This window comes from Acinetobacter schindleri (assembly GCF_010918895.1).
Lineage (GTDB): Bacteria > Pseudomonadota > Gammaproteobacteria > Pseudomonadales > Moraxellaceae > Acinetobacter > Acinetobacter schindleri.
Genome location: NZ_CP044483.1, coordinates 172,891 through 230,561 on the forward strand (window position 1 = coordinate 172,891; position 57,671 = coordinate 230,561).

Sequence of the window (57,671 nt, forward strand, 5' to 3'; positions counted from 1 at the left end):
GTCGTAGATAACGAATTCAACATATTGAGACCTATCTTGCGTCTTCTTATTCTTATAATGAGTAATGAGGTTAAGATGATGCTGAATCACAGCATCATCTTAAAGTTCTTGTAAATTATTCGTCCAGCAGCGGTGGCTGAATGGTAGCGCCCACTTTGATTGGCAATTCACTGTCTAGAACATAGGCATAGCTGAACTGATCAAACGTTTTGAAGACCATGACATTACCAATACGTTCGCCCGGGAGCTGTACACGTTCTTTGGTTTTTGGATCAGTCACGACTTCACCTTGCTGATTCACACTAAACACATGACCAGACTGAACACCATGTGCTATGCCGCGGTCAATGGTGACAACACTATGACGTGCAGCTGTACCAATTGAACCCAATACACGAATGATCTGACCACCTGAAATGTTGTTTTCCGCATTTACTGGATAGAACAGGGTAGGCAGCATTGGATCATATTCTGGTAGTACCCGGTCACCACGACGGACTTCAGCATTATAGCTGTCGGTCAGTTCCAGTGTGGTGATATCACCTTCACCACGGACTGCAATACCAGAAGCGACCTGCTGTAGTTCTAGGGCAGCGGTGTATTTTTTACCATTGGCATCAGTCAGTATGTAAGGTTCAGCTTCGCGGTATACTGCATAGCGTTGACCCACTTCCAGGCCATTCCCACGTGCATAAACTTTCTGGCCTTTACCAGCCAGTACACGTTGATCAGCTGTACCCAGAATATATGGAGTGCCTTCAATAGAGTCTGCTGCCATAATTGTATAGCGCTCTAGCCATTGCTGGATATGGGCTAAAGGAATAACAGGAATGGTATTGTTGAGCGATTCAATACGTACCTGAGGCTGTAACTTATTCGTGCCAAGGTAGCGATTGATGATACCGGTACAGCCATCGCCTTCATCTTTACCAATGATTGGGCGGCCCTGGTAATCGCACATCAGCAGACGGTCACCTGGAAAAATCCAGTGTGGATTTTTCACATGCTTATTACCTGCCCAGATTTCTGGCCAGCGTACCGGATTTTTAAGAAAACGCTTGGAAATATCCCATAATGTGTCACCTTTTTTTACCACATAGACATTCGGTGCTGATGCTTTCAGGCTTGGTGGATTGACATTACGAGCTGGTGCTGCATGTATAGTTGAAATTGTCCCCATACCAACACCCACACAAACTGCAAGTGCGAGCATTTGATTTTTAATCCCCAAGGCACTAAAAGATGGCATGCCCTTCAAAACCTTTTTCATTATCATAATTCCTAAAATTATGTATGTAAGTTGCGTTATAATAACGATCTTACACACAATTTTTTAATGAAGCATTCCTTCATTTGGTTTTTTGATCAATGGCATAATTGAGGACGCAGTATGGCCTTATTACCTATTTTAAGTTTCCCGGATCCCCGTCTTCGTACCATTGCACAACCAGTCGAAGAGGTTACTGATGAAATTCGTCAGCTCGCTGCAGATATGTTTGAAACCATGTATGAAGCGCCCGGCATCGGTTTAGCCGCGACACAAGTCGATCGTCATATTCAGCTGATTGTGATGGACCTGTCTGAAGATAAAGATCAACCCATGGTGTTCATTAACCCCAAAATTACACCATTGACTGAAGAAACACAGCCATACGAAGAGGGCTGTCTATCAGTACCTCAAATATACGATAAAGTTGAGCGTCCGTCACGTGTAAAAATTCAAGCAATTAATCTTGAAGGTCAAGCATTTGAGGTTGAGGCAGATGGCCTATTGGCTGTGTGTATCCAGCATGAAATGGACCACTTAAATGGTAAACTTTTCGTGGATTATTTATCACCTTTGAAGCGCCAGCGTGCCCGTGAAAAAATTGAAAAGGCAGCACGTCAGCGTGATAAAGCCAAAGTTGCAGTGAAACGCTAAGTATTTTGTCGTATTGATGCATTGATTATTGCCCAGTTTTTACTGGGCTTTGCTATAATTAACGGTGACAAATTTTTATTTGCCCTTCTCCTATGGTGACACGTGGCGGGTTGCTACTTTCTCTGGCAGCCGTATTTTTACAGATCGCTGTATTCCTGCAGCCTTTGCTGCCGAAGCAATATCAGGTTGCTCCGGTCTGTGAAACCATTACGCGTGCACTTTTGTTGCCTTTATCACATGAGCATCACGCTGCTCATTCTCATCATGCTGACCACAGTATTCAGACTACGTCTGTAGAAGTTGCCCATGACCATCATGATGCCAATCATCAATGTCAGTACTGTACTGTCTACGGCAATCTGGTCCTGCCACCTGAACTGGATCTAAAAGAAGTACTGGATCGAATCCAGGTTCGACTGATTGCATTTAAACAAGCATTCAGTCATGTCTGGTTTGTTCTGCAACAACTTTTTCTGCTACCACAGGGCAGGGCACCACCACTTTTTGCATAAATCCACGTTGTTTTTGCCTGGGTCTTAATTGACTTAGGCCGTGTTCAATTTATGTATTCAGTGAGATAGAAATGGCTCAGCCTAAATTTTCTTTACAGCCTCTTGCGGCTGCGATTTGTGTTGCTTGTTATTCTTCAACGGTGCTGGCAAATGAAGCTATGCCAGTACAGACCATGGCTCCAATTGTGGTGACTTCTGCTACAGGCAATGATGCTAATGGTCTGATTGTACGTGCAGATCCTAAACAGCCGATTCAGCCTATTCCTGCCAGTGATGGTGCCGATTATCTGCAAAGTATTGTCGGTTTTAGTTCGGTCAATAGTGGGGCTGGAACCAATGGAGATGTCACTTTCCGCGGTATGTTCGGTTCGCGTATTAAAATCTTGACCGATGGCACAGAAAATCTAGGTGCCTGCCCAAGCCGGATGGATTCACCAACCTCTTATATTTCGCCAGAAAGCTATGACCGTATTTCGGTGATTAAAGGACCACAAACGGTCCAGTATGCCAATACCGGTTCAGCAGCTACCGTGATTTTTGAACGTAGCCCGGAACAGTTTGATGAAGATCATCTCTATCGCGGTCAGGCCAGTGTTTTGATGGGTTCCTTCGGGCGTCTCGATCATAATGTCGAAGTTGCAGCAGGTGATGAACAGAAATATATTCGCCTCAATACCAACCGCTCGGTAGCCAACAGCTATCAGGATGGTAATGGCAATACTGTGCCATCAGACTGGGAACGCTGGAATGCTGATCTGGCTTTAGGCTGGACACCTGATGAAAACACCTGGGTAGAACTGACCGGTGGTAAGGCTGATGGTGAAGCAGTGTATGCTGGCCGTATGATGGATGGTTCCAAGTTTGCCCGTGAAAGTTTAGGTTTGCGTGTTGAAAAGAGAGATGTCAGCGACGTGATTCAGAAAGTAGAAGGGCAGATCAACTATAACTATAACGACCATGTGATGGATAACTATAGTCTTCGTGATTTTAAACCTACCAGAATGATGCCAAATGAAGCAGCCACAAACGTTGCACGTAAAACTTTAAATGCGCGTGTCGCGATGACCAGTGAATGGGATAAGGTTAAACTGATCTCTGGTGTTGATACGCAAAACAATGAGCACTCGATTCGTAAGACAACAGATGGTGTTTCATATCAGAATCTACCTCGTATGACAGACATGGAATTTCAATCCATCGGCGCGTTTGGTGAACTGACTTATGATTTGGGCAACGACAATCAATTTGTCACAGGTCTGCGTTTAGATCAGGTGGATGTCGATGCAGTGCAAAGTAATCAGTCTCGTCAGCAACTTTTACCAAGTGGCTTCCTGCGTTTCGAAAATATTCATCCTGAACATGAAGATGGCAAAACCTATATTGGACTGGGTTATGTGGAGCGTATGCCAGACTACTGGGAGCTGTTTAGTCCTAAATCAGGCAATGGAAATACTAATACCTTTAAAAATATCAATACTGAAAAGACTTTACAGCTTGATGTGGGTTATCAGCACTCGCATGGTAAGTTCAACTCATGGGCATCAGCATACGCAGGTTTGATTAATGATTATGTGATAACGACATATAAGCCTACTGGCATGATGGGAATGCTGGAAGCTCATAGCCGAAATGTCGATGCCACCATCGCTGGTGCAGAAGCCGGAATTGGTTATCAATTGACTGATGCGATTCAGGCTGACGTGAGTGCTATGTATGCCTGGGGTGAAAACACGACCAATAATACGCCGTTGCCACAAATTGCACCTTTAGAAGCACGAGTTAACTTGCGCTATATTCAAGACAAATACAATTTTGGATTATTGTGGCGTGTAGTGGATGGTCAAAACCGTATCAGTAAGAATGAAGGTAATATTGTTGGATACGATCTACAGCCAAGTGCAGGCTTTAGCACATTATCGCTAAACGGGACCTATAATTTAGCAGAAGACATTGATTTGTCGGTAGGTATTGATAATGTGTTAGATAAAACCTATACCGAGCATTTGAATAAGATGGGAAATGCAGGTGTTGGTCTGGCGGCTAATGAACAATTCAATAATATGGGACGAAATTACTGGGCAAGAATCAGTATGAAGTTCTAATCTGATTAGATTCAGTACAAAAAGCAGGACGAAAGTTCTGCTTTTTGCTTTTTTAATTTAATAAAATTTATAAAAATCAATTATTTAATTATTATGACCATTTCCAAATAAAATAACGAATATTTTTATTAAAGTATTTTTTTTATATAAAACAGTTATTTATAATTTTTGTGGTTTATAAAATAGACACACGTTTCAAATGTTTTTAAAAAGGTGTTGCAAGCCCTCTGAAATGCTGTAGAATGCACATCCATCGGCGGTGATGAAGATTAAAACTTCTGATAAAACAGTAACTTAGTTAAGATTGGTTGAGTTGGGTTTTATTTAATAAGTTTAAAAATAATCTGATTTACTGGTTGACTTTCTAGAGATAGAGAGTAATATAGCCGACCTAGCTTGCTGCTGACGAAGTAGCAAGAAGATCATTAAGAGATTATGAAGAACAACTTGTGTGGATTTTTACTGGTTGATTGATCGAAATTATTTTCATTGATTGATGGTAGAAATTACTCGAAGTTTATTTGAGAAATATTTGTCAGAAAATTGATGAGCCAAGATTTGGTGTTTTGAATAAAGCACTATTGATTTTAAACTGAAGAGTTTGATCATGGCTCAGATTGAACGCTGGCGGCAGGCTTAACACATGCAAGTCGAGCGGGGAAGGTTGCTTCGGTAACTAACCTAGCGGCGGACGGGTGAGTAATGCTTAGGAATCTGCCTATTAGTGGGGGACAACATTCCGAAAGGAATGCTAATACCGCATACGCCCTACGGGGGAAAGCAGGGGATCTTCGGACCTTGCGCTAATAGATGAGCCTAAGTCGGATTAGCTAGTTGGTGGGGTAAAGGCCTACCAAGGCGACGATCTGTAGCGGGTCTGAGAGGATGATCCGCCACACTGGGACTGAGACACGGCCCAGACTCCTACGGGAGGCAGCAGTGGGGAATATTGGACAATGGGCGGAAGCCTGATCCAGCCATGCCGCGTGTGTGAAGAAGGCCTTTTGGTTGTAAAGCACTTTAAGCGAGGAGGAGGCTCCTTTAGTTAATACCTAAAGAGAGTGGACGTTACTCGCAGAATAAGCACCGGCTAACTCTGTGCCAGCAGCCGCGGTAATACAGAGGGTGCGAGCGTTAATCGGATTTACTGGGCGTAAAGCGTGCGTAGGCGGCTTTTTAAGTCGGATGTGAAATCCCTGAGCTTAACTTAGGAATTGCATTCGATACTGGAAAGCTAGAGTATGGGAGAGGATGGTAGAATTCCAGGTGTAGCGGTGAAATGCGTAGAGATCTGGAGGAATACCGATGGCGAAGGCAGCCATCTGGCCTAATACTGACGCTGAGGTACGAAAGCATGGGGAGCAAACAGGATTAGATACCCTGGTAGTCCATGCCGTAAACGATGTCTACTAGCCGTTGGGGCCTTTGAGGCTTTAGTGGCGCAGCTAACGCGATAAGTAGACCGCCTGGGGAGTACGGTCGCAAGACTAAAACTCAAATGAATTGACGGGGGCCCGCACAAGCGGTGGAGCATGTGGTTTAATTCGATGCAACGCGAAGAACCTTACCTGGCCTTGACATACTAAGAACTTTCCAGAGATGGATTGGTGCCTTCGGGAACTTAGATACAGGTGCTGCATGGCTGTCGTCAGCTCGTGTCGTGAGATGTTGGGTTAAGTCCCGCAACGAGCGCAACCCTTTTCCTTATTTGCCAGCGGGTAATGCCGGGAACTTTAAGGATACTGCCAGTGACAAACTGGAGGAAGGCGGGGACGACGTCAAGTCATCATGGCCCTTACGGCCAGGGCTACACACGTGCTACAATGGTCGGTACAAAGGGTTGCTACCTCGCGAGAGGATGCTAATCTCAAAAAGCCGATCGTAGTCCGGATCGCAGTCTGCAACTCGACTGCGTGAAGTCGGAATCGCTAGTAATCGCGGATCAGAATGCCGCGGTGAATACGTTCCCGGGCCTTGTACACACCGCCCGTCACACCATGGGAGTTTGTTGCACCAGAAGTAGGTAGTCTAACCGCAAGGAGGACGCTTACCACGGTGTGGCCGATGACTGGGGTGAAGTCGTAACAAGGTAGCCGTAGGGGAACCTGCGGCTGGATCACCTCCTTAACGAAAGATTGACGATTGGTAAGAATCCACAACAAGTTGTTCTTCATGACGATGTATCTGAGGGTCTGTAGCTCAGTTGGTTAGAGCACACGCTTGATAAGCGTGGGGTCACAAGTTCAAGTCTTGTCAGACCCACCACTAACGACAAGCAAGCAATTGCAGAGTGAAGTAATCAGAAACATTGACTTATTGATAAGCTGGGGACTTAGCTTAGTTGGTAGAGCGCCTGCTTTGCACGCAGGAGGTCAGGAGTTCGACTCTCCTAGTCTCCACCACTCATTGCGATGCAATGAGTTAAACATTAAGCAAACGAACTGATAGCTTATAGAGCTTAGTGATTAAGTTGCGTATAATGCGCGGCATTGTTATTAAGCTCTGTGATTTATCACAGTTGACTGTAGTCCGACGAGGATACAGTGAATCATTAACAGAATATATTTGAGTTGAAATAATTTGTTCAAACTCGTTTCAAGTAGGCAACTACAAGAAATGAGTTCTAGCGATTAAACTGAATCAAGCGTTTTGGTATATGAATCTAATTGAAGCTGTACGGTGCTTAAATGCACGAAACTCTAACTGTGAGAAAGGCTAGTTTACTAGTTGATCTTGTTGTTAATCTTACTTGTAAGGATTAACGACTGTTTGGGGTTGTATAGTCAAGTAATTAAGTGCATGTGGTGGATGCCTTGGCAGTCAGAGGCGAAGAAAGACGTGATAGCCTGCGAAAAGCTCCGGGGAGGCGGCAAATATCCTGTGATCCGGAGATGTCTGAATGGGGAAACCCACCTGGTATAAGCCAGGTATCGTATGATGAATACATAGTCATACGAGGCGAACGGAGGGAAGTGAAACATCTCAGTACCTCTAGGAAAAGAAATCAATTGAGATTCCCTCAGTAGCGGCGAGCGAACGGGGAACAGCCCATTAAGTCATATCAGTTTTAGTGGAATGCTCTGGGAAGTGCAACCATAGTGGGTGATAGTCCTGTACACGAAAGGGCTGATATGATGATGTCGAGTAGGGCGAGGCACGTGAAACCTTGTCTGAATATGGGGGGACCATCCTCCAAGGCTAAATACTCCTGACTGACCGATAGTGAACCAGTACCGTGAGGGAAAGGCGAAAAGAACCCCTGTGAGGGGAGTGAAATAGATCCTGAAACCGCATGCATACAAGCAGTGGGAGCCAACTTGTTTGGTGACTGCGTACCTTTTGTATAATGGGTCAGCGACTTATATTCAGTAGCAAGGTTAACCGTATAGGGGAGCCGTAGGGAAACCGAGTCTTAATAGGGCGTTTAGTTGCTGGGTATAGACCCGAAACCGGGTGATCTATCCATGAGCAGGTTGAAGGTTAGGTAACACTGACTGGAGGACCGAACCCACTGTCGTTGAAAAGCCAGGGGATGACTTGTGGATAGGGGTGAAAGGCTAATCAAACTCGGTGATAGCTGGTTCTCCCCGAAAGCTATTTAGGTAGCGCCTCGGACGAATACCATTGGGGGTAGAGCACTGTTTCGGCTAGGGGGTCATCCCGACTTACCAAACCGATGCAAACTCCGAATACCAATGAGTACTATCCGGGAGACAGACTGCGGGTGCTAACGTCCGTAGTCAAGAGGAAAACAATCCAGACCGCCAGCTAAGGCCCCTAAATTATAGTTAAGTGGGAAACGATGTGGGAAGGCATAGACAGCTAGGAGGTTGGCTTAGAAGCAGCCACCCTTTAAAGAAAGCGTAATAGCTCACTAGTCGAGTCGGCCTGCGCGGAAGATGTAACGGGGCTAAAACTATATGCCGAAGCTGCGGATTTACACATTAGTGTAAGTGGTAGGGGAGCGTTCTGTAAGCCGATGAAGGTGGATTGAGAAGTCTGCTGGAGGTATCAGAAGTGCGAATGCTGACGTGAGTAACGACAAAGCGGGTGAAAAACCCGCTCGCTGAAAGACCAAGGGTTCCAGTCCAACGTTAATCGGGGCTGGGTGAGTCGACCCCTAAGGCGAGGCCGAGAGGCGTAGTCGATGGGAAATTGGTTAATATTCCAATACTTCTGTTTAATGCGATGAGAGGACGGAGAAGGTTAAGTCAGCCTGGCGTTGGTTGTCCAGGTGGAAGGTTGTAGGCATGTATCTTAGGCAAATCCGGGGTACTCTATGCTGAGAACTGATAGCAAGCTGTACTTGTACAGTGAAGTGGCTGATACCATACTTCCAGGAAAAGTCTCTAAGCTTCAGTTAAACAGGAATCGTACCCGAAACCGACACAGGTGGTCAGGTCGAGTAGACCAAAGCGCTTGAGAGAACTCTGCTGAAGGAACTAGGCAAAATGGTACCGTAACTTCGGGAGAAGGTACGCTGCCGGCGGTGATAGGACTTGCTCCTTGAGCTGTTGGCAGCCTCAGAAACCAGGCCCCTGCAACTGTTTATTAAAAACATAGCACTCTGCAAACACGAAAGTGGACGTATAGGGTGTGATGCCTGCCCGGTGCTGGAAGGTTAATTGATGTGGTTAGCGCAAGCGAAGCTATTGATCGAAGCCCCAGTAAACGGCGGCCGTAACTATAACGGTCCTAAGGTAGCGAAATTCCTTGTCGGGTAAGTTCCGACCTGCACGAATGGCATAATGATGGGGGCGCTGTCTCCAGCAGAGGCTCAGTGAAATCGAAATCGCCGTGAAGATGCGGTGTACCCGCGGCTAGACGGAAAGACCCCGTGAACCTTTACTGCAGCTTGACATTGAACTTTGATCTTACTTGTGTAGGATAGGTGGGAGGCTTTGAAGTCGCGACGCTAGTTGCGATGGAGCCGTCCTTGAAATACCACCCTGGTAATATTGAGGTTCTAACTCTGTCCCGTTATCCGGGACGAGGACCATGTCTGGTGGGTAGTTTGACTGGGGCGGTCTCCTCCTAAAGAGTAACGGAGGAGTACGAAGGTGCGCTCAGCGTGGTCGGAAATCACGCGTAGAGTATAAAGGCAAAAGCGCGCTTAACTGCGAGACCCACAAGTCGAGCAGGTACGAAAGTAGGTCTTAGTGATCCGGTGGTTCTGTATGGAAGGGCCATCGCTCAACGGATAAAAGGTACTCTGGGGATAACAGGCTGATACCGCCCAAGAGTTCATATCGACGGCGGTGTTTGGCACCTCGATGTCGGCTCATCTCATCCTGGGGCTGAAGCAGGTCCCAAGGGTATGGCTGTTCGCCATTTAAAGAGGTACGCGAGCTGGGTTTAGAACGTCGTGAGACAGTTCGGTCCCTATCTACCGTGGGCGCTGGAAATTTGAGAGGATCTGCTCCTAGTACGAGAGGACCAGAGTGGACGAACCTCTGGTGTACCGGTTGTGACGCCAGTCGCATCGCCGGGTAGCTATGTTCGGAAGGGATAACCGCTGAAAGCATCTAAGCGGGAAGCCTACCTCAAGATAAGATTTCCCTGTGACTTTATGTCACCTAAAGAGCCGTTGAAGACTACGACGTTGATAGGTTGGATGTGGAAGCATAGCGATATGTGAAGCTGACCAATACTAATTGCTCGTGAGGCTTGACTATACAACACCCAAACAGTTGTTGTATAAAAGCTGAAATCGATTCAAAACCAAACAGTCAATAACGACTGATCTTGATTCAGAATACGCTAGAACATACAATTCGACTCAGATATTATCTGTTAAACTCATTTGACCAAGCAACGGCAAGCAAAGCAGCAATGCAAAGCGAATAAGACCAAACGCAAAGTCATACCAGTTGTGCTGGCGACCATAGCAAGAGTGAACCACCTGATCCCTTCCCGAACTCAGAAGTGAAACCTCTTAGCGCTGATGGTAGTGTGGGATTACCCATGTGAGAGTAAGTCATCGCCAGCTCATTATTCTAAACACCCCCGGTCTAAAGGCCGGGGGTGTTTTTTTATGTGGGAATTTAGTCGAAAGCTTATAAATATTATTTTTCACATAAAACCACAGCAGAAAATCCGCAGGGTAGGCGTATACTGGAACAGGTTTCTGGAGCGGATATGTCCTCAAATTTATCTTCAAGCCATATTGAATATGGGTCCTCTGCCTTTAAAGCGGTTTTGTTTTCCTTGTTTCTGGCTGGATTTGCAATTTTTTCTTCATTGTATTGTGTTCAGCCGATGATGCCGATTCTGGCAGACTATTTTCATATCTCTCCTACGCAAAGCAGTTTTCCACTTTCATTTTCTACCATTGCATTAGCTGTTGGTCTTATTTTTACTGGACTAATCTCGGACCGTTTTGGCCGCAAGCCGATTATGGTCTGGTCTTTATTTTCAGTTTCAGTATTGTTGTTACTGAGTGCTGTATTGCCAGTTTGGTCAGTATTTCTGGCTACCCGAATATTAATTGGTTTAACCGTGAGTGGCGTGGCCGCAGTGGCGATGACCTATATTGGGGAAGAGGTGGCCGCGAAAGATATCGGTTTGGCCATGGGACTCTATATTTCTGGAACTGCGATTGGTGGTATGAGTGGCCGTTTGATTGCTGGGGTATTGGTAGACTTTATTTCCTGGCAATCAGCGACTTTAATCATTGGACTAATTAACCTCTGTATTGCGACAATCTTCTATTTTTTGTTGCCTAAATCCAGGAATTTTCAAGCTTATCCTATTAAATTAAGCCGCTTCCTTACTGCATTTCAGCATAATCTGAGTGATCCCAAACTGCGAATCTTGTTCTTGCAAGGTTTCATCCTGATGGGCTGTTTTGTTTCAGTCTTTAATTATCTCAGCTATCGCCTGATTCAGTCACCTTTTAAGCTGTCGCATGTCTGGATTGGCGTGATTTCTATTACCTATCTGGCAGGAATTTATAGTTCGCCTCGTGCGGCGGCATGGAGCCAGAAATTTGGACGTTTCCAGGTATTGGTGGCCATGCTTGCCAGCATGCTGCTAGGATTAGTGTTGATGCTAGTCAACAGCTTGGTGCTTGTTTTTATTGGTCTGCTCATTTTTACCTTTGCATTTTTTGCTGCACATTCCACGGCCAGCAGTTGGGTATCTGTGCAATCTTTACAGTATCGTGCTGTAGGATCATCACTCTATTTATTCTGCTATTATCTTGGGTCCAGTGTGCTCGGTAGCTCGAGTGGTCTGGTCTGGGAAAAGGCAGGATGGTTCGGCCTCAGTTTGTTCATCGGCATTATTTTGGTAATCGGTTTATTGATAGCTCAACAGTTAAAACTTAAAATAAGCAAGCTAGAAATAAAATGAGTATATATTCCCGATTAAGGTCTTAAAGCCAGTATTGTATAAATTATAATCAAGCAACCTCAGCTGAATTCATGCTAAAATGCTCGGCTTTCATCTTTGATCTATTTTTTGATCTTCCATCTGCCAGCCGAGAATTGCTAGCCATGTCTACTGCTTATACCATGCAGACAGCGCCTACAGCGTTGTTTGATTACGACAAATATTGGGCGTCGTGTTTTGAACCTGCGCCATTTTTGCCGATGTCACGCGAGGAGATGGATCAACTCGGCTGGGACAGTTGTGACTTTATTTTAGTCTGTGGCGATGCCTATATTGATCATCCTTCATTCTGTTCAGGCATTATTGGCCGTACCCTAGAAGCGCAAGGCTTCCGTGTCGGGATTATTGCGCAGCCAGACTGGACCAATGTTGAAGCCTTCCGTGTATTGGGTAAACCAAACATTGCATGGGGTGTGACAGCAGGTAACATGGACTCGATGATCAACCGTTATACGGCAGATCGCAAGATTCGTTCAGATGATGCCTATTCACCAGACAATCAGCCAAACAAACGCCCAGACCGGGCGGCAACCGTGTATTGCCAGCGTGTGCGTGAAGCTTATCCAGATGTACCGGTGCTCTTAGGTGGTATCGAAGCATCACTACGACGTATTGCACACTATGATTACTGGTCAGATAAAGTCCGCCGTTCTGTATTGATGGACTCTAAAGCCGATCTTTTGATGTATGGTAATGGTGAGCGTTCAATTACTGAAATCATGCACCGTTTGGCGCGTGGTGAAAAAATCCAAGATATTACTGATGTTCGTGGTACAGCGTTTATTGTGAATAAACACAATCGCCCATCGAAAGCCAAATTTGTTGAAATCGCATCGAATGATGTCGATGCGATTGGCCGTGTCGATCCAATTATTAACCCTTATGTCATGACTGAAGATATTGAAGGTTGTGAGATTGAACAAGGGAAGGACTCGAGCCAGTACCAGGGTTTCCAAAAAGAACATGTAGCCAATCCAATTGTACGTGAAGGCGACAATTTGGACGAAAATACACAAATCGTGCAGTTACAATCGGCATCGAAAGCGATTAAACATAAATTACCGCCGCGTGAATTGGCTGTGATTCGTTTGCCTGCTTTTGAAGAAGTGGTGAATGATCCGGTGCTTTATGCACATGCTAACCGTATTTTGCATCTGGAAACCAATCCAGGTAATGCGCGTGCTATGGTTCAAAAGCATGGTGAACGTGACGTATGGTTAAATCCACCGCCAATTCCGTTGACTACGGAAGAGATGGACTACGTGTTTGACCTGCCTTATGCGCGTCTGCCACATCCATCATACGGTAATGCACGTTTCCCAGCGTTTGACATGATCAAATTCTCGGTAAACATCATGCGCGGCTGCTTTGGTGGTTGTACCTTCTGTTCAATCACAGAGCATGAAGGTCGTATTATTCAGAACCGTTCGGAAGAATCGATTCTGCGTGAAGTGGAAAAAATTCGTGATACCGCGCCAGGCTTTACTGGCATCATTTCGGATTTGGGTGGTCCAACAGCCAACATGTACCGTTTGGCTTGTAAAGATCCTGAGATCGAAAAGAACTGTCGTAAGCCATCGTGTGTCTTCCCGGGAGTATGTCAAAACTTACATACTGACCATGCGCCACTGACGCAGTTGTATCGTAAGGCACGTGCTCTACCGGGCATTAAAAAGATTCTGATCGGTTCAGGTCTGCGTTATGACCTTGCGGTCTTAAACCCAGAATATGTGAAAGAACTCGTGACGCATCACGTGGGTGGTTACCTCAAGATTGCGCCAGAACATACCGAAAAAGGTCCGCTCAATAAAATGATGAAGCCGGGCATTGGGACTTATGACCGCTTTAAGCAAATGTTTGATCGTTATAGTAAGGAAGCAGGCAAGGAACAGTACTTGATTCCTTACTTCATTGCGGCGCATCCGGGCACCACCGATTACGACATGATGAACCTTGCAATTTGGTTGAAGAAGAATGGTTTCCGTGCTGATCAGGTACAGACCTTCTATCCGTCACCAATGGCGACTGCAACCACCATGTACTACACCGGTAAAAACCCGCTGGCGAAAGTGGCGCGTTACACTGAAAATGTCGACATTGTGAAAGGTGAGAAGCGTCGTCGTCTGCATAAAGCTTTCTTGCGTTACCATGATCCAAACAACTGGCCTTTACTGCGTGATGCCTTGCGCGAAATGGGCCGTCAGGACCTGATTGGTAATTCGAAACAGCATCTGATTCCGACCTATCAGCCTGCAGGTGTGGATGGCCAGTATCAGTCAGCACGTAAGAAGAACTCGACTGTTGCAGGCGATTCACAGAAACGTACCGGTCAGGCAGGCAATCGTGGACAAGGTCAAAGCCAAGGACAGAACAATCGCCCGAAGAAAGGGCAGATCTTGACCCAGCACACAGGTCTGCCACCACGCGAAACCGGTGATGCGAAAAAGCCTTTTGGCGGTTCTAAAGCTAAAGGCAAAGCCAAACCAAAAAGTCGTGCCTAAATCACTTAAAAAAGACACTTCGGTGTCTTTTTTATTTTTCTCTGATTTTTTATTAAAAGAAGTCAGATCTCAATTAAACAATAATTAAATTAAGATATTTATTAGAAAAAACTGTTTAAAAATTACACTTTATCGGAATTGTAAGACAAAAAGAGGAAAATGCTCTTGCTTAAATTTGAGTGGCTGATTTAGAGTGAGAGTGAGTAAGGAACACATTACATTTCCAGTACACGGAATTTTTTAATCTCCCGAAATGTAATGCCCTTATATAAGTTTTGATACCGGATGTTGCAGTATCTAAGCAAATTGGTTGTACCGTGATTTTCGGATGAAAATCGATCTATACTGACAACAATAAAACAAAAACGATTATAAGAATGCAAAAAGGACTAACGCATGGCCACCTATATCATAATTGGCAGTTTTCTGCTCTTGTGCACCATCCTGATGGCATATAAGAGAGTACGGAACAGCGGCAAACAGCAAGATAGTGTGTTGAAGCAGCGCGCCATTTTTAACCTGAATCAACAGTTGACTTACACCCGTCTAAAGGAAATTCTGCCAGAGAACATTATTTTGGCCCATGTCTCCTATGATGCGCTGTTGACCACCAAATTTTTTCGTACCCGTAACAAATATCGCAATCTGGTCGCGGACTTTGTGGTTCTAGATCAGGATCATCTGGTCGTTGCCATCGTGGCCGTGGACGATCCGATGATTTTGAAACGCCCACAACAATCCCAGTATCAGGATGCCTTGCTGACTATGGCAGGCTATCGGGTAATCCGTTATGAAGATATTCCGGAATATCATCACCTGCGTCGTGACTTCCTGAATGAACAGGGTGAGGAGGACAGTCTAGTCAATCCGAATAACCTGACTACACTAAAGAAGTTTCCACTTTACTCCGCTCTGGAGCGGCCTAAAGTAAAGACAGTGAGTTAATACAGCTGGCACAAATAAAAAAAGCATGCAGATCGCATGCTTTTTTATTGGAAGATAAGTTCTATCGGCATTATTCCGGTTTTACTGCGACGACGGTCAGTTCGACCAATACCCGTGGATCATACAACTTGGCTTCTACACAGGTCCGCGGCAGGGCTTGAATATCAGCTACCCATGCATCCCACACTTCATTAAAAGCTGCATAGTCACGCTCAATATCTTTGAGATAAATGGTAACTGACATGATGTGGCTCTTATCTGTTCCCGCATCTGCGAGAAACTGATCAATAATGTCCAAAGTTTGCTGTGTCTGACCTTTAATATCCAGATCAAAATCACTGGCCAGTTGACCTGCCAGATGAACGAGATTGCCTGAAATCGCGATTTCAGAGAAGCGTTGAGACACATGCAAACGTTGAATAGTCATGAGTTTAATCCTGGGTTTTTGGCATCAGGGCAGCAACCAATGCAGTTAGTAGACAGCCCACAGCAAGATAGATGGCTACATAATGCCATGAACCATCCCCCCAAATCACTAAGGAAGCCGCAATCATTGGGGTAAAACCACCACCAATAATACTCGCCACCTGATAACCCACACCGGCGCCACTATAACGATACTCGGTACCAAACAGTGAGGTAAAGATGGGTTGATGCACACTCACTACCATGTCATGCGCGATATTGGCCAGTAGAATTGAGCCAACAATAATCATCCAGGTATTTTGAGCATCCAGCGCCATAAAGAACGGGAAAGCCGACAAGGCACCGATTAAACCGCCCCAAACACACATGGTTTTATGGTTAATTTTGTCTGAGATCCAGGCAAAGAACGGAATACTGACACAACTAATCGCACCGACCATCAGGGTGATATTCAGGAAGAATTGCTTGTCCATGCCCAGATTATTGGTGGAATAATTCAGTGCAAAATTGGTCACCAGATACATGGTGAGCAGCTCGGTCATACGCAGGGCAATAATGTACAGGAATGCTTTAGGATGCTTGCTGATCGCCTGAAAAATTGGCAGTTTGGTTGGATGTTGCTTGGCTTTAACCACTTTTTCGACAAATTCTTGTGACTCCTCCTGATCACGCCGAATCCACATGGCAATGCCGATCAGCACAATACTGGCAATAAATGGAATACGCCATGCCCAGTCCGAAAATGCCTCTTCCCCTAAAGTGGCAATGATTAATGACACTGCACCGGTCGCCAGCACCAGACCGACACCATAACCAACCTGAACACCACTACTATAAAAAGCCTTTTTGCCTTTTGGCGCATTTTCCACTGCCATCAGGGCAGCACCGCCCCATTCACCACCAACCGCAAAGCCTTGAATGGCACGTAAAGTCACCAATAATACCGGTGCCCACCAGCCAATGGCTTCGAAATTCGGCAACAGGCCAATCCCGACAGTAGAAATCCCCATGAGGATGACAGTGAGTACCAGCATTTTTTTACGGCCAAGTTTGTCACCGAAGTGACCAAACACCACACCACCAAGTGGACGAAACAGAAAGCCAACACCAAAGGTTGCCAAGGCGGCTAATGTGCCCATATTGTTGCCAATACTGGGAAAAAATTGATCTTTAAAAATCAGGGCTGCGACAATGCCGTAAAGAAGAAAATCGTACCAGTCGACAACAGCACCAATAAAACTGGAAAGCGCTGCTTTTCGCGCGCGTTGTTCTTGAAAAGAAATTGAATTTGCAGAAGACATGCAGGATAGGATTCCATGGGGACAACAGAGTTGCCCTGTAATATTCGGATTTGATCGTCACGCCAATCACAGGACAGCATGCTGAAAGTAAAGGTGATTTTCAGCATCTCAGCATATACATGGATAATGCATTGCGCGGATAGATTACTCTAAAAACACACAATGGTAAAAATAAACTTGTTGGCTTTTTAAACTAATGACTACTTCTTGCTCAGTTTACTTTAAAGCAGGGATAGTTGTGCTTCTTGCTGGCGAGGTGACAGCTGATACACCCCAACACCAATCAGGCGAAATTGCAGGGCTGGATCCAGATGCATATCCTGCAGCAAGAACTGTAACGCCTGATGTAGCTCTAGCGGATTTTTAAGCACGGAACGGAAGCTACGGCTATGTTGAATGATCTGGAAATTTTTTAGCCTGAGTTTCAAGGTAATGCCACGTGCAGTCAGCTGTTTCTTTTCCAGACTGTTCCAGACCTGCTGAATCAGTTGATCCCAGTAAGGGCTGCACTGGCTAAGTAGCAGGTCATCACCAAAGGTGGTTTCCTTGGAAATCTGCTGGCGTTCACGTTCAGTTTCGACCGGGCGTTCATCGATGCCTTGCGCATAGAGATACAGCCGCTTGCCGTATTTGCCAAAATGCTGAATCAGGACAGCTTCATCCATCTGTTGCAAATCACCCAGAGTTTCCAAATTGAGACTTTTCAATTTTTCCTGCGTAACCTTGCCGACCCCGGGAATTTTCTTAAGCGGTAAATCCTGAATAAAGGCCTGTACTTGTGAAGGCTTGATCACACAAATACCATTCGGTTTGTGCCAGTCTGAAGCAACTTTGGCCAGGAATTTATTTGGTGCAACACCTGCAGAAGCGGTAAGTCTAGTCAGCTGGAAAATGTCTTCACGGATACGCATCGCGACTTCTGTCGCACTGGGGATTTGCAGCAGATTATCAGTCACATCCAGATAGGCTTCATCCAGTGACAGCGGCTCAATGACAGGTGTATATTTTTGAAAAATCTGATGGATCTGTGAGGAAACCTCACGGTATTTCTGAAAATCAGGTTCAATCACAATCAGCTGTGGACAACGTTTGCGTGCCTGACTCATTGGCATGGCAGAATGCACACCAAATTCCCGAGCTGGATACGAGGCAGCCGCAACCACAGCCCGTGGATGATGCGACGCGATCACCACAGGCAAATGTTTTAGTTCCGGACGTTCACGCAGTTCTACCGAGGCGTAGAAGGCGTCCATATCGATATGGATAATTTTGCGCATATGCCATCTTAAAAGGCTTTAAGGCACTTGGGAAGATGCTGATTTCAAAAGATTATAGGGTTGACTATTACTCAGTAGCACAACCTGAATCTGTTGCGCTTCAGCCGCTTTGATCAGAATTCGCATACTCTCGGGAGCATTATCGGCAAAGCGTGGTAAAAATTGTAAGGGTTGATCTAGCGGCTGAAAGAAATCATCCCAGTGAATTGGAATGACAATCTTGGGTTTTACCGTTGCCAGCGTTTGTTGCAGATAAGATTTCTGATAATCGTCAGGCTGTCGCGATAGCTGGGCTATGCCTAAAAATAAAATATCGGCCTGAACATTCTTGAACTGTCCCGGAATAAACCCTGTGCTGGCTTTAACCAGAATTCGTTGTCTGTCATGTTCAATCAGATAGTCAAAACTGCCGCCTTCTTTAAATTCGGAAAACTTGGCAGGCAGTTTCAGTGGTGCTGTAATTTCTTCACCGAGATCATCATTTACGGGCGTTGGAGGCGTATGTGCGGAAGCAAGTGGAGTGACTTTAAACTGTCCAGATTGGAACGATTGCCCTGATACAGTACGCCGTAGCTGTGATGTTTTTACATCAGGAAAACTTCGTGCAATATTCAGGGTGCTATTCGATCCGATAATCTGGGCACGTGGTAGCAAGGCCGCAAGTGCAGGAATATCCAGGGCATGATCATAATGGCTATGGGTGACTAAAATCGCCCGTGTCCGGTTCAGCTGATGATCCTGAATAATCTTCTGAAGTAGCGAAGAATCGCTGGAGACTTCGGAACTGATGACCTGCCAAAGGCTGGGACGGCTAAAGAAACCATCAATCAGAATCTGATCCTGACCATCATCAAACAGCAGGGTAGAAACACCAAAGAAGCGGACATTTAAGCCTTCTGCTGATGTATTTGATTTGGCTTGCCACGCGTCAAATTCACTCAGTTGACCTGAAGGTTGTAGTAAATAAGTACCCATTCCCCCAAGGATGACAACAATTATTAGAATCGTAGCCAAAATCATTTTGCCTAGCTTCACAGCTATTGATCCTTTTATTTTTTATTACATTCCGATTGTAGAATTATTTTGTCAACTTTTGTTCAGGTGCATTCTCGATTCCATTTTCCTTCAGGAACTTTAACCAGTCCTTTTCTGAACCATAAAATACATTCAGGTCGACAGTGGTTGGAATCCCTTCAATCTGACCTTGGCTGGTATGCTGCCAGAAATGCCATTTTGGATTGTCTTTGAGTTCAGGCAAACCTTTGTATTCACGAATCCACAGCGGTACTTCAGCAAACTGTCCTGCCAGCACAATATTGTAAAAAGCCTTGGAAGTGTAGAACATCGGCTGCTTGCCATAGTGCTGCTTGAGCAGGTCGTGCATGACTTGAATTTCTTTAAGCAACTGTTCCTTGGAATAGGTATTGATACAGTTACTGTCATATTCAAGATCGATTACCGGAGGTAAGGCATCCGCTTTATTCGGTACGGTTTCGATAAAATTCTGCGCTTGAATCTTACCCTCCCGACAGAGGCGATAAAAATGATAGGCACCGACCAGCAAACCCTGTTCGCGGGCCTTAAACCAGTTTTCCTGAAATTTGCTGTCCTTAAAGTCACCGCCTTCGGTTGATTTTAAATAAACAAAGCGGTATTTATCTTTGGGAATCTGCTGCCAGTTAATCTCTTTTTGATGATGCGAAACATCAAAACCATGAATGTCATATTCGGAAGCGTTGGCAGGTAGCGGTTTCAGCAATAGCCACCAGATTGCACAGACCACAGCAAGCAGCAGAATGACACTCATGATTGCTGCCCAAAGAGGTGGATAATGCTTGGCTGGCTTTTTCATCACGTTCTTCAAAATTTGACTCTATCTAGCTTATACCGATTTGTCTTGTATCGGGATGATGATCATACTGGCGTATTCTTAGGAATATGCCAGAAAATATAGGCGGCAATAATATTCAAACAGCCCAGACAGATCAGGGCGAGATGGAATGCATTATCCAGCTGCTCAGCTCCAAAGTAGGCACTAAACATATTTACCAGCGTACCTGCCAGTGCAACCCCGATACTCATCGATAGCATCATGATCATGGACAGAAAACTGTTGCCACTGCTGGCATCCTGCTGACTTAAGTCTTTTAGGGTTAAAGTATTCATGGAAACAAACTGCAGTGAGTTCAGGATACCAAAAATAAAGAAATGAATCGCACGTAGCCAGATCGGTGTATCCGCCGTAGTCAGGGCAAAGCTGGCAATACATAGCCCCACCAGCAAAGTATTTACCAGTAACACCTGGCGATAGCCAAAGTGCTGAATGATCTTGCGAATAATGGGTTTGGAAGCCAACGAGCCTAATACGGTTGGAATCATCAGCAAGCCGGTAATAAAGGGTTCAAAACCAAAAGCGACCTGCAACATCAGCGGTAACAGGAAAGGAATTGAGTTACCGCCAAGACGGGCAAAGAAATTGCCCAGAATCCCAATAGAATAAATCCGGTTTTTAAACAGCTTACTGCGGAACAGGGCATTGCTATGGGTATGTGAATGATAGGCATAGATCAGCGAAAACAGGAACCCAGCTGCAACTAAGCTGAGACTCCACCACAATGGATATTGCGGATTGGCAAAGTTCTCAATGCCCAGACATAGCCCGACCATCGCCACCACCAGCATAACAAAACCGGCATAGTCAAACTTCGCCACATCCGGTTCAGTAACATTCGGCATGGCTTTGAAGGTAATCAGGGTGCCAAGCAGGCCAATCGGCAGGTTAATCAGGAATACCCATTGCCAGGACAGGTATTCTACCATCCAGCCACCTAGCGTCGGGCCAATCAGCGGACCAATCAGGCCGGCTAAGCTCATCAGGCTCATCGCAGCCAGAAACTGGGTGCGCGGAATGATCTTCAGCATTGCCAGACGGCCGACTGGTAACAGCAAAGCACCACCAATACCTTGCAAAACCCGATAGAGCAGGAGTTCATTCAGGCTGTTTGAGACAGCACAACCTATTGATGCAAGCGTAAAAATAATGATGGCGCTAAAATAGGTATTACGTACACCAAAACGATCTGCCAGCCAGCCACTTAAGGGAATACAGACTGCAACCGAAAGCACATAAGCCACCACCACACTATGCATCCGCAACGGATCTTCCTGCAGGCTAAGAGCAATCGCTGGCAGGGCAGTATTGATAATTGTGGTATCCAGACCTTGCATGAAAAAGCCGATCGATACCAATAAGACCAGCAGTCTAAATTCGGGTTGCAGTGCTTGATGGGTGGGCGTGGCATTCATGTGATATTTAGAAAGTCATATAATTTTGAATGTGAGCTCAGTTTAAATCAATTCACCCCATCCGTTGTACTAAATCAGTGTCTTATTCTGGTATTTATGACATGAAATAGAACTATGAAAACTGATTGATATCAGTTGGATAAATGGGATTTAGCAGAAATAGCAACTGCTTGCTGAAAGGTAATAAATGTCTTGAAACTGGCTAGTGTTACAAGAATATATGACGTTTCTGTCATGAAACTGCAATAAAAACGTCATAATCTTGGCCACATCTTACAGTAATGCTGATCTCCCTCAGCAGGTATGTTTTATGTCTATCGAAATCTTGATGGTTATCGGCTTCTGTCTAGCAGCCTACTCCATTGTCGGCAATGATGTGCCTCAGACATTGGGAACCTTTATCTCATCAAATTCACATCGACCTTGGTGGCTGCTGTGGATTTATATCAGCGTCATCCTTGTGGTGGTTCTGGTCTATGGCTGGTATGCATCAGGGGTAGGAGATGCCTCTTATGGCCGTCTCGAAACGATTCCATTCCCTGAGGGTGGGATTACTTGGCTGTATATTGTACCGCCAATTCTACTCTTGTTATTAACCAGATATGGTATTCCAGTCAGTACTACATTCTTGGTGCTCACCATTTTCTCTCCAGCGAGCTTAGGTTCGATGATGGTGAAATCGATGATGGGTTATGCTGTAGCCTTCATCTCAGCTTTGGTGATTTACCGTTTTGTTGCCAACAAAATGACGGTTTATTTTAACCAAACTAAAGACCAAGAGCATTCGACCAAATGGATGATCTTACAATGGTTATCAACCGGTTTCTTATGGAGCCAATGGTTGATCCAAGACTTAGCCAATATCTTTGTGTATGTGCCACGTCAGGTTCCATTTGAATTCCTGATGTTTGCGATTGCGGTATTCGTGGTCTTGCTGGGTGTGATTCTGTACCAACGTGGTGGTGCAATCCAGAAGATCGTCGATACCAAAACCGATGTAACTGATGTTCGTGCAGCAACCATTGTTGACTTTATCTATGCCATTATCTTGTTGATCTTCAAAGAGTGGAGCAACATTCCAATGAGTACCACATGGGTGTTCTTGGGTCTATTGGCCGGTCGTGAGTTTGCGATCTCGATGATTGTCAATGGTGTGAGCAAACACCGTACTTCACGGAACGTCAGCAAAGATGCAATGAAGTTAATGTTTGGTTTAGCAATGTCTGTGATTTTGGCGACAACACTACCTTGGTTCTATAACCTGGTGACTAACTTGGCTTCTTAAGAGTTAAAAAATAAAAAAGCGAGCTTCGGCTCGCTTTTTTATTCTTAGATCAGCATTTAAATTGCAAACTGTTTTGGACTATCCAGATTTTTCAGGGCATTAAAGATATGTGCAGAATGTTCGCAGACAATTAGTTTGGCACGATGCTGGGGTGGTAGGAAGCCTTCATTCACGGCATGATCCAGCTGGGCAATGAGTGGATCATAAAAGTTATTCACGTTGTATAGCATCATTGGTTTCTGGTGCTGGTTCAACTGTCCCCAAGTCGCAATTTCCAGAATTTCCTCAAAGGTACCTAGTCCACCTGGCAGAGCAACGAAGGCACAGGCACGTTCTGCCATTAACGCTTTGCGTTCATGCATGGACCGCACAATATGCAGTTCAGTCAGCTTGCTATGCGCGATTTCATAATCCAGCATAAACTCGGGAATCACACCTACAGCTTCACCGCCATGTTCAATCATGGCATCAGCGACCTGACCCATCAGGCCGATGCTGGCACCGCCGTAGACCAGACCAAAACCTTGCTGTGCCAGACTCTTTACAAGCTGAATAGCTTTTTCCTGATAAATAGGATTATTGCCAGCACGTGAACCACAATATAGGGCAACGAGCGGGCGGGTAGTACGGGGAGATTTGTTTTTATGTTCAGTCATTTTAATTACGCTAGTCATGTCTCTCTTTCACCTTATCATTTTTTAATTTTGTTACTACAACATATATTAAAAATATGACAATTCTATGCATCATTCTTGCAAATCTTGAAGTCAAGAGTCGGGAAGCTTAAACCAAAGCATGAAAACTGGTGAATTTCATTTTGAACTTGCTATACTGAAAATCTGTCTTACTACAATAGAAATCACATGGGTAGTCGAAGTTGGCGCTTTAACCAGATAAAACGTCACCATATCAAGTGTTTAAATAAAATTGGACATAGTTCCGCGCTACGCAGCAGCATTGCATGTCTTTCCACTGATCTACAGGAGAGAATGCAATGATTTTCGAATGGATGTCAGATCCTTCTGCCTGGATTGGTCTGCTGACTCTGATTGTGCTGGAAATTGTTCTGGGCATCGATAACCTGGTCTTTATTGCAATTCTTGCTGAAAAACTGCCGCCAGAACAACGTAATACCGCCCGAATTGTAGGTTTGACCCTGGCCTTGGTCATGCGTCTGATCCTGCTGGCTTCTATTGCCTGGGTGGTCACGCTGACTGAACCGTTCTTCTATATTTTTGATCATCCATTTTCCGGACGTGATCTGATTCTGCTGTTTGGTGGGGTATTCCTGTTATTTAAGGGCACCATGGAATTACATGAGCGCCTTGAAGCCAAGCCAGTGGTCAAAGAAGAAAATCCGGTGCATGCCGTGTTCTGGATGGTGATCGTTCAGATCGTGGTGCTGGATGCCGTGTTCTCACTCGACAGTGTGATTACTGCTGTGGGTATGGTCAAAGACCTGTCGGTAATGATGATTGCAGTGATTATCGCCGTTGGCATCATGCTATGGGCTTCCAAGGCCTTGATGGATTTTGTGAATCGTCATCCTACTGTGGTCATCCTTTGTCTCGGCTTCCTGATGATGATCGGTTTCTCGCTGGTGGTTGAAGGTTTCGGCTTCCATATTCCAAAAGGCTACCTGTACGCAGCGATTGGTTTTTCGGTCATTGTCGAATTTATTAACCAGACCATGAAACGCAATCAGGAAAAAATGGTGACAACTACAGATCTGCGTTATCGCACTGCTTCAGCTGTGATGCGTATGCTCGGTGGTAAACCTGCTCAGGATAATGCTGCTTCTGAGCCGGTAGATGTACTGGCAACGCGTGCCTTTGCTGACGAAGTGTTTAATGATGATGAAAATGGCGTTTATCACAGTGTGATGGTGCAGGGTGTACTCGGCCTGTCTGAACGTCCGGTGAAGTCGGTGATGACCCCGCGTCCTGAACTGGAATGGATTGATCTGGATGAAGATGAAGCTATCATTAAGGCTCAGCTGTTGCAGATGAGTCATTCACGTCTGATCGTGGCACATAGTGAGCTGGACAATATTGCTGGTGTAGTCCTGACGCATAAAGTTTTAAACGAATACATCGAAACGGGTGTACTTGATTTCGAAAAACATCTACGTGAACCGGTAATTGTGCATGAAAATGCTCAGGTACTGATGGTGATGGACCAGTTGCGTCAGGCGCCGCTACAAATGGCGATTGTCCTGAACGAGTATGGTTCGATCGAAGGGATTGCAACACCGATTGATGTGCTTGAAGCCATTGCCGGTGAATTCCCGGATGAAGATGAAATGGAAACTGCAGCTGAAAGTCTGCATGACGGTAGTCTGTTGCTGGAAGGTTCAACCGATATTCGTCATGTATCCTTGCTGATTGGCCGTGATCTGGTGGATGAATCAGAAGAATATTCGACGCTGTCGGGCTATATTTTATTCCACCTTGGCCGTCTGCCTGAAAATGGTGAGAAGTTCGAAGCCGATGGTCATATCTTTGAAGTCGTGACAATGGATGGTCATAAGATCGAAAAAGTCCATATTATTCCGCAAGAACAAAACAAGAATTGAGTTCTGCCTCAGGCATGCGCTGAATTTTGCTAAAATAGCCCGCATCGTCGGGCTATTTTTTTGGAATTCATTTTTGGAACTTATCCTCTCAGAAGCATGTCCATGTGGACTGGGCATTTATGAAAGCTGTTGTCAGCCACTGCATCAAGGCAAGCGAACTGCACAGACAGCCGAACAGTTGATGCGTTCACGTTATAGTGCCTTTGCCAAACAGGAAATTAACTATATCCAGCAGACGACCGCATTGGGACAGCAAAGGTTTTTAGATATGCCAGCTATTGCCGAGTGGAGCAGGGTGAATCAATGGCTGAAACTGGAAATCGTACAAGCCAATGAAAAACTGGATAAATGTCATGCACTGGTCGAGTTCAAGGCACATTTTCATGATGGCACACAGGCACAAATTCATCATGAAGCGTCCCATTTCGTCAAAGTAGAAGGCTGCTGGTATTTTCTCGATCCGACCACAGATCAACAATTTACAATGAAGCAAGCCTGCATTTGCGGTTCAGGGAAAAAATTTAAGCTATGTTGTGCGCAATTTTTGTAACTTTCACATAGATTTGCCTTAGAATAGCCGCCATCTCAAAGCCTCAGGTGGAAGCAGGGCGATGTTGTTGACCGTAATCTATATTATTGCCATTACCGCAGAAGCGATGACCGGTGCTTTATCCGCTGGACGGCGCAGCATGGACTGGTTTGGGGTCGTGATCATTGCCTGTGTTACGGCACTGGGAGGTGGCTCGGTTCGCGATGTGCTGCTTGGTCACTATCCATTGACCTGGGTCAAGCATCCTGAATATCTGGTGCTGACCTGCTGTGCGGCTTTTGTCACCATTCTGATCGCCAAATGGATGCGTCATTTACGTAACATCTTCCTGGTACTGGATGCTTTGGGGCTCATCGGTTTTACCATCATCGGTTGCCAGATCGCATTAGAAATGGGACATGGCTTTGTGGTCAGCGCCGTAGCTGGTGTCCTGACGGGTGTCTCCGGCGGTATTCTGCGTGACATTCTGTGTAATGATGTGCCGCTGGTGTTCCGTCGTGAACTGTATGCCAGTATTTCCTTCGTTGCGGTAATCTTCTACTGGCTGTGTAGCCACGCAGGTCTGTCGCTTGAGCTGACCATCATTTCTACCTTGATCTTCGGTTTTACCCTGCGCCTGATCGCCATTTACTTTGGCCTGGAAATGCCGAAATTTATCTATAAAGATGATGATGAACAATCCGCCTCATCTAAGGATGAATCATAAAACACGATTTTCAAATGAGCGAGGCAAAATAGCCTCGTTTCTGTATTCAATCGTAGTATAAAAATAGGATGAACACTTCTGCTTTTCGTGCAGTTTCTCCCGAATCACATATCAGAGATTTACTTATGGACCTAGTTTCCCGGATTCAGCGTTTACCTGTAGGCAGGTTTCACTATATGTTGCTGGTCGTGATTGGTTTAGGCTGGATGTTCGATGCCATGGACACCGGACTGATTTCCTTCATTCTGGCTAAAATGGCAGAAGACTGGCAGATGACCCCTGACCAGAAAAGCTGGGTAGTTTCAATCGGTTTTATCGGGATGGCAATTGGGGCAATCTGTTCTGGTGGTCTGGCAGACCGTTATGGCCGTAAAACCATATTCGCTTTAACGCTGGTGATCTATAGTCTGGCAACTGCGGCTTGTGCCTTTGCACCGAACCTGACCTGGTTACTGGTCTTCCGCTTTATTGTCGGCCTGGGGTTGGGTGGTCAGTTACCGGTTGCTGTAACGCTGGTCAGTGAATATATTCCGGCACAGGTACGTGGCCGTTTTATTGTTTTACTGGAAAGTTTCTGGGGATTGGGCTGGCTCTGTGCAGCCTTGATTTCTTATTTTGTGATTCCGAAATTTGACTGGCATACCGCCTTTTTAATCGGTGGTATTCCTGCACTGTATGCAATTGTGATCTGGAAATTCGTTCCGGAATCGATTCCCTTCCTGATCAACCGTGGCCGTATCGATGAAGCGCATGCCTTGGTGAAAAAGATTGAAGCCAAATGTGGGGTAGAGGTACTGGAAATCTTCCAGGTTCAACCTGTGGCCGAAAAACAGACGATTTCTTTTGCTCAGCTCTGGTCAGGCATATTTGCCCGCCGTACCTTAATGCTGTGGTTGATCTGGTTCGGCATCATCTTCTCTTACTATGGTATTTTCACCTGGTTGCCAAGTCTGTTAGTGAAGGAAGGCTATACCATTGTCCAGTCTTTTGAATATGTACTGATCATGATTCTGGCGCAGTTGCCAGGCTATCTGGTTGCAGCATGGCTGGTAGAAAAACTTGGACGTAAGGCAACACTGGCCGGCTTTATTGGCATGTGTGCTGTATCTGCCTATTTCTTTGGTCAGTCCGGCAGTGTTACCGAAATCGTGATCTGGGGTTGTCTGATGTCCTTCTTTAACCTCGGTGCTTGGGGTGTGCTCTATACCTATACGCCAGAACAGTATCCCACCAATATCCGTGCTTTTGGTTCGGGCTGGGCAGGGGCAATCGGCCGGATTGGTGGTATTGTTGCGCCATTTGCAGTGACCCATCTGATGGTCATGCCGAGCGGCTTCAGCTATGTCTTTACCATGTTTACCGTGGTTCTGATTGCTGTAGCTGTGGTGATCTTGGTACTGGGTGAAGAAACCAAAGGTCGGACTTTAGAATCCTTGAGTCAATAAAGGTGGTGATTTTTTAGTTGCTTAGGGCGTTTAAAGTGGATATTTTTACGCCATAAGACACGATTTGTCGCACTGTGTACTGTACTGCCCTTGTGCAGTCAGGCAGTGCGACTTAGCATAAGAAACATTGATACAAAAACGAAATTTTTAGGATTATAGGTTGTTATGACAAGCCTTGCGCATCATGCGACAGAAAACCGTTCCGTAGCAGAATTTACTGAACAGGCCTACCTCAACTACGCCATGTACGTAATCATGGACCGTGCACTGCCACACATCAGTGACGGTCTGAAACCGGTACAGCGCCGTATTGTTTATGCCATGAGTGAGCTGGGGCTCAAGTGGACCAGCAAACCGAAGAAATCTGCACGTACTGTGGGTGATGTACTGGGTAAATACCATCCACATGGCGACTTAGCCTGCTATGAAGCGATGGTGCTGATGGCGCAGCCGTTCAGTTATCGCTACCCGTTTATTGAGGGGCAGGGCAACTGGGGGTCACCGGATGATCCAAAGTCTTTCGCGGCGATGCGATATACCGAAGCCAAACTGTCACAATATAGTGAGTTACTGCTTTCCGAGTTGGGTCAAGGCACCTGTGACTGGCAGAACAACTTCGACGGTTCGATGAAAGAACCGGTAAACCTGCCGGCACGCGTACCGAACATCTTGTTGAATGGTACCACGGGTATTGCTGTAGGTATGGCAACCGATATTCCACCACATAACCTGCGTGAAGTAGTCAAAGGTACAATTGCACTGATTCGCAATCCGAACCTGACCGATGTCAAAGTAGCTGAATATATTCCGGGACCGGACTTACCGACCAAAGCAGAAATTATTACTCCACCGGCTGAATTGTTGAAAATGCAAACGACCGGTCGTGGTAGTTACCGTATGCGTGCCGTATATACGGTTGAAAAAAACGAGATCGTGATTACTGAATTGCCCTATCAAGTGTCTGGTTCCAAAATCATTACCCAGATTGCAGACCAGATGCAGGCAAAAAAACTGCCTTTAGTGACGGATGTGCGTGATGAATCAGATCATGAAAATCCGACCCGTCTGGTCATTGTGTTGCGTTCAAATCGTATCGATGCTGAATCGGTAATGAGTCATTTGTTTGCAACCACCGATCTTGAATCCAGCTATCGCGTCAATATGAATATGATTGGTGCGGATGGTCGTCCGCAGGTGAAATCGATCCGTCGTATTTTGCTGGAATGGATTGAAATCCGTAAGACCACCGTGACCCGTCGTCTGCAATTCCATCTGAATAAAATCGAGAAACGCTTACATATTTTGGGTGGCTTGATCATTGCCTACCTGAATATTGATGAAGTGATTCAGATCATCCGTGAAGAAGATCAGCCTAAACTGGTGCTGATGCAACGATTCGGTATTGATGAAATTCAGGCAGAAGCCATTTTAGAACTCAAGTTGCGCCATTTGGCCAAGCTTGAAGAAATGGAAATGCGCCGTGAGCAGGAAGAGTTAGAAGCCAAGGCAGCTGAAATCCGTGAGCAACTGGCCAATCCAGAATCTTTAAAGAATTTGATCATCAATGAACTCAAAGATGATGCCAAGAAATTTGGCGATGATCGCCGTTCTCCAATCGTAGAGCGTGCCGAAGCTGCGGCAATTGATGAAACTGAAATGCTGCCTGCTGATCCGGTGACCGTGGTCTTATCTGAAGCTGGCTGGATCCGCTGTGCCAAAGGCCATGAAGTGGATGCCGAAAACCTGAACTTCCGTGCAGGGGATCAGTACTTGAGTCATGCCCAAGGCAAATCTAATCAGCGTGTTTATGTACTGGATGATACGGGGCGCAGTTATGCCTTGGCCATCAACAGTCTGCCGTCTGCGCGAGGATTAGGTGAACCACTGAGTTCAAAACTTTCTCCTGCAAGTGGCGTCGGCTTTAAACAGGTTCTGGTTGCCGAAGATGAGGCAGAAATCCTGGCAATCAGCAGCAAAGGTTATGGTTTCAAGACCCAAGCCAAGCAGCTGGATACCAATGCCAAGGCGGGCAAGGCATTCCTGACTGTGCCGGAAGGTGCGCAGGCAATGAATCTGCAGCCACTTGAAGACAAAACTCATCTGGCATTGCTCAGCTCTGCAGGTCGTCTATTAATTGTTGATTTGACTGAATTACCTGTGTTGAATAAAGGCAAAGGTAATAAATTGATACAACTTGAAGATAAAGATCAGATTTTGTCCATGACAGCCTTGAGTTTAGATGAAATAATTCAAGTGCTTGCAGGACAACAGCAAATAAAATTAAAAGGGGATGATCTGCAAAAGTACATCGGCAAACGCGGTTCGAAAGGACAGCTTTTACCACGCGGATATCAAAAAGCAAATAAACTGTGGATTCAAAGATAAGACTAGCATCCATCAATCGAAATACGTTATATATGAACAACGATTCGACAAGATGGATGCATTATTGCGCATAAACAAGTTAAAAAATTAGCGCAATATTGAAAAAAACAGTTGAGATTCTAAGGATTATGATTGGAGAGAATGGCATTATGGAAAAGATTTGGTTCGCTGAATACGAGAAAACAGGGATTCCACACACTGTAGAACTGCCACCAGAAAACACTTCATTAGTTGATATTTTTGAGCGTAATTTCCAGAAGTTTGGCTCACGTGATGCCTTTATCTTTATGGATAAAGTAATGACGTTTAATGAGCTGGAAGAAGCTAGTCGTAAATTTGCAACATATTTACAGAGCTTGGGGCTTGCAAAAGGTACACGCGTGGCAGTGATGATGCCAAACGTGTTGCAATATCCGGTCGTGGCATTGGGCGTATTCCGTGCTGGTCTGGTATTGGTCAATGTAAATCCACTTTATACTTCACGTGAACTTGAGCATCAGTTAAATGACTCTGGTACAGAAGTACTGGTTATCATTGAAAACTTTGCTTCCGTATACCAGGCAATTATTGGCAAAACACCAGTGAAGCACGTCGTTGTTGCTTCTGTAGGTGATATGCTGGGTGCGCTGAAAGGTACGCTAGTTAATTTTGTGCTACGTTCTGTACGTAAACAGATTCCAGCATGGGATATTCCAGGTCACATCAAGTTCAATGCTGCGCTGAACAAAGTCAGCCCAACGAACTATAAACGTCCTGAACTGACTTTAAGTGATACTGCTGTACTGCAATATACTGGTGGTACGACAGGTGTTTCTAAAGGTGCTGAACTGACACATCGCAACCTGGTTGCAAACATGCTGCAATGTGATGGTATTTTCCAGAGCAAATTCGGTGCACAAGACGGCCAGCCAGATGACCGTATTTTCTGTGCTCTACCGTTGTACCATATCTTTGCATTCATGGTGTGTGCACTGTACGGTATGTACAAAGGTCAAGCCAACGTTCTGATTCCAAATCCGCGTGATCTGCCTGCGGTAATTAAAGAATTACGTAAATACCAGCCAACGTTCTTCCCGGCAGTGAATACTTTATTCAATGCATTGATCAATAATGAAGACTTCAAACAGCTGGATCACAGTCGTCTGAAAATGGCGATGGGTGGTGGTATGGCGGTGCTGCCTTCTACTGCAGAAGCATGGAAGAAAGTTACAGGCACTAACATCATCGAAGGTTATGGCTTATCAGAAACTTCTCCGGTTGCAACTGCAAACCCGCCTGCATCTGAAGAATTTAGCGGCACCATTGGTATTCCATTGCCGTTGACTGAAGTTGCAATTTTAGATGACGATGGCAATGAAGTACCATTGGGCGAGCAGGGCGAGATTTCGATCCGTGGTCCTCAGGTGATGAAGGGTTACTGGAACCGTCAGGATGAAACTGACAAAGTCATGATTAATGGTTACTTCCGTACCGGTGATATCGGTGTGATGAACGATCGTGGTTATGTGAAGATTGTAGACCGTAAAAAAGACATGATTCTGGTATCTGGTTTCAATGTTTATCCTTCAGAGATTGAAGAAATCGTTGCGAAACATCCAAAAGTGCTGGAAGTGGCTGCCATTGGTGTACCAGATGAGAAATCAGGTGAAGTGCCTAAACTGTTCGTGGTGAAAAAAGATCCATCTTTAACAACTGAAGAAGTTCTGGCATTCGCAAAAGAAAATCTGACAGGTTACAAGCGTCCGCGTTATGTAGAATTCCTGGATGAATTGCCAAAATCTAACGTAGGTAAAATCCTGCGTAAAGATCTACGCAAAACAGCTTAAAAGCTGTGTAAAAAAAAGCGCCTTTGATAGGCGCTTTTTTTATGGAATCTTTTTAAAGCTGGGCAGATTTATTCTTTTCCATCCACCAGCGGTCGAAGTAGCGACGACCAACGCCTACAATCCCGACGAAGATAAACAGGCTAATGAAGTGACGGTTGAAGCCAGGGCGGTAGAACTCGCCATAGCTGAGCACATTATCAATCAGGCAATATACTAAAACAATCGTCAGCCAATGCCATAGGGTATAGCGCTTGATGCCCACTGCATAAAAGGCAATCCATAACATCACAAAGGTGAACAGAGCTGACCAGATATTCATATTGGCAGCGATGACACTGAGTAAAAATGCCACGATCGGCAATACAATTTTCAGGACGCGATCCACTTGCAGCTGATGTTGACGCTGGCGTTCCAGTACATCCAACATTTCTTTTTGATCGGGACTGACCATCGTGAATCCTTATGTGGTTGCTAAAACACCCTATTTAACAAAATTTATTCACGAAATGCCATGCTATGATACAGATAAAATTTTCATGAGAAAAATCAGATGCAGAGCATTAGTGGGATCATTTATCTCATTTTAGCGGCTTGTCTGCTACCTTATGTGTTTACCATGATTGCCAAAAAAGCTGGAGGCTTTAAGGCTAAAGATAACCAGAATCCGCGTGATTTTTTAGAACAGTCTACCGGTGTTGCAAAACGTGCTCATGCTGTTCAGCAGAACAGTTTTGAAAGCTTGCCGCTGTTTATTGCAGCTGTCCTGATGGCTGAATATCTGGTCATGCCGCAAAGTCTGATTATGACTTTTGGTATTGGTTATCTGATTTTCCGGGTGCTGTACGGTATTTGCTATCTGGCAAACTGGGCGACATTGCGTTCCATCATGTGGTTGCTTTCCATGTTATGTCCGATTGCGTTATTGCTACTGATCATCAAATTAATTTAGGTCAGTCCAGCCATCAATCGCCTGATTGATTGTTCGATATTTTTAAACCGAAAAAAATCTGCAAAAACCGTTATAATTGTCGCGGTTTTTAAAAGATTTAACTTGTTAAAGAGTGATGCTATGAGCTACAGCAATATCCCAGCGGGTAAAGATGCACCAAATGACATCTATGTAATTATTGAAATTCCTGCAAACGCAGCACCAATCAAATACGAAATCGACAAAGATTCTGATGCGCTATTTGTAGACCGTTTCATGGGTACAGCAATGTTCTACCCAGCGAACTATGGTTATGTTCCAAACACTTTATCTCTAGATGGTGACCCTTTAGACGTATTGGTTGTGACGCCACACCCAGTAGAGCCGGGTTCTGTTATTCGCTGCCGTCCTGTGGGCAAACTGAACATGGAAGATGACGGTGGTGTTGATGCGAAACTGGTTGCAGTTCCACATGACAAATTGACACCGATCTATAAACATGTTCAAGAATATACTGATCTTCCTCCATTATTGATCAGCCAGATCGAACACTTCTTCCAGCATTACAAAGACCTGGAACCAGGTAAATGGGTTAAGTTAAGTGGTTGGGAAGGTGCAGATGTTGCGAAACAAGAAGTACTAGACTCAATTGCTGCTTATGCAGAAGCAAACAAATAATTGCTTTGCTTTTCCATTTAAGTCTTTAAATTTTTAAAGCTTGAATAAAAAACCTGCACAATGTGCAGGTTTTTTATGGCTTGAAATTCGAGTGAATTAGAATAATTTCACAGGAATATCTAACCAGATACGCCATTCGTTAGTGTCACCGATGTAATTTGACTGGTAGTTGTCACTTGCACGGTAGTAAGAATGACGCAGGCGTAAGCTTGCATCTTTCGCAAAACCAGACTGAACAGTATATTTCACCTGATTAAAGAATTCACGTTCTTGTGCATCACGATCAGTCCCAACGTTAATATCCCAACCATACACATAGGCAGTTGTCCAGTTTAAACCTGGTAAACCGTGGTTTTTAAAGTTATAGCTGTACTGAAGCTGCACAGATTTTTCATCATTTCCGATAAAGTCCGAAAGGTATGAGTTTGGAAGATAGATTGACTGTGCGCCATCTGCATTTTCCCCATAGTCATAACCGGTATTACCTGTATTTTTTTGGTAAGCCAGCATTACGTTATGGACATCTTTATTATAGGTAGTAGAGACTGCCCAAATAGAGTTCTGGCGGTCAGAGAGATTATCTGTAGTTTCAGAATACGTATTACCTTCTCTATCCCATTCAGTATGATAGCCACTGAAATCATGAGTTAAGCTACTATCTTCTGATAAAGCATAGGTATAGTTTGCATTAACATAATGACGATCTAAACGATCTTTAACATCTACACCATAATAAGAAGCATTTAAGGCATCACTAAATTTATATTTTGCACCCCATACAACGGCACGATCTAAATTACGTCCATCAGTTTCGATCTGATCAGAATATTGGTTTTTAGTGAATTTACCAGCTGTTAATGACAGGTTGTCAATTTCATTGCTAGTAACTAATAGGCCTTCAAAGTATTCAGGAACTAAACGTGCTGTATTTGAAGCCAATACGGGAATGTCTAAGATTTGAGTACCGTATACAGCAGTTGTATTAGATATACGAGCCTTCACATAAGCACCACCACGCGCCCAGTGATCATAGGTATCGCCAGCACCTTTAACATATTCACCATTAGCATTGAAACCTCGTTCACGTGGAATCATGCCATTACCAGCATTTTTGTTTTCACCTAATTTAACAGAGGCATCCCCAATAATACCGGCACCAAAGCCGACTATACCTTGGGTAAAACCTGAGTCTAGTTTAAACATTGCTGTTTGCGCTGCTGAGCTTGTATCATCAACACCATTTTTTTTATCACGGTTTAAATAACCAGTACGGAATAGAACTGTGCCTTCAGCATCTTCTACAAAGCCTTTTGCTTCACTTTGTTCGCTTGCATAAGCTGTAGAGATCAGAGCAGCTTGTACCAATACTGCTAATGTAACTTTCTTTGCGTTTAACATGGGGAGAGAGCCTCATATATGTTTTTTTGTACTGCATCTGCCTAAAGCACACGCAGAAATTAACCAAATTGTATAATTAATCTGATAAAAAATATCGTTTTTATGACATTCTTTAAACTAAAGTTGAGTTTTTTTAACCTATTATTCACAATCACGCTATAGTTTTTAATATTATTTTTTCCCATAAGGTAAAATTAATATTGAAAACAATAAGATAAAAATAAAGTTTTTATAATGTAATATTTTTAATAATGAAGAGCATGTTTCAGAGCTCATATTGATTTTTTTAATTTGATGTTATGTAAGGTTAAAACTGATTAAAAGATTCTATAAGCTGTTTTGTCCACTTTAACAATGCTTTAAATTTTTTCTTTATACTGCAATTTACTATTTAGAATAGTTCACAGTCATCCATTTTCATTTTTAAACCTTTTGGTAAAACTTTATTATTCACGTTTTTCATATTCTTGCCCCCTTTATTTAAACGTGGTAAATGAGAACGTATATGTCTCAGCTGCCGAAACTCGGTTTGCTTGTGCTGCTTGTTAGCATGACTTCAGATACTTTTGCTGAAGATACCCAAAATCTATCTAGGGGTGAACTTAGCGCAGCTATTGGTGTCGTGAACAAATATATTTACCGTGGCGGTGAGGAAAATGATGATCCATCGGTACAGTTTGGACTGGAATATGCATATAACAGCGGGATATTTCTGGACTATTGGGGCTCAACTTTAAATTATGATTCTTCTGATGCAAACCAGGATCATGGTTTCGAGCATGACTTTTATATTGGTTATGGTCGAGCACTGAATGAAAACTGGAGCTACAAGTCCCAGATCGTATCTTATTACTATCAAAATGGTGGGACAGTTTATAGCGAAGATGGCTCAGATCAGCGTCGTACTACTGGCTTTGAGATACTGAATGATGTGTTTTATAAAGACCTGAGTTTAGGTTTAGGTGTCATGTTGACAGATGTTAACTAACTATGCAAATACAGAAGATGTTTATCTCAGTGCAGCTTATAGCTATCTATTACCGCAAAACTTTAACCTGAATACGTCAGTAGGTGCTTCCCTGTATAACGCTAGCGGTGATGATCAACTGATTCAGATCACAGAAAGCTTTAGTTTTAATGAAGCACGGATTGGACTAAGTAAAACAGTCGCAAAACGAATTGAATTAAGTCTGGACTATGTCTATGGCGGCAAAGGTTGTGATGACATAGATTTCGATAATCATATTGTCGTAGGTGCAAACTTTAATTTCTAGGTTTTGCTGAAACAGGGATTGCAAGGTGTGTCATATTGATTAAATATTATGCACCTTTTTTATGCATAAAAATTTATCTATATAAAATATAGCTTCAAAAAGTAGCAAGTTGTAAGCGAATATTTAGACATACAGTGGAATAGCGCAAGTACTTTATTTTTCAGTTTTTTCTTAATTTTATCGTTTAACCTAAAACAATTTAAATTTTAATTTTTAATATATATAAATAAAATCAAATATTTATATAAATAAAAAAACTTTTATAGCTAATTTGGATTTTCCTTTTTATGGATTGGCATAGCTATTGCAAAGCCTAAGTTGAGTTTAAAAACACAACTAAAAACGTCTGCGGACGGTTGGGGGAATCTAACAATGAAATTCACTTTAAAAGCTTTAGCAGTTGCAGCAGTAGCTTCAGCATCCAGTTTTACTTTTGCAGATGAGCCTACATCTCCGCACTCAGTATCTGGCAATATCGGTGTGTTATCGAGCTATAACTTGCGTGGTATTACAAATGCACCTGAAAATAAAGATGCCACAATTAATGGCGGTTTAGACTATAACCATGCTTCAGGTTTTTATGCTGGATGGTGGGGATCAACTTTAAGATATTCTGCAGGTACAGATCTTTTTGAAAATGCAGCAGGTGAATTAGTAGAAGTTGAAACAGGGGAAGTCACTAATGCTTTCGAAAATGATTTCTATGCAGGCTATAGCGGTTCAATCAATGATGACTGGGGTTATACAGCAGGTTTAACGTACTATTATTACTATGATATTGGTAATTCTGGATCAAACGGTTTTGAAACCATGTTGGGTTTGACCTATAAAGATTTAGGTATCACTGCGCAAACATTACTTGAAGATCTTGATTGGGGTAATGCAGGTGATACTTATCTAAAAGCATCTTATAGCTATGCTTTACCTAAAGATTTTAGTTTAGATACAGCACTTGGTTTATATCTATATGATAAGAATGGACCAATTGAAGCTGCTGATACATTTAGTTTCCGCCACTTTGATATCGGTTTGAGTAAAGCACTTGCTGATACTGGCGTGACTGCAAGCATGAACTATATTTTAGGTGGCTATGACCGTAATGATATAAAACAAAAAAATAAAGTTGTCCTAGGTCTAGGTTACAGCTTCTAATTATTTAATAGAAAAAAGGCGACAAATGTCGCCTTTTTTTATTTTTATTGTCCAATCGTTTAGCTTTGCTGACCTCGATAAGATAAAGCTTCCGATAAATGCTGAGGCTGAATTTCTGAATTCTCAGCTAAATCAGCTATGCTTCGTGCTACTCGTAATACCCGATGATAAGCACGGGCAGATAAATTTAACTTTTGTTGGGCAAGTTCAAACATTTTACTGGTCTGAGCATTTAGTGGCGCAAATTGCTCTAATTCTTTTGGGTTTAATGCCATATTCAGCTTGTTCTGTCTTTGTATTTGCAGTTCGTAGGCAGTTATCACACGCTCCCTAACGGTTGCAGAATCTTCTACCGGTTGTGTAGATTGTAATTCATGAGCTTGCAGAGGAGGCACATCGATATGCAGGTCAATCCGATCCAGTAATGGCCCAGAAATCCGGTTCTGATAACGCTTGATCATTTCTGGAGAACACTGGCAGCGAATATCCTGATTAAAGGCATAACCACAAGGGCAGGGATTCATCGCTGCAACCAGCTGAAAGTTGGCTGGGAAAGTAATTTGTCGAGAGGCACGCGAAATCACAATTTCCTTGGATTCCAAAGGTTGACGCAATACTTCAAGAACTTTCCTGTCAAATTCCGGCAGTTCGTCGAGAAATAACACACCTAGATGTGCCAGCGTAATTTCACCTGGTTTAGGATGCGATCCTCCACCGACCAGGGCAACTGCAGACGCGGTATGATGTGGCGCGCGGAAAGGACGCTGTCCAAAAGTATGACTATTATTGGCAATAGAATAAATACTGGCGACTTCAAGATTTTCTTCAGTATTGAGAGGCGGCAAGATACTGGCTAGCCGCGAAGCCAGTAAAGTTTTACCGGTTCCAGGAGGTCCTCTAAATAATAAAGAATGTCCACCTGCAGCAGCAATTTCCAAAGCCCGTCTTGGGCGCAGCTGGCCTTTGACATCGGCTAAATCAAAGCGAGAATCTGAGTGATTCACCTGTGGTCGGGCCTGCATCTGGACTAAAGGTGCGAGTCTATTTAAATGATCACAAACTTCTTTTAGATGAGCAGCGGCAAATACCCGAAAATCAGGTAACTGACAGGCTTCCTGAGCATTTTCTTTAGGTAGAATCAGTTCATGCTGCGATTGTTGACAGGCAATCGCAATACTAAGCGTACCAGTGATGGGGCGGAGTTGACCATCTAAAGCAAGTTCACCGATGAATTCCATTCCATCAGTACAGTTTTCAGGTAATTGCCCCGATGCCATCAGAATCCCTAAAGCAATTGGCAGATCTAAACGTGAACCGTCTTTGGGCAGGTCAGCAGGAGCCAGGTTAATAGTTAAGCGTTTGGTCGGGAACTGGTAGCCACTATTCAAAATAGCAGAACGAACCCGATCCTTACTTTCCCGAACCGCCGCTTCGGGCAGTCCAACAATAGTTAAGGAGGGCATGCCCTGACTGACATGAACTTCAACTTCTATTAAAGGTGCATGCAGTCCCAGCAATCCCCGGGTATGGATTTTAGCAAAAGACATTTATTGTTCCATTTTGGTGCGTTATTATTGTTCATTATTTGTCTTTTATGCACTTCACTGGTGCTTATTTTTTGTTCGATATCTTTTCTTCAAGTGATTCGACTTGTTTGAGCAACTCATTTAAACGCTGATTGGCCTGATTTAAGGCTGTACGCTGACGTTCAATTTCCTCTTTTGAAACCAGATCCATTTTACTTACTGCTTCGTTTAATAAAGCCCGAAGATTATGTTCCAGATCTTTTTTTGGTTCTTCGATTTGCTGCAAGATTGCTTGTAATAAAGTTTCAATCATTGTGTGGTCCATAGAGATGGAAATAAGCGCACAGTTTAACACCGCAAGAATCAAGACTATAGTATTTCAGACAAAATATGGGATTAATCGATAATTATTATCATAAAAGACCACATAAAAATGACTAAAATTTGAAGATTCAAAAGATTTATAAGTATAAAATAATGTTCAGGGAAACCGCATGTCGAGCTTTCTAATTTCCCCCGACCTTAGAAATCTTGGCATGAAATTTGAACATAAAACCTTACTGGTGAAATAAGCCGAAGGAAAACAAACATGAAGCTCGTAACTGCAATTGTAAAACCTTTCAAATTAGACGATGTGCGTGAAGCATTGTCTGAAATTGGCGTTCAAGGCATCACTGTGACTGAAGTCAAAGGCTTTGGTCGTCAAAAAGGCCATACTGAACTTTATCGTGGTGCTGAATACGTTGTTGATTTCTTACCAAAAGTCAAAATTGAAATCGCGATCAGCGACGAAATGGTTGACGCGGTAATCGAGTCAATTACGCGTGTAGCAAGCACAGGCAAAATTGGTGACGGAAAAATTTTCGTAACAAATCTGGAACAGGTCATCCGTATTCGTACAGGTGAAACAGGTGCAGACGCCGTTTAATTTGGCACAAAGTTTGCTGAGTAGCGAATAACTCACAAAAACTTGGTTGGGGGATACGAATGAAAAAAATACTACTCGCGTTGGGTCTGTCCAGCGCACTTTTGGGCGGTTCTGTTGCCTGGGCTGAAGAAGCCGCATCAGCAGCCGTTCCTACCGAGGAAGTTGCTTTAGTTGATGCAACTGCAACTCCAGATACTACAGAAGTTACTGCTGTGGAAGCAGTAGAAACAGCACCGGTTGAAGAAGCGGCAGCTGCAGAAGAAGAAGCCACACTCGATACAGGTGACTCTGCCTGGATTTTAATGTCAACAGCCCTAGTTTTACTCATGACCATTCCGGGTTTAGCCCTGTTCTATGGTGGTATGGTACGTAAGAAAAACGTACTGAGTACTATGGCACATAGTTTTGTAGCAGCCGCAGTAGTCAGTATTGTCTGGGTCGTGATTGGTTATACCCTGGCATTCGGTGAAGGTAATGCCTTTATCGGTAGTCTGGATAAATTCATGCTGTCCGGTATTACGACTGAAGCGCTGTCAGGCACCATTCCTGAAATCCTGTTTGTCATTTTCCAAATGACTTTTGCGATTATTACGGTTGCCATCATTAGCGGTTCTATTGCTGAACGTATGAAGTTTGGTGCTTTCATCGCATTCATCACACTTTGGGTGATTCTGGTTTATGCGCCAATTACTCACTGGGTATGGGGCGGCGGCTGGTTAGGCAGTGACGGTGCACTGGACTTCGCTGGTGGTACAGTCGTACACATTAACTCAGGTGTTGCAGGTCTGGTTGCGGCCTACATGCTGGGTTCGCGTATGGGGCTAGGACGCGAATCTATGGCACCACACAATCTGACGCTTACTGTAGTCGGTGCAAGCTTACTATGGGTGGGCTGGTTCGGTTTCAACGGTGGTTCAGCATTGGGTGCAAACGGTTCAGCAGGTTATGCACTCGTGGTTACACAAGTGGCAGCGGCAGCAGCAACGATCTCTTGGTTAATTACTGAAAAAATTGCACGTGGTAAAGCATCTGTATTAGGTGGTGCATCGGGTGCGGTTGCAGGTCTGGTGGTGATTACTCCAGCAGCTGGTTTTGTGACTGTAGGTGGTGCTTTAGCGATGGGTCTCATCGGTGGTGTAGTATGTTTCTGGGGTATTACTGCACTGAAACGTATGCTTAAGGCTGATGACTCTCTAGATGCTTTTGGTCTGCATGGTGTAGGTGGTATTGTCGGTGCGATTCTGACTGCATTCTTTGCCAGCGAATTTATCATGGGTGACGGTGCACCAACCAATGTAATGCATCAATTATGGGTACAAATTGAAGGAGTACTGGCAACAATCGCTTACTCTGCAATCTTGACCTTTATTATCCTGAAAGTGATCGATCTGATCATTGGTATCCGTGTTTCTTCTGATGATGAGCGCATGGGTCTGGATTTGAGCCAACACGGCGAACGTGTCGAATAATCTGCTAAAACAATAATCAATATATTGTGTGAAACAGCCCGTCAGGGCTGTTTTTTTTCTATATATTGCGTAAAACTCTACAAAGTTCAGAATTTTTGCTACACTCGGAAATCATCAGGATTTGTTCAATTAAACCGCTATGCATTGCCCATTTTGCAATACACCAGACAGTAAAGTGATCGATTCACGCCTGGCCGCTGAAGGTTGCCAGATTCGCCGCCGTCGTGAATGCGTCAGTTGTAATGAACGCTTTACCACCTTTGAAAGTTATGAAGTGGTGATGCCGCGTGTCATCAAATCTGATGGCAAGAATGAACCCTTTGATGAAGCCAAATTACGCCGTTCCCTGATGCATGCCTTGCAGAAACGTCCTGTGACGCAAGAACAGATTGAAACGGTGCTCAGTGATATCCAGTTGCAGATTCGCCGTCTGGGTGAGCGTGATGTGAAATCACGCACGATTGGTGAAATTGTCATGCAATCTCTATTTGCACTTGATCATGTCGCTTATGTCCGTTTTGCTTCGGTCTATCAGGATTTCCAGGATGTCGAAGCCTTTCGTCGTCAGATTGAACAGATGCAGCAACGCGGTGAGTTTCAAGAATAAGCATGACTGAACTCACTCAAGATCAAATCTGGATGCGTCGTGCCATTGAGCTGGCACGTCAGGGACAGTACTCTACTAAACCCAACCCGAATGTCGGCTGTGTCATTGTCAAAGATGGCATAGTCGTGGGTGAAGGTTTTCATCCCAAAGCGGGTCAGCCTCATGCGGAAGTCTTTGCCATGCGTCAGGCCGGAGAGCAGGCACGTGGCGCAACAGCATATGTGACTTTGGAACCTTGTGCCCATTATGGCCGTACACCACCATGTGCTAAAGGATTGGTTGAAGCAGGCGTAGCTAAAGTGATTGTGGCTTGTCCTGATCCGAATCCACTGGTCGCTGGCAAAGGTGTGCAAATCCTGAAAGATGCTGGTATCGACGTTGAAGTGGGCATCTGTGAAGATGAAGCATATCCACTCAATTATGGTTTTCTGAAAGCTATGGCGACTGGGATGCCTTATGTACGTGTGAAAATTGCATCGAGTTTAGATGGTCGTACAGCCATGGCTTCGGGTGAATCGAAATGGATTACCGGTATAGAGGCTCGACAAGATGTCCAGCACTGGCGTGCGATTTCTGGTGGGGTAATTACCGGGATTGAAACACTATTAGCCGATGATTGCCAGCTCAATGTCCGTAGCCTGAAAGGCGTTGATGACATCAGCAGGATTGTTCAGCCAAAACGGATTATTCTGGATCGCCAAGGTCGTTTGCCACTTACTGCCAAGATTTTGGAAAATCCAGAAACTATGATGGTAATGGGACCTTATCGTCAGGAACTGGCCGATCTCGGTGTGATCCAGCTTGAGATTCAGCCTTTAAAAGAATTATTACAGTACCTGGTTCAGCAGCATCAGATTTATGACGTGCTGGTTGAGGCAGGAGCGACTTTATCTACTGCATTTCTACAGGCACAACTGGTGGATGAACTCATCAGTTATGTTGCACCGACTCTACTGGGGCAAACTGCGCGTAGTATGTTTAATGCAGAATTCAGCCGAATGGCAGAACAACTTCGATACAAATTGCAGGACGTGACCCGTTTGGGTGATGACGTGCGCTTCAGGTTAATTCCTTCTCAAGAGACACTATGAATCCAGAGTCTACGGTTTACCACAAACGTCGCCATGCGGCACGTACCACAGATGAATATCTTTTCCATCAGCTGGTTCCTTATCTGGGGAACAAACGCCGTTTACTACACTTAATTCTGGAAGCACTTGAGAGCACGGGAACCCTAAAACGTGAAGATGGCCGTGCGCCGATTTTTGCCGATTTTTTTGCAGGTTCGGGAGTGGTTTCACGTCTGGCCCGTCAGAATGGCTATCGGGTGATTGCCAATGACTGGGAACCGTATAGTCATGCACTCAATCATGCAGTTTTAGCTTGTACCGAAGCACCTGCCTTTAGAGAGCTCGGTGGCTATCAGAAAGCGATTGATTATCTGAACCGTTTACCAGAAGTCAAAGGCTGGGTGACACATAATCTGTGTCCGCGCAATGATGAAATTTATGATCCGACCCGTGACCGTTTATTCTTCAAACGCCGTAATGGCATGCGTATTGATGCGATACGCCAGCAGATTGCCACCTGGCAAGCCCAAGGCGCAATTGATGATGTGGAAATGAGTGCTTTATTGGCACCACTTCTATATTCAGCCAGTTTTGTCAGCAATACTTCAGGCGTATTTAAGAGCTTCCATCATGGCTGGGGTGGTAAAACCCAGACCGCGTTGGAACGTATTGAATCGCTGCTTTGGTTAACGCCAAGCCGTTTCTGTGAGGATAACAAGCATAAAGGTCCTGCGGCTGAAATGTGGTGTGTCGATGCTCAGCATCTGGCGAATCAGATGAGTGGCTTTGAAGTGGATGTTGCTTATCTCGATCCACCATATAACCAGCATGCCTATAGCAGTAACTATCATGTGTTGAATGCTTTAACCCTCTGGGATCAGGTGGATCTGCCGACACCCGATACCAAAGGCTTTAAGAGCGGGATTGACCGTGCTTGGCGTAAAGAGCGCCCAAGTCAGTACAACTCGTCCAAGCATGCCAAGGAAGCCTATGAAACTTTGTTGGCAACCATCAACGCACGTTTTATTCTGACCAGTTATTCAACCGATGGTAATATCAGTGCGACAGATCTGTTACAAGCCAATCTGAAACGTGGCCGTGTGACCTTGCTAACTCAAGATGTGCCACGTTACCGTGTCAGCAAACAGCGCCAGTCCGAGCGTGCACGTGTACTGGAATTTATTGTGATTACCGACACGCATGCCAAGTCTGGGCCACCGATCCGTCAATTGTTAGGTCAGTTACACCATTATGCAGAACTGGGTGGTGTCGATACGACCAGTGTGAGCACGCAGCTAGCTCTCTGGTAAAAGCATAAAAAAGGAATAGAAAATGTTTACAGGTATTATTGAAAGCCTCGGTAAGGTCGAAAGCCTGCAAAATGTCGGCGGTGATGTACGCTTACGTATTCAGACTGATCTGGATATGACCGATGTCCATCTGGGCGATTCAATTGCCACCAATGGCATTTGCCTGACTGTAATTGACTGGGGTGACAACTGGTATGCTGCAGACGTGTCTCGAGAAAGTTTAAATCGAACCACACTCGGTAACTGGAAAGCAGGTCAACCTGTAAATGTTGAAAAAGCCATGCTGCCAACCACACGCTTTGGCGGGCATATTGTGTCTGGTCATGTCGACGCGGTGGGCGAAATCACGGTAGTGCATTCTGATGCCCGTTCCATCTATTTTGAAGTGACAGCACCTGCTGAAATTGCCAAGTATCTGGCAGAGAAAGGTTCAGTCACAGTAGATGGTATCAGCCTGACCATTAACCATCTGCGTGGCAATATCCTCAGTTTAAACCTGATTCCACATACCGCTGAACGAACCAATATTGGTACCTGGAAAGTCGGGACCAAAGTCAATCTGGAAGTCGATGTGCTGGCACGTTATATCGAGCGTTTGTTGCTGGGTGACAAGGCTGCTGAAACCACACCACAGTCAAAAATCAGTATGGATTTTTTAGCTGAACATGGCTTTTTAAAATAACTAAACTGCCTAAAGACTCAACGGTCTAATTGAAAAATTAGACTGTTTTTTTATTTTTCGGGATAATCCTGACTTCACTTTACGATTTTAACCCCAGCGGACAGGTCGAATGCTCGATTTCTTACTAAACCTGGAACAGTCTTTGCCGATATTGCTTGAGCAATATGGGGTGTGGATCTATGCCATTTTATTCCTGGTGATTTTTGCAGAAACGGGATCTGTATTTTGCTTTTTCCTGCCGGGAGATAGCCTGTTAATTGCAGTCGGTGCGCTCTGTTCTAGTAGCGATTTGATTACGCTACATTCTATGGGATTACTGCTATTTACTGCGGCAGTGCTGGGCTATACCGTCAATTATTACACTGGTAAAGTGTTAGGCTTAAAATATTTCAATCAACATTCGCGTTTCTTTAAACCCGAATATTTGACTAAGACCAATCATTATTTTATGAAGCATGGCGGCAAAACCATCTTGATTGCACGTTTCATTCCTTTTGTACGTTCGTTTGCTCCATTTGCTGCCGGTTCGGGTCATATGAGTTTTATGACTTTTACGCTTTACAATCTGGCTGGAGGCGTATTGTGGATTGTAAGCTTACTGGGCATAGGTTATATGGCAGGTAATGCCGCCTTTATGCTGGCAGATTTTTTCTAGATGTGAATAAATAGAAAAGCCCACCTTTGTGGGCTTTTCTAGGCTTATTTCTAAGTCAATTAACGCTTTTGCAGAATGTAATCAATTTCTTCACGGGCTGCAGTACGTAAGCGGTTACGCAGCTGTACCAAAGTTTCCTCGATCGCAGTTTCGGCTTCAAGTTCCAGACGTAATCGGGTACTTTCCAGTTCTGACAGAATCTCAGTATCATCAATTTTGATTTGGGCGGAATTTAAAATCCGATTTTGCTCAAAACGTGCCGTATAATTCAGGACTTCAGCATTCAGGCTGTCCCGTAATAATTCTAGGGTACGTGTCTGCTCTGCATATTTACGTTCTTCATCCAGCTTCATCTGCTCGATATACGCCTGCTCCTGAGCACGCTTATCAGCCAGCGCTTTTTCAAGGGCCTGCTGTTTACGAATCCGTGCTTCTTCAATCAGTTCCGCTTTACGTTGTGCATAAGCTTCCTCAATTTTACGCTCGGATTCTTTTTGCATTTGCTGGTCATGTGCCAGCCATTCCTGTAATGATGTCTCTGGCTGAAGTACGTCGCAGATACGCGCGAGGTCATTAATAAAGGTCTGACGCACAGCTTCAGGCACATTTAACCAGCGCTGTTTGAAATCTGGACCAACATTTAATGCCACGGGCATCTCCTTATGAGGTTTAAGTAAGGCTACAGTTTATAAGTTTTCGGCTCAATACCCAGTCGACGGTATTGCTTAAACTTTTCACGGCCGAGTTGCTTGGCCGTTTCGTTGTTTTCAATAATCTCAATAATGTGACTAAATTTAGCGTAAGGTTCAAGTGCTTCAGGAGTAAAATTAAAGATAATCCAGTCTTGTTGCTCAGGCAAGCTTGCAGAGATACAGACACTGGCCTGTGGCTGGTCAATACCATGCGGGATGAAAGCGGTAGGATCAAACGTCCACAGATGTTCATCCAGCTGTTGCTGCAAGTCAGCATCGCCACAGAGTAACCAGATCCGTTCCGGCTGACGCAGAATCTTGCGGCATAAACGGCAGGTACTTTCGACCTGCCGTTCAGGGCTTTTTTCAAATAAATAAAAGCTGACTTTAGCCATTCTTTTGAACACGGTTCGCCAGGAATTGCATTAATAATGGCACTGGACGACCTGTTGCACCTTTATTGGTGCCTGAATTCCAGGCTGTACCTGCGATATCTAGGTGTGCCCAGCGGTAGTCATGGGTGAAACGCTGCAGGAAGCAAGCTGCAGTCACAGAGCCGGCCTTAGGACCACCAATGTTGGCAATATCTGCAAATGGAGAATCCAGCTGTTCCTGATAATCATCCAATACTGGCATACGCCATACGCGGTCAAATGAAGTTTGACCAGCAGCTTCAAGTTCAGCGGCCAGTTCATCATCCGGCGTGAACATGCCAGTCAGGACTGAACCTAGTGCAACCACACAGGCCCCGGTCAAAGTTGCAATATCAATCACGAGAGTAGGGTTAAAGCGTTTTACGTAAGTTAAAGTATCGCAAAGTACCAGACGACCTTCTGCATCAGTATTCAGAATTTCAACCGTTTGACCGCTCATCGTGGTGACAATATCGCCTGGACGAGTTGCTTTGCCAGATGGCATGTTTTCAGCAGCGGCAATGGTACCCACAACATGAATATCTAAACCAGATTCGCATAATGCACGCATGGTACCCAGCACTGAAGCTGCCCCACACATGTCGTATTTCATTTCGTCCATGCCGGCACCTGGCTTCAGGGAAATACCGCCGGTATCGAAGGTAATCCCTTTACCGACTAAAACGACGGGTGCTTCACTACGTTCTGCATGATATTCGATGGTAATGATACGTCCTGGACGGTCTGAACCTTTGCTCACCGCCAGGAAAGAGTGCATTCCCAGATCAGCCATTTGCTGTTCATCCAGTACATTCACTTTAAGCAGTTTTGGATATTCAGCCGCTAAAGCCAGGGCCTGTTCCGCCAGGTATTCCGGGAAACAAATATTGCCTGGACGGTTACCCAAGTCACGTGCTAAGTTTTGGCCGGTTTGCACTGCCTGAAGCAATTGCAGCTGTTCTGCAGTTACTGGACTGTCAGTTGCAATCAGGTTGATTTGCTCAAGTACAAATTCATTTTTCTTGGATTTGAATTCATCAAAGGCATACGCAGCCTGGGTCAGCAATAGTGCAAAAACGTTATGAAATTGGGCTGGCAGGGCAGAAATGTCTACGCTGATCTGCTGGAATTTTTTCTGTGCTGCTTTTACGATGGTTTGCGCAACTTTCGTCAGTTTGCCCGGCTGTAGTTCAGCAGTCTTGCCCAAGCCAACCAGACAGGCGTTGGCACTCGCTGGAACATTACCAACTAATGCCAAGGTTTCATTTAAACCTGCTTTATATTGTGTCGCTGTGGTGATTTCTTCGAACTTGTTAATCTGATAACTGGCAGCTGACTGCTGAAGTTGCTCAGAATCCACAAGAATTAACAGATATTGGCTGGATGCATTCTCTTGGAATGACGTATTAATTGTCAGTTTCATATGCGTTTATTTAAGCCTTATAAAATTTGCAACCATTAAACCATTGAAACAATTTCCTGAACAGGGTTTCAATGTTCAACTCAAGTATCGGTTTTATATTTTTAAGCTTAACATTCGGGTAAACTATGACAAGTTTTTACCCTGTATTCTGGAAGATTTAATTTGATTATTCGGCGTTATCTGGTCAAGCAAGTTGTATCAACATCCTTGGTTGTGATTGCCTTATTGACCTTGATCATGATGGGTGGTCGACTGATCAAGTACTTCGGTGTGGCAGCACAAGGACGTCTGGATGCAGGCATTCTGTTCAGTATTATTGGTTATCGTTTGCCTGAATTCCTGACCCTGATTTTACCTTTAGGTTTCTTTATTGGTCTGATGCTGGTATTTGGCCGGCTCTATGTCGATCATGAAATGGCAGTCATGAATGGTAGCGGGGTCAGTCGCAATCAGCTGGCACGATTACTCATTCCGATGACTTTAGTATTTCTAGTCGTTCAGGCATTTTTAATGCTCTGGGCGGCACCGTGGGGTATTCGTCAGTTTGAAGCATTGACCAATGAGCAGGCAGTACGGACGGGTTTTGATCTGGTACGGCCGAAAGAATTTATTTCCTCTGGACCCTATACCATCTATGCAGGTGATCTGTCTGAAGACCGTAAAAACCTCAAAGATATCTTTTTCTATCAACGTGCAGAACGTGAAGGCAAACCAGATGTCATGATTCTGGCGCAAGAAGCGACCCGTGTAGAAGTGGCAGGGGACACCGCCAATGTGGTGGATCTGGTCAATGGTCGCCGTTATGAAATTTTTGCCGGCATGCCGAAATATACCCAAGCGGAATTCGAGACTTATCGTCTGCGTCTGGAAAATGATAAAGAAGCCAAGTTTGAAAGTGCTGAGGTTGAAGCGTTGCCGACTTCGAAACTCTGGGAAAACCGCGATGATCCTGTGGTCGCCAGTGAGCTCGGTTGGCGAGTATTTGTACCATTTGCGATTATTGCGGCGCTGATGCTGGCCAATGCCTTGTCTGAAGTGAGTCCACGTCAGGGGCGCTATCTTAAACTGTTTCCAGCACTCTTGATCTTTGCCAGCCTGATTGTGGCTTTAATGGCAGTAAAAACGCGCGTCAGTAAAGAGGAAATGGGGATCTGGGCTTATCCAATGGTCCTGATTTTCTATGGTATTGCTGCGGCTCTATTTGCACGTAAGCAAAAGCTGGCGCCGAAAATCAAGAAACAGATTCAACGAGCGAGGTTTTAATCATGCTGGCACGTCGTATCGTTGCAAAACATGTGACCGGAACCACTGCACTTGCTATGCTCGGTGCAACAGCCGTATTGGCCGGTCTACAGGTATTATTTACTTACTTGGGTGAACTGGGTTCATTAAAAGAAGGCTACGGTGCCTGGCAGGCATTAAAATATGTGCTATGGGGCGCGCCAAATTATCTGTATGAAATCCTACCAATCTCTGCACTGATTGGTGCTGTTCTCGGCTTAGGTACACTCGCTTCTAACAGTGAGTTGATTGTGATGCGTTCGGTTGGGGTCAGCCTGTGGCGGATTGTCGGCTGGGTAATTCGTTCGGCATTACTCCTGGTGATTTTATCTTTTGCTTTAAGTGAATGGGTAATTCCGTATACCAATGAGCAGGCCAAAGCGGTGAAGAGCTACAACAAGCCTGTAAAAATCGGTGAGGTTAAAGGCTACTGGACCCGTGAAGGTCAGCGTTTTATCTACATTGACTATGCTAATGCCAAAGGTGAGCTAAAAAATGTACAGATGCTGGACTTTGATGAAGATTATCGTCTGCGCGGTACGCTAAAAGCCGAGCAGGGTGACTTTATCAAGGATGGTGCGTGGACTCTGCAGAATACGCAGGAAATGAATATTCTGCAGAATGGTAATGCCACGCTGATAACACATTCCGAACAGCCGCTGGCCTTAGCGCTGCAACCGAAGTATGTGCATATGGTGACCATTGACCCGGAGGATCTATCGCCTAGTCAACTGGTCAGTTTCATGAGCTATATGCATGAGTATAGCCAGGTACCAAAGACCTATGAACTGGCTTTCTGGCAGAAAGTCGGCTCGCCATTTGCTCTGATTGCATTGGTGGTGATTGCCTGTTCCTTTATTTTTGGACCGCTACGTCAACAATCCATGGGCTTTCGCCTGGTGATTGCATTATTTGCAGGTTTAGGCTTCTTCTATCTGCAGGACTTCTTGGGTTATGCGAGTTTAGTCTATGCACCGTCACCAGCATGGTTTGTGTTTATTCCAATTATCATCATGTTTGCAATTGGTGGTTATCTACTGCATCGGGCACGCTAAGCCACAAGAAAATAGAAGAAATCAATCGCAGTGAGAGGCTTAAACCATGGTGTAGTCATGGCCTCTCACTGCAAAATTAGTTAAAATAGAACGATTAATTCGTAAACGAACAAGAGTATTCATTATGACGGATGCAACTGCTGGCAAAATCCCTCACGTATTGGTAATTATGGATGGTGTGGGTCATCGCGAAGCGGTCGAAGACAATGCGTTTTTAGCGGCTAAACGACCTCATTTAACTGCTATGCAGGAAAAGCATCCGCATGGTTTGATCTCTGGTTCTGGTGAAGATGTTGGTCTGCCTGATGGTCAGATGGGTAACTCTGAAGTCGGTCATATGAACCTGGGTGCTGGTCGTGTGTTATATCAGGACTTTACCCGTATTACCAAAGATATCCGTACCGGTGCGTTCTTTGAGCATGAAGTACTGATTGATGCGGTAGAAAAAGCCAAAGCATCAAATGGTGTCGTACATATTATGGGCCTGTTGTCTGAAGGTGGTGTGCACTCACATGAAGACCATATCGTCGCGATGGCAGAGCTGGCATTAAAATGTGGTGCCAAAGTCTATCTACATGCTTTCCTGGATGGCCGTGATACGCCGCCGAAAAGTGCACAACCATCATTAGAAAAATTAGATGCTGTTTTTGCTCAATATCCAGGTCAAGGCCGTATTGCCACCATGATTGGCCGTTACTTTGCCATGGACCGTGACAACCGTTGGGATCGCGTGGAACAGGCGTATCGTTTGCTGACTGAAGGTGAAGCATTTCGTACGGCAGCCACTGCAGTAGAAGGTCTTGAACAGGCGTATGCAGCAGATGAATCCGATGAATTCGTGAAAGCGACCCGTATCGGTGATATAGCTGCCATTCAGGATGGCGACAGCGTAGTCTTCATGAATTTCCGTGCGGATCGTGCGCGTGAATTAACCCGTGCTTTTGTTGAGAAAGATTTTACCGGTTTTGAGCGCAAAGTTGTGCCAAATCTGGCGAAATACGTGATGTTGACCCGTTATCAGGCAACGATCAATGCGCCTGTAGCATATATGCCAGAAGCGCTAGTGAACTCGATTGGCGAATATTTATCAAACCTGGGTAAAACCCAGTTACGTATCGCAGAAACTGAGAAATATGCACACGTGACTTTCTTCTTCAGCGGCGGCCGTGAAGATGAATATCCAGGTGAAAAACGTATCCTGATTCCATCTCCAAATGTAGCAACTTATGATCTCAAACCGGAAATGAGTGCATACGAAGTGACCGATGAACTGGTTACAGCGATCAACTCAGGTGAGTTTGACCTGTTGGTGGTGAACTATGCCAATGGCGATATGGTCGGTCATACCGGTGTATTTGATGCAGCAGTCAAAGCAGTGGAAGCAGTAGACACTTGCTTAGGTCGTGTTTATGAAGCCGTGATGGCGCAAAAAGGCCATATGATTATTACTGCAGACCATGGTAATGTTGAGCAGATGCAGGACTATCAAAGTGGTCAGGTGCATACCCAACATACGACTGAACTGGTTCCGTTTATTTATGTGGGTCCAACTTCGGCAACGATTGCAGAAGGCGGTGTACTGGCGGACGTGGCGCCAACATTGTTAAGTCTGATGCAACTTCCGGTGCCAGCAGAAATGCAGGGCCGTAACTTAATTGAGCTGAACGCTTCATAAAAAAATATCAATAGGATAAAGAATGGCAAAATCACAGCAGAAGTCAGTTGTAATCGCAAGCTTACTGATGTGTTTGAGCCATTCGGCATGGAGTGCTGGGTCTCAGGGTCCAGCACTCGATGATATGGTCATGGACCAGCAAACCTATAGCGAAATTCCGGTTTCTTCGATTCAGGAATTCGTGCAGATTTATGGCATTGTCAAAGATAATTATATTCAAGATAAAAATGACGATGCATTATTCCAACAGGCAATTCGTGGTCTGGTCGGTGGTTTAGACCGCTATTCCCGTTATCTTTCTCCAGAAGACTTCAAACAGCTCCGTCAATATACCGAAGGCGATCTAGCCAGTATCGATTTTGACCTGCAGTTTAATCCGCAATTGAAGCAGTGGATGGTACAGGGACTCAGTCCAGATGCCGACTCTGCCAAGCAGGGACTGCGTAATGGCGTGACAGTTTACAAGATTGATGATCAGATCTTAAATACGCTGAAGCGCGAGCAGGTTCGGGATTTGCTCAGTGGCGCGATAGGCTCTACTTTAAGCATTCAGCTTTCTGCGCAAAGTGCGCCGGTGACGCTGGTTCGTAATATTAAAGTAGATACCGAGATTAAATCGACCTTGTATAATAATCAGGTGCTGGTCTTGCAAGTCAAGGTCTTCCAGCAGGACACAGCCAACGAAATTAAACGAATTATTGACAGCTATTCTGGTCAACGTTTAAAAGCCGTGTTATTTGATCTACGTAATAATCCAGGTGGCCTGCTTTCGGCAGCGGTAGAGTCTGCGGATCTATTCCTGAATCAGGGCATTATTGTCTCAACCAAAAGCCGGGCAGAAGGGGATCAGCAGTTTCAGGCTTTACCAGGATTTGAATTTCAGAATCTGAAAATTGGAATCTTGATTAATAACCGTTCTGCCTCTGCAGCCGAAGTCTTTACCGCTGCCTTGAAAGAGCATAACCGTGCCTGGGTGGTCGGTGAAAAAAGCTATGGTAAAGGTGTGGTGCAGAAACTGTTTCCTCTTAGCAATGGGGCGGCGTTACAAATGACGGTATCGCAATATTTCAGCCCCAGTGGTCAGCGTATTGAGGGTCTTGGTGTGCAGCCTCACCTCAGTTATCCGCTTGGCGTTGAGATGAGCGAAGAAAGTTATCTGGATCACATCACTGAATTATTGCTTTTACAAAAATAATGAAGGGGGCATAGCCCCCTCATCAATCATTCTTCTTCATCGGTATCGAGCCCAAATTTCTTCAGACGATAACGCAGCGAGCGGAAAGACATGCCCAACTTTTTTGCGGCAAGCGTACGGTTCCAGTGAGTCAGATTCAATGCATTTAGCAAAATTTCTTTCTCGATTTTCTCCATATACAGTTCAAGACCTTCTTCAGGCAGTTTTTTCGGTACGATAAAAGTGTCAGTAGTGTTACTCGACTCGGATGCTATATTCGATGTGATTTCGGAAGTCACAAAACTCTGGCGTAAAGGTGCAGTTTGCAAATGCTGGATATCAATTGTGTCTTCATCGCTGAGGGTAATTGCTCGCTCGATGATATTACGCAATTCCCGGACATTTCCTGGATAGTATTGAGTCAGTAACTGCTCTTTGCTACGTTCAGTCAGGCGTTTCACAGGGATTTGCCATTCCTGACAGATCTTCTGAATAAAGTGTTCAGCCAGCAGCAGAATGTCATTACCACGCTCACGTAATGGTGGCAACACCAGATCCATCACATGAATGCGGAAGAATAAATCCTGACGGAATTTACCTTGCTGTACCTGTGCTTCCAGGTCCTGATGACTGGCGCTGATGACGCGAAAATCCACATCAATTTCGATATCTGAACCTAAAGGGCGAATCCGTTTTTCCTGTACTGCACGTAGCAGTTTGACCTGCATACTGAGTGGAAGCTCTGCAATTTCATCCAGAAATAAACTGCCGCCATGTGCAGACTGGATCAGGCCCTGTTTGTCCTGCATGGCGCCAGTAAAGCTACCTTTCTTGTGCCCGAACAGCTCACTTTCCATCAGTTCAGCTGGAATTGCGCCACAGTTAATGGCAATAAAGGGTCCTTCACTCCGGTTACTGAGGCGATGGACCAGATTTGCCACTACTTCCTTTCCAGTTCCAGATTCACCGGTGATAAATACAGGGGCTTGAGAGCGGGCAATTTTATGCAAGGTCGTACGTAATTGCTGAATCGGCTTGGACTGGCCAATCAGCATTTTATATTCTAGGGTATCTTGCTGATTGGATTGGTAATCTACTGGCTTATTTAGTGCTTTTTGCAGTAACTGTTCCAGATGTTTCTGATTAATCGGCTTACTGACAAAGTCAAAGGCACCTGCCTTGAGTGCAGCAATAGCAATATCCATATTGCCATAGGCAGTTAACACAGCAACCGGTAGGGAAGGATGATGCTCACTGATAAATTCCAGTAGCTGCAAGCCATTACCATCAGGTAGATTCAAGTCCGTAAGGCAGGCATCATACTGATGATCTGCCAGGCGTTTTTTAGCATCCTCCAGACGATGGGCGATATGCGTGCGAATTCCCATACGCATGAGCGACATCTGCATGAGCGTACAGAGATCTTCTTCATCATCGACCAATAGTACCAGTGGTTGTTGTTCCACACGTTTCCCCTTAAATTCAAAAATTAAACAGTGATGCGCTGGCAGCTAATCCGGAAGCAGGCACCCTGTTCTTGTTGTATATAATTCAGCTGGGCCTGATTGGCCTCACAGAAACTGTGGGATAAATATAGCCCTAGTCCTGTACCATTAATTGAAGTGCTGAAAAATGGTTTAAACAGCAGACTCTGATCGGCAGGCGCAACACCCTGACCAAAATCCCGTACATCAATCCAGACTTTATGTTCATAAGGATGAACTTTTAATTCTACGTAGCCTACGGCTGGATCGTTATGCCGCACGGCATTACGCAATAAATTGACCAATACTTGACGTAGCTGGGCTTCATCAAACTGGATATCCAGTCGCATATCAATATTCAGCTTAATCTGATCAGCAATATCAGCCAAATCCTCATGGATACATTGTGGAATAAATTCATTCAGCTGAATAGATACTGGATGAGTCTCTTTATTCTTCACCATATTCAGCGTGTCTTCAATAATCCGGTTGATTCGTGTTGCCTGTTTGCTGATCATGCCATGCAACACCTGCTGCTGGTCCTGTTCACAACCAGGTAACAGATCATTGGCTTGAACAATCGCTGCAAGCGGATTACGAATCTCATGGGCAATACTGGCAGAAAGTTGCCCGAGTGCCGCCAGTTTTAATTGCTGGACTTGTTGATTAAGTTTTCGCGCATCTTGCAGCACCAGCAACATTAAAGTTTGATGCGGTACAATCAGTTTTTGTACTTGAACATGAATATTGAAACGGCTTTGCTGGGATTCAAACTGAAAGCGTTCGCCATTTTCCAGATCTTCAAAGCGGATCAGCTCAAACAGATCTGGTTGTGACTGGTACAATGGAAACGTGTCATGTGCATACATTTGCTGGATGCCAAGCAAGTGGCAGGCAGCAGGATTACTCAGCACCACATGACAGTTTTCATCGAGGACCAGATAGCCAGTTTCAATCTGTTCCAGAATATAACGGTTAATATTTTGTAGACGATAAAGTTCCATGGACTGGGAAAAATTGACATTTTCCAAGATCTGGAAACGTCGGACTGCAATTTGCCCGATGCCATAGACCACAAAAAACATGAAAGCCAGTATGGCGCTATTGCCGATATTACCCAGAGAGGAAACGGTAAACAGGCTGGTGATGAAATGCTGGTAAATCACACTGATGACCGCAATCAAGGTAATCACCAGCGCTTTTTGTGCATTCAGTAAAATGGAAGCGGCAAAGATAGTAATCACGAATAGCATACTGAGCTGTAGATTGGTGCCATTCGTGGCCAAGGTCAGCAGGCTGAGTGCACAGACATCGACAATAAAAATACCGGTCAGCTGTTGCTGAACAAATTTCTTAAAATACTTCAGAACAAAAAGCTGGAACAAGGCGATAGCAATGAAGCTACTCAGTACATAATGATACAGCTTGGGATATTCTAAATCGCTGGTGTGCTCAGGATAAGTGAGCACGAAAATCAGCAGTAAACCAGTACTGATGATCAGGCGGTATGCCGCATACCAAGTGCCCAGCAGATATTGATTAAGCTCTGAATAAGAAGATCGCTGCGACATAGAACCTTTTTTGTTTTTTTAAGTTTTATTAAATAGAGGGCATAAAATATTAAGGTTTAATCAGACCATAGCGCATTGCTAGATGGGTCAGTTTCACATCGCTGTCGATATTAAGTTTTTCAAAAATACGGTAACGGTAGGTATTTACAGTCTTAACACTCACAAAAAGTTTATCCGCAATTTCCTGGGCACTAATGCAGTTGACAACCATCATAGCAACCTGCATTTCGCGTTCGGACAGGGAGTCAAATGGAGATTGCTGTGTGTCAGATAAATAAGAACTCGCTAATTGCTCGGCAATATCTGCACTAAAGTATTTGCCGCCCTGCATGACTTTATTAATAGCACGTACCATCTCGGTAACAGGTGCACCTTTGGTGATATAGCCTTTGGCACCTGCTTTGAGTAACAGCGATGGATAAGGTTCTTCAGCAAGGCCGCTGACAGCGACAACTTTAGTATCTGGGGCTGTCTGTAGCAGTCGACGCGTGGTTTCAACACCACCAATGCCCGGCATATTCACATCCAGGAGCACTACATTCGGATGATGCTGACGCACCAGAGTAATTGCTTCTTCACCAGATTCAGCTTGTCCAATGACCTGAACATCAGTGTGGTCTTCAAGCATTCTACAGATGCCAGTACGCACCAATTCATGGTCATCTACAACTAAAACTGTGATCACGTATACTCTCCCTTAGATGAAAAAAATCATTTTTTTTGTTACACAACGCAAAATAAGCTTGCAATGAAACTACAAAATTAGCAATC

Annotated in this window: 48 protein-coding genes, 2 tRNA genes and 3 rRNA genes (1 of these 53 running past the window's edge); 34 read left to right on the plus strand and 19 right to left on the minus strand. The window is 44.6% G+C overall.

Annotated features, from left to right (window positions below):
• Both dprA and FSC11_RS00810 read right to left on the minus strand, forming a co-directional pair.
• Positions 1–23, minus strand: the 5' portion of a protein-coding gene (dprA, locus tag FSC11_RS00805; RefSeq protein ID WP_163164594.1) for a DNA-processing protein DprA. Its footprint begins 1,117 nt before the window's first position; the window shows 23 of its 1,140 coding nt (coding positions 1–23); it begins with the start codon at positions 21–23; its stop codon lies off the left edge, out of view.
• A gap of 92 nt (positions 24–115) precedes the next feature.
• Positions 116–1,270 (minus strand): LysM peptidoglycan-binding domain-containing protein, encoded by a 1,155-nt coding sequence (locus tag FSC11_RS00810; RefSeq protein WP_163164596.1) that lies wholly within the window; start codon positions 1,268–1,270, stop codon positions 116–118.
• 120 nt (positions 1,271–1,390) lie between these two features.
• Here FSC11_RS00810 and def point away from each other — a divergent pair, with 120 nt between their 5' ends.
• The 11 genes from def (at position 1,391) to FSC11_RS00865 (ending at position 15,373) form a co-directional block, all read left to right on the plus strand.
• On the plus strand, positions 1,391–1,921 hold the full coding sequence (gene def, locus FSC11_RS00815; protein ID WP_005220256.1) for a peptide deformylase: 531 nt from the start codon (positions 1,391–1,393) through the stop codon (positions 1,919–1,921).
• Positions 1,922–2,013: 92 nt separating this feature from the next.
• On the plus strand, positions 2,014–2,433 hold the full coding sequence (locus FSC11_RS00820) for a DUF2946 family protein (protein WP_163164598.1): 420 nt from the start codon (positions 2,014–2,016) through the stop codon (positions 2,431–2,433).
• Between the two features lie 71 nt (positions 2,434–2,504).
• Positions 2,505–4,535 (plus strand): TonB-dependent copper receptor, encoded by a 2,031-nt coding sequence (locus tag FSC11_RS00825; protein ID WP_163164601.1) that lies wholly within the window; start codon positions 2,505–2,507, stop codon positions 4,533–4,535.
• A gap of 589 nt (positions 4,536–5,124) precedes the next feature.
• Positions 5,125–6,662 (plus strand): 16S ribosomal RNA (locus tag FSC11_RS00830).
• 61 nt (positions 6,663–6,723) lie between these two features.
• Positions 6,724–6,800 (plus strand) — tRNA-Ile (locus FSC11_RS00835).
• 61 nt (positions 6,801–6,861) lie between these two features.
• Positions 6,862–6,937 (plus strand) — tRNA-Ala (locus tag FSC11_RS00840).
• 379 nt (positions 6,938–7,316) lie between these two features.
• Positions 7,317–10,210 (plus strand): 23S ribosomal RNA (locus FSC11_RS00845).
• A 199-nt stretch (positions 10,211–10,409) separates the two neighbouring features.
• Positions 10,410–10,524, plus strand: a 5S ribosomal RNA gene (gene rrf, locus FSC11_RS00850).
• The 16S, 23S and 5S rRNA genes sit together here with 2 tRNA genes alongside, the layout of an rRNA operon.
• A 149-nt stretch (positions 10,525–10,673) precedes the next feature.
• Positions 10,674–11,888, plus strand: coding sequence for an MFS transporter (locus FSC11_RS00855; protein WP_163164603.1), 1,215 nt, complete (start codon positions 10,674–10,676; stop codon positions 11,886–11,888).
• 143 nt (positions 11,889–12,031) lie between these two features.
• Entirely contained in the window at positions 12,032–14,428 is a 2,397-nt protein-coding gene (locus FSC11_RS00860) for a YgiQ family radical SAM protein (RefSeq protein WP_163164605.1), read from the plus strand.
• A gap of 396 nt (positions 14,429–14,824) precedes the next feature.
• On the plus strand, positions 14,825–15,373 hold the full coding sequence (locus FSC11_RS00865) for a DUF2726 domain-containing protein (protein WP_005223571.1): 549 nt from the start codon (positions 14,825–14,827) through the stop codon (positions 15,371–15,373).
• Between the two features lie 70 nt (positions 15,374–15,443).
• Here FSC11_RS00865 and FSC11_RS00870 read toward each other — a convergent pair whose 3' ends face one another.
• The 6 genes from FSC11_RS00870 to mdtD form a co-directional block, all read right to left on the minus strand.
• On the minus strand, positions 15,444–15,800 hold the full coding sequence (locus FSC11_RS00870; protein ID WP_004896434.1) for a RidA family protein: 357 nt from the start codon (positions 15,798–15,800) through the stop codon (positions 15,444–15,446).
• 4 nt (positions 15,801–15,804) lie between these two features.
• Entirely contained in the window at positions 15,805–17,100 is a 1,296-nt protein-coding gene (shiA, locus tag FSC11_RS00875; RefSeq protein WP_004810221.1) for a shikimate transporter, read from the minus strand.
• Positions 17,101–17,321: 221 nt separating this feature from the next.
• The gene (dinB, locus tag FSC11_RS00880) at positions 17,322–18,377 is read right to left on the minus strand and encodes a DNA polymerase IV (protein ID WP_163164607.1); all 1,056 of its coding nucleotides are present in this window, start codon (positions 18,375–18,377) and stop codon (positions 17,322–17,324) included.
• 18 nt (positions 18,378–18,395) lie between these two features.
• Positions 18,396–19,412 carry an MBL fold metallo-hydrolase gene (locus tag FSC11_RS00885; protein WP_163164609.1) on the minus strand — a complete coding sequence of 339 codons (1,017 nt, stop codon included), beginning with the start codon at positions 19,410–19,412 and terminating at the stop codon, positions 18,396–18,398.
• A 43-nt stretch (positions 19,413–19,455) separates the two neighbouring features.
• Entirely contained in the window at positions 19,456–20,229 is a 774-nt protein-coding gene (locus FSC11_RS00890) for a glycoside hydrolase family 25 protein (RefSeq protein ID WP_163164611.1), read from the minus strand.
• A gap of 62 nt (positions 20,230–20,291) precedes the next feature.
• Positions 20,292–21,683 (minus strand): multidrug transporter subunit MdtD, encoded by a 1,392-nt coding sequence (gene mdtD / locus FSC11_RS00895; protein WP_071319748.1) that lies wholly within the window; start codon positions 21,681–21,683, stop codon positions 20,292–20,294.
• A gap of 310 nt (positions 21,684–21,993) precedes the next feature.
• Between mdtD and FSC11_RS00900 the strand changes: the two genes are divergently transcribed.
• Entirely contained in the window at positions 21,994–22,968 is a 975-nt protein-coding gene (locus tag FSC11_RS00900; protein ID WP_163164613.1) for a hypothetical protein, read from the plus strand.
• Between the two features lie 56 nt (positions 22,969–23,024).
• Here the strand turns inward: FSC11_RS00900 and FSC11_RS00905 are convergent, their stop codons facing one another.
• The gene (locus FSC11_RS00905; protein ID WP_005223559.1) at positions 23,025–23,642 is read right to left on the minus strand and encodes an LOG family protein; all 618 of its coding nucleotides are present in this window, start codon (positions 23,640–23,642) and stop codon (positions 23,025–23,027) included.
• Positions 23,643–23,962: 320 nt separating this feature from the next.
• Here FSC11_RS00905 and FSC11_RS00910 point away from each other — a divergent pair, with 320 nt between their 5' ends.
• The 6 genes from FSC11_RS00910 (at position 23,963) to FSC11_RS00935 (ending at position 32,455) form a co-directional block, all read left to right on the plus strand.
• The gene (locus FSC11_RS00910) at positions 23,963–25,543 is read left to right on the plus strand and encodes a TerC family protein (RefSeq protein ID WP_163164615.1); all 1,581 of its coding nucleotides are present in this window, start codon (positions 23,963–23,965) and stop codon (positions 25,541–25,543) included.
• A 73-nt stretch (positions 25,544–25,616) separates the two neighbouring features.
• Positions 25,617–26,093, plus strand: coding sequence for a YchJ family protein (locus FSC11_RS00915; protein WP_163164617.1), 477 nt, complete (start codon positions 25,617–25,619; stop codon positions 26,091–26,093).
• Positions 26,094–26,154: 61 nt separating this feature from the next.
• Positions 26,155–26,799 (plus strand): trimeric intracellular cation channel family protein, encoded by a 645-nt coding sequence (locus tag FSC11_RS00920; RefSeq protein WP_004810198.1) that lies wholly within the window; start codon positions 26,155–26,157, stop codon positions 26,797–26,799.
• A 125-nt stretch (positions 26,800–26,924) separates the two neighbouring features.
• Positions 26,925–28,244 carry a niacin transporter NiaP gene (gene niaP, locus FSC11_RS00925; protein ID WP_034592555.1) on the plus strand — a complete coding sequence of 440 codons (1,320 nt, stop codon included), beginning with the start codon at positions 26,925–26,927 and terminating at the stop codon, positions 28,242–28,244.
• A gap of 165 nt (positions 28,245–28,409) precedes the next feature.
• On the plus strand, positions 28,410–30,629 hold the full coding sequence (gene parC / locus FSC11_RS00930) for a DNA topoisomerase IV subunit A (RefSeq protein ID WP_163164619.1): 2,220 nt from the start codon (positions 28,410–28,412) through the stop codon (positions 30,627–30,629).
• A 149-nt stretch (positions 30,630–30,778) separates the two neighbouring features.
• A complete protein-coding gene (locus FSC11_RS00935) occupies positions 30,779–32,455 on the plus strand; it encodes an AMP-binding protein (protein ID WP_103799957.1) in 1,677 nt (558 codons plus the stop codon).
• A 52-nt stretch (positions 32,456–32,507) separates the two neighbouring features.
• Here the strand turns inward: FSC11_RS00935 and FSC11_RS00940 are convergent, their stop codons facing one another.
• Positions 32,508–32,906, minus strand: a complete 399-nt coding sequence (locus FSC11_RS00940) for a hypothetical protein (protein ID WP_163164621.1) — start codon at positions 32,904–32,906, stop codon at positions 32,508–32,510.
• Positions 32,907–33,005: 99 nt separating this feature from the next.
• On the opposite strand from FSC11_RS00940, the gene FSC11_RS00945 reads away from it, so the two are divergent.
• Together FSC11_RS00945 and ppa are read left to right on the plus strand one after the other, a co-directional pair.
• Positions 33,006–33,404, plus strand: coding sequence for an MAPEG family protein (locus FSC11_RS00945; protein ID WP_004810187.1), 399 nt, complete (start codon positions 33,006–33,008; stop codon positions 33,402–33,404).
• Between the two features lie 120 nt (positions 33,405–33,524).
• Entirely contained in the window at positions 33,525–34,061 is a 537-nt protein-coding gene (gene ppa / locus FSC11_RS00950; RefSeq protein WP_163164623.1) for an inorganic diphosphatase, read from the plus strand.
• Between the two features lie 96 nt (positions 34,062–34,157).
• Here the strand turns inward: ppa and FSC11_RS00955 are convergent, their stop codons facing one another.
• Entirely contained in the window at positions 34,158–35,459 is a 1,302-nt protein-coding gene (locus tag FSC11_RS00955) for an OprD family outer membrane porin (RefSeq protein WP_163164625.1), read from the minus strand.
• Positions 35,460–35,964: 505 nt separating this feature from the next.
• On the opposite strand from FSC11_RS00955, the gene FSC11_RS16205 reads away from it, so the two are divergent.
• From FSC11_RS16205 to FSC11_RS00965, 3 genes are all read left to right on the plus strand, one after another.
• Positions 35,965–36,447: a TorF family putative porin gene (locus FSC11_RS16205; protein WP_227590992.1), complete on the plus strand. Its 483-nt coding sequence runs from the start codon at positions 35,965–35,967 to the stop codon at positions 36,445–36,447.
• Positions 36,437–36,733 (plus strand): hypothetical protein, encoded by a 297-nt coding sequence (locus tag FSC11_RS16210; RefSeq protein WP_227590993.1) that lies wholly within the window; start codon positions 36,437–36,439, stop codon positions 36,731–36,733. The genes FSC11_RS16205 and FSC11_RS16210 overlap by 11 nt, the downstream gene beginning before the upstream one ends.
• Before the next feature lie 372 nt (positions 36,734–37,105).
• A complete protein-coding gene (locus FSC11_RS00965; RefSeq protein WP_163164627.1) occupies positions 37,106–37,885 on the plus strand; it encodes a TorF family putative porin in 780 nt (259 codons plus the stop codon).
• 59 nt (positions 37,886–37,944) lie between these two features.
• On the opposite strand, the gene FSC11_RS00970 is transcribed toward FSC11_RS00965, so the two are convergent.
• Both FSC11_RS00970 and FSC11_RS00975 read right to left on the minus strand, forming a co-directional pair.
• Positions 37,945–39,432, minus strand: coding sequence for a YifB family Mg chelatase-like AAA ATPase (locus tag FSC11_RS00970; RefSeq protein ID WP_163164629.1), 1,488 nt, complete (start codon positions 39,430–39,432; stop codon positions 37,945–37,947).
• A 64-nt stretch (positions 39,433–39,496) separates the two neighbouring features.
• A complete protein-coding gene (locus FSC11_RS00975; RefSeq protein ID WP_004810171.1) occupies positions 39,497–39,724 on the minus strand; it encodes an accessory factor UbiK family protein in 228 nt (75 codons plus the stop codon).
• A 276-nt stretch (positions 39,725–40,000) separates the two neighbouring features.
• Here FSC11_RS00975 and glnK point away from each other — a divergent pair, with 276 nt between their 5' ends.
• The 7 genes from glnK (at position 40,001) to FSC11_RS01010 (ending at position 46,132) form a co-directional block, all read left to right on the plus strand.
• Complete coding sequence (gene glnK / locus FSC11_RS00980) at positions 40,001–40,339, plus strand: P-II family nitrogen regulator (protein ID WP_004281042.1); 339 nt, start codon at positions 40,001–40,003, stop codon at positions 40,337–40,339.
• A gap of 59 nt (positions 40,340–40,398) precedes the next feature.
• Positions 40,399–41,808 (plus strand): ammonium transporter, encoded by a 1,410-nt coding sequence (locus tag FSC11_RS00985; protein WP_163164631.1) that lies wholly within the window; start codon positions 40,399–40,401, stop codon positions 41,806–41,808.
• Positions 41,809–41,947: 139 nt separating this feature from the next.
• Positions 41,948–42,415, plus strand: coding sequence for a transcriptional regulator NrdR (gene nrdR / locus FSC11_RS00990; protein WP_004787309.1), 468 nt, complete (start codon positions 41,948–41,950; stop codon positions 42,413–42,415).
• Positions 42,416–42,417: 2 nt separating this feature from the next.
• Positions 42,418–43,506 (plus strand): bifunctional diaminohydroxyphosphoribosylaminopyrimidine deaminase/5-amino-6-(5-phosphoribosylamino)uracil reductase RibD, encoded by a 1,089-nt coding sequence (ribD, locus tag FSC11_RS00995; protein ID WP_163164634.1) that lies wholly within the window; start codon positions 42,418–42,420, stop codon positions 43,504–43,506.
• Positions 43,503–44,795, plus strand: a complete 1,293-nt coding sequence (locus FSC11_RS01000) for a DNA adenine methylase (RefSeq protein WP_163164637.1) — start codon at positions 43,503–43,505, stop codon at positions 44,793–44,795. Before ribD ends, FSC11_RS01000 begins: the two co-directional genes overlap by 4 nt.
• Before the next feature lie 22 nt (positions 44,796–44,817).
• Complete coding sequence (locus FSC11_RS01005) at positions 44,818–45,477, plus strand: riboflavin synthase (RefSeq protein ID WP_163164641.1); 660 nt, start codon at positions 44,818–44,820, stop codon at positions 45,475–45,477.
• A 109-nt stretch (positions 45,478–45,586) separates the two neighbouring features.
• Positions 45,587–46,132, plus strand: coding sequence for a VTT domain-containing protein (locus tag FSC11_RS01010; protein ID WP_004896401.1), 546 nt, complete (start codon positions 45,587–45,589; stop codon positions 46,130–46,132).
• Between the two features lie 59 nt (positions 46,133–46,191).
• Here FSC11_RS01010 and blhA read toward each other — a convergent pair whose 3' ends face one another.
• Genes blhA through FSC11_RS01025 form a run of 3 tightly spaced genes read right to left on the minus strand, consistent with a single transcriptional unit; the run spans position 46,192 to position 48,660 of the window.
• Positions 46,192–46,782 (minus strand): cell division protein BlhA, encoded by a 591-nt coding sequence (blhA, locus tag FSC11_RS01015; RefSeq protein WP_163164643.1) that lies wholly within the window; start codon positions 46,780–46,782, stop codon positions 46,192–46,194.
• A 29-nt stretch (positions 46,783–46,811) separates the two neighbouring features.
• Positions 46,812–47,219: a DNA polymerase III subunit chi gene (locus tag FSC11_RS01020; RefSeq protein ID WP_004896398.1), complete on the minus strand. Its 408-nt coding sequence runs from the start codon at positions 47,217–47,219 to the stop codon at positions 46,812–46,814.
• Entirely contained in the window at positions 47,212–48,660 is a 1,449-nt protein-coding gene (locus FSC11_RS01025) for a leucyl aminopeptidase (RefSeq protein ID WP_163164645.1), read from the minus strand. Before FSC11_RS01025 ends, FSC11_RS01020 begins: the two co-directional genes overlap by 8 nt.
• A 162-nt stretch (positions 48,661–48,822) precedes the next feature.
• Here FSC11_RS01025 and lptF point away from each other — a divergent pair, with 162 nt between their 5' ends.
• The 4 genes from lptF to FSC11_RS01045 all read left to right on the plus strand — a co-directional run bounded on the left by lptF (position 48,823) and on the right by FSC11_RS01045 (position 53,866).
• Positions 48,823–49,923, plus strand: coding sequence for an LPS export ABC transporter permease LptF (gene lptF / locus FSC11_RS01030; RefSeq protein ID WP_163164647.1), 1,101 nt, complete (start codon positions 48,823–48,825; stop codon positions 49,921–49,923).
• Positions 49,924–49,925: 2 nt separating this feature from the next.
• Positions 49,926–50,996, plus strand: coding sequence for an LPS export ABC transporter permease LptG (gene lptG / locus FSC11_RS01035; RefSeq protein ID WP_004810149.1), 1,071 nt, complete (start codon positions 49,926–49,928; stop codon positions 50,994–50,996).
• A 124-nt stretch (positions 50,997–51,120) separates the two neighbouring features.
• Positions 51,121–52,671: a 2,3-bisphosphoglycerate-independent phosphoglycerate mutase gene (gpmI, locus tag FSC11_RS01040; RefSeq protein WP_163164649.1), complete on the plus strand. Its 1,551-nt coding sequence runs from the start codon at positions 51,121–51,123 to the stop codon at positions 52,669–52,671.
• A 22-nt stretch (positions 52,672–52,693) separates the two neighbouring features.
• Complete coding sequence (locus tag FSC11_RS01045; protein ID WP_163164651.1) at positions 52,694–53,866, plus strand: S41 family peptidase; 1,173 nt, start codon at positions 52,694–52,696, stop codon at positions 53,864–53,866.
• A 26-nt stretch (positions 53,867–53,892) separates the two neighbouring features.
• Here the strand turns inward: FSC11_RS01045 and FSC11_RS01050 are convergent, their stop codons facing one another.
• Genes FSC11_RS01050 through gacA form a run of 3 tightly spaced genes read right to left on the minus strand, consistent with a single transcriptional unit; the run spans position 53,893 to position 57,585 of the window.
• Entirely contained in the window at positions 53,893–55,311 is a 1,419-nt protein-coding gene (locus FSC11_RS01050; RefSeq protein WP_008306852.1) for a sigma-54-dependent transcriptional regulator, read from the minus strand.
• A gap of 23 nt (positions 55,312–55,334) precedes the next feature.
• On the minus strand, positions 55,335–56,900 hold the full coding sequence (locus FSC11_RS01055) for a two-component system sensor histidine kinase NtrB (protein WP_163164653.1): 1,566 nt from the start codon (positions 56,898–56,900) through the stop codon (positions 55,335–55,337).
• Between the two features lie 49 nt (positions 56,901–56,949).
• Positions 56,950–57,585 carry a response regulator transcription factor GacA gene (gacA, locus tag FSC11_RS01060; RefSeq protein WP_004896390.1) on the minus strand — a complete coding sequence of 212 codons (636 nt, stop codon included), beginning with the start codon at positions 57,583–57,585 and terminating at the stop codon, positions 56,950–56,952.
• Positions 57,586–57,671: the final 86 nt, after the last annotated feature.

Coding starts and splice junctions, on each gene's coding strand:
- FSC11_RS00810 (WP_163164596.1), bottom strand. CDS start 1,270: ATGAAAAAGGTTTTGAAGGGCATGCCATCTTTTAGTGCCTTGGGGATT.
- def (WP_005220256.1), top strand. CDS start 1,391: ATGGCCTTATTACCTATTTTAAGTTTCCCGGATCCCCGTCTTCGTACC.
- FSC11_RS00820 (WP_163164598.1), top strand. CDS start 2,014: ATGGTGACACGTGGCGGGTTGCTACTTTCTCTGGCAGCCGTATTTTTA.
- FSC11_RS00825 (WP_163164601.1), top strand. CDS start 2,505: ATGGCTCAGCCTAAATTTTCTTTACAGCCTCTTGCGGCTGCGATTTGT.
- FSC11_RS00855 (WP_163164603.1), top strand. CDS start 10,674: ATGTCCTCAAATTTATCTTCAAGCCATATTGAATATGGGTCCTCTGCC.
- FSC11_RS00860 (WP_163164605.1), top strand. CDS start 12,032: ATGTCTACTGCTTATACCATGCAGACAGCGCCTACAGCGTTGTTTGAT.
- FSC11_RS00865 (WP_005223571.1), top strand. CDS start 14,825: ATGGCCACCTATATCATAATTGGCAGTTTTCTGCTCTTGTGCACCATC.
- FSC11_RS00870 (WP_004896434.1), bottom strand. CDS start 15,800: ATGACTATTCAACGTTTGCATGTGTCTCAACGCTTCTCTGAAATCGCG.
- shiA (WP_004810221.1), bottom strand. CDS start 17,100: ATGTCTTCTGCAAATTCAATTTCTTTTCAAGAACAACGCGCGCGAAAA.
- dinB (WP_163164607.1), bottom strand. CDS start 18,377: ATGCGCAAAATTATCCATATCGATATGGACGCCTTCTACGCCTCGGTA.
- FSC11_RS00890 (WP_163164611.1), bottom strand. CDS start 20,229: ATGAAAAAGCCAGCCAAGCATTATCCACCTCTTTGGGCAGCAATCATG.
- mdtD (WP_071319748.1), bottom strand. CDS start 21,683: ATGAATGCCACGCCCACCCATCAAGCACTGCAACCCGAATTTAGACTG.
- FSC11_RS00900 (WP_163164613.1), top strand. CDS start 21,994: ATGTCTATCGAAATCTTGATGGTTATCGGCTTCTGTCTAGCAGCCTAC.
- FSC11_RS00905 (WP_005223559.1), bottom strand. CDS start 23,642: ATGACTAGCGTAATTAAAATGACTGAACATAAAAACAAATCTCCCCGT.
- FSC11_RS00910 (WP_163164615.1), top strand. CDS start 23,963: ATGATTTTCGAATGGATGTCAGATCCTTCTGCCTGGATTGGTCTGCTG.
- FSC11_RS00920 (WP_004810198.1), top strand. CDS start 26,155: ATGTTGTTGACCGTAATCTATATTATTGCCATTACCGCAGAAGCGATG.
- niaP (WP_034592555.1), top strand. CDS start 26,925: ATGGACCTAGTTTCCCGGATTCAGCGTTTACCTGTAGGCAGGTTTCAC.
- parC (WP_163164619.1), top strand. CDS start 28,410: ATGACAAGCCTTGCGCATCATGCGACAGAAAACCGTTCCGTAGCAGAA.
- FSC11_RS00935 (WP_103799957.1), top strand. CDS start 30,779: ATGGAAAAGATTTGGTTCGCTGAATACGAGAAAACAGGGATTCCACAC.
- FSC11_RS00940 (WP_163164621.1), bottom strand. CDS start 32,906: ATGGTCAGTCCCGATCAAAAAGAAATGTTGGATGTACTGGAACGCCAG.
- FSC11_RS00945 (WP_004810187.1), top strand. CDS start 33,006: ATGCAGAGCATTAGTGGGATCATTTATCTCATTTTAGCGGCTTGTCTG.
- ppa (WP_163164623.1), top strand. CDS start 33,525: ATGAGCTACAGCAATATCCCAGCGGGTAAAGATGCACCAAATGACATC.
- FSC11_RS00955 (WP_163164625.1), bottom strand. CDS start 35,459: ATGTTAAACGCAAAGAAAGTTACATTAGCAGTATTGGTACAAGCTGCT.
- FSC11_RS16205 (WP_227590992.1), top strand. CDS start 35,965: ATGTCTCAGCTGCCGAAACTCGGTTTGCTTGTGCTGCTTGTTAGCATG.
- FSC11_RS16210 (WP_227590993.1), top strand. CDS start 36,437: ATGTTAACTAACTATGCAAATACAGAAGATGTTTATCTCAGTGCAGCT.
- FSC11_RS00965 (WP_163164627.1), top strand. CDS start 37,106: ATGAAATTCACTTTAAAAGCTTTAGCAGTTGCAGCAGTAGCTTCAGCA.
- FSC11_RS00970 (WP_163164629.1), bottom strand. CDS start 39,432: ATGTCTTTTGCTAAAATCCATACCCGGGGATTGCTGGGACTGCATGCA.
- FSC11_RS00975 (WP_004810171.1), bottom strand. CDS start 39,724: ATGATTGAAACTTTATTACAAGCAATCTTGCAGCAAATCGAAGAACCA.
- glnK (WP_004281042.1), top strand. CDS start 40,001: ATGAAGCTCGTAACTGCAATTGTAAAACCTTTCAAATTAGACGATGTG.
- FSC11_RS00985 (WP_163164631.1), top strand. CDS start 40,399: ATGAAAAAAATACTACTCGCGTTGGGTCTGTCCAGCGCACTTTTGGGC.
- nrdR (WP_004787309.1), top strand. CDS start 41,948: ATGCATTGCCCATTTTGCAATACACCAGACAGTAAAGTGATCGATTCA.
- ribD (WP_163164634.1), top strand. CDS start 42,418: ATGACTGAACTCACTCAAGATCAAATCTGGATGCGTCGTGCCATTGAG.
- FSC11_RS01000 (WP_163164637.1), top strand. CDS start 43,503: ATGAATCCAGAGTCTACGGTTTACCACAAACGTCGCCATGCGGCACGT.
- FSC11_RS01005 (WP_163164641.1), top strand. CDS start 44,818: ATGTTTACAGGTATTATTGAAAGCCTCGGTAAGGTCGAAAGCCTGCAA.
- FSC11_RS01010 (WP_004896401.1), top strand. CDS start 45,587: ATGCTCGATTTCTTACTAAACCTGGAACAGTCTTTGCCGATATTGCTT.
- FSC11_RS01020 (WP_004896398.1), bottom strand. CDS start 47,219: ATGGCTAAAGTCAGCTTTTATTTATTTGAAAAAAGCCCTGAACGGCAG.
- FSC11_RS01025 (WP_163164645.1), bottom strand. CDS start 48,660: ATGAAACTGACAATTAATACGTCATTCCAAGAGAATGCATCCAGCCAA.
- lptG (WP_004810149.1), top strand. CDS start 49,926: ATGCTGGCACGTCGTATCGTTGCAAAACATGTGACCGGAACCACTGCA.
- gpmI (WP_163164649.1), top strand. CDS start 51,121: ATGACGGATGCAACTGCTGGCAAAATCCCTCACGTATTGGTAATTATG.
- FSC11_RS01045 (WP_163164651.1), top strand. CDS start 52,694: ATGGCAAAATCACAGCAGAAGTCAGTTGTAATCGCAAGCTTACTGATG.
- FSC11_RS01055 (WP_163164653.1), bottom strand. CDS start 56,900: ATGTCGCAGCGATCTTCTTATTCAGAGCTTAATCAATATCTGCTGGGC.